Origin of the sequence: Kitasatospora sp. NPDC051914 (assembly GCF_040680995.1) — a bacterium.
Taxonomy (GTDB): Bacteria; Actinomycetota; Actinomycetes; order Streptomycetales; family Streptomycetaceae; genus Kitasatospora.
In genome coordinates, this window is the sequence record NZ_JBFAXX010000030.1 from 57,672 (window position 1) to 105,370 (window position 47,699).

A 47,699-nucleotide genomic window follows, 5' to 3' on the forward strand; every position below is an offset into this window, starting at 1 on the left:
GGAGACGGGGCGGCTGCCACCGCCCCGTCCCTCGGACGCACCGGCAGCGAACGCACCAGGTCCCGCCCCCGCTCCCCGCAGTGGGCGGCCTGGGGATTCCTGACACCGGTGGTGATCTACCTCGGCGTGTTCTACGCCTATCCCCTCTACCGCAACATCGACCTGAGCCTGCGCAACTACACGGTGCGCTCGTTCGTGAACGGCGACGCCCCCTTCACCGGACTGGCGAACTACCACGTGGTCCTGGACGACCCCACGTTCGTGCCCGCGCTGCTTCACACCGTGGTTTTCACCGCCGCCAGCCTTCTGCTGCAGTACGGGATCGGCCTGTCCCTCGCGGTCTTCTTCACCCAGCACTTCCGCCTGGCGGCCACGCTTCGCGCCCTGTTCCTGGTGCCCTGGCTGCTACCGCTGATCGTGTCCGCCTCCACCTGGTCGTGGATGCTCAACAGCGACTCCGGCGTCGTCAACTCCGTCCTGCACGCGATGGGTATCGGCCCGGTCAACTGGCTCACCTCCCCGAGCTGGTCCCTGGCGTCGGTGGTGATCGCGAACATCTGGATCGGGATCCCGTTCAACCTGGTGGTCCTGTACAGCGGTCTGCAGAGCATTCCGGCATCCCTCCACGAAGCCGCCGCCCTGGACGGCGCGAACGCCTGGCAGCGCTTCCGCCACGTCACCTTCCCGCTGCTGCGGCCGGTGTCGGCGATCACCCTGCTGTTGGGCCTGATCTACACCCTCAAGGTCTTCGACATCATCTGGATCATGACCAGGGGCGGCCCGGTCGACTCCTCGACCACGCTGGCGACCTGGTCCTACCGGCTCGGCTTCGGGAACGCGCTGCCGGCCTTCGGGCACGGGGCTGCCGTCGGAAACCTGCTGGTCCTGATCGCCCTGTTCTTCGGCATGGTCTACATCCGCGTCCAGCGAAAGCAGCAGGCGTCATGACCACACGACACACCTCCTGGTGGAAGACCGCGACCGGCGTCGTGCTCACCGCGCTGATGCTGTTCCCGGTCTACTGGATGCTGAACGTGTCCTTCACCCGCGACCAGGACATGCGCAAGTCCCCACCGGACTGGTTCCCGGTCCACGGCACGCTGGAGGGTTACCGGGCCGTCCTGGACCAGCAACTCCCGTATCTGGGGACCAGTCTCGTCATCGCCCTCGGCACCGTCGCACTCACGGTGGCCCTGGCGGCACCCGCCGGCTACGCGCTGGCGAAGCTGCGCCCGCGCGGCGGCGGCGCCGTCGGCTTCGTGCTGCTGGTCGCGCAGATGATCCCCGGCATCATCATGGCGATGGGCTTCTACACCATCTACCTCAAGCTCGGGATGCTGCAGTCCGTGCCGGGCCTGATCGTCGCCGACTCCACGATCGCCGTCCCGTTCGCCGTGCTGATCTTCACCGCGTTCATGGACGGCATCCCCGGTGAACTGCTGCAGGCCGCCAGGACCGACGGCGCGGGCAACCTGCGGACCTTCTGGTCGATCGTCCTGCCGATGAGCCGCAACGCGATCGTCACCGTCTCGCTGTTCGCGTTCCTCTGGTCCTGGTCCGACTTCGTCTTCGCCAGCACCCTGGACGGCGGCGGCGCCCACGAGCCGATCACGCTGGGGATCTACCACTACATCGGCAACAACAACCAGCAGTGGAACGCCATCATGGCCACCGCCGTGGTCGCCTCGATCCCCACCGCGCTGATCCTGGTCCTGGCCCAGCGCTACGTCGCCGCCGGCGTCACCGCCGGAGCCGTCAAGGACTGACACCCCGCCGTCACCTCCCCGCCCCGGAAGCCTCTGCCCGTAGGCCGACCGCGTACCGCGGCCGCCACGAGGTCGGCAGAGCACGCCCTGCCCCAGAAACGAGCGCCCTGCCATGACCGACGCCCTCACTGGCCCGGCCTTCAACATCCGCGAGATTCCGTTCAGCAGCCACGGCTCCTGGTTCAACATCTCACCCGTGACCTCCGAGCACGTCCGCGCCCAGGACCTGCACCTGGTCTCCCACCAGGGCGGCATGCACCCCGTGCTGCGCCTGGTCCCCGTCCGGGGGGCGGGCGGCGAGCGGGTCGAGACGCACTGGAACGCCACACCGGGGCGGCTGACCTGGGCCGGGCAGGGCGGGCAGATCGAACTGACCTACCAGTGCGCGGACACCCTGCGGCTGCGCGGTACCGGTCTGAGCCTGCGTATCTGCGCCGCGGCCGAACGGCTCACGCCGTTCAGCGGCACGTACTTCCTGCACGACCCGCTCGACGGCTCCTACGTGTTCACCTCCTACGAGACCGGCAGGCGCTACCGCGTCAGCGTGCTGGCCGGGCAGGAAGCGGACGTCCGTGGCGCGGAATCGCTCGGCGCCGCCGACCGCGGGCTGACCCTGACCGGCGACGACACCGGCTGGTGGGAAGCGGCCGTCGAGGAGCTCGACAGCGCCCGGCCGCCCTACGCACCGTCAGACACCTACGAGAAGACGGCGGACCGGGCCGACCGGACGTTCACCGAGTTCGCCGATGCGGTCGCCCCCTGGCGTACCCCGGACACCCCGGCCGCCGAACTGGCCGCCTACGTGCTGTGGTCCGCGACGGTGGGACCGGCCGGGTTCCTCGAGCGCCCTGCCGTACTGATGTCCAAGCACTGGATGGACAAGGTCTGGAGCTGGGACCACTGCTTCAACGCTCTCGCCCTGGCCCCCGGAGCCCCGGGGTTGGCCTGGGACCAGTTCCAGATCATGTTCGACCACCAGGACGGGAGCGGCGCACTGCCCGACTCCGTGACCCACTCCGAAATCCTCTACAACTTCGTCAAGCCCCCCATCCACGGCTGGGCCCTGCGCCACCTGCGCCAGCGCCTGCCGCGCCCGCCGAGCCGGACCGAACTCACCGAGTCGTACCACCGCCTGGCACGGTGGAGCAGGTTCTGGCTCGACTCCAGGCGCGCCCCCGGACAGACGCTTCCGCACTACCAGCACGGCAACGACAGCGGCTGGGACAACTCCACCGCCTTCGACCCCGGGCGCGTGCGGATCACCGCCGATCTCTCCGCCTTCCTGATCCTGCAACTGCGCGAACTCGCCGACCTGGCGACCGAGCTCGACCGCGCCGAGGAAGCAGCCGCCTGGGCGCACTCGGCAGAGACCCTCCAGGCCGCCGTGATCCAGAACCTGTGGACGGGCGAACGTTTCCAGGCCCGGTCCCCCCACACCGGCGCGGGCACCACCAGCCTGAGCCTGCTGGACCTGATGCCCGTCGTCCTCGGCGAGCACCTGCCCACCGAGGTCAGCGCCCGGCTGGCCGCCCGCATCGAGACCCACCTGACCGCCCACGGGCTGGCCACCGAGCGGCCCGACTCACCCCACTACCGGGCCGACGGCTACTGGCGCGGCCCGATCTGGGCGCCCGCCACCGTCCTCGTCGAGGACGGCCTGCGCCGCGCCGGGCACGTGGACCTGGCCGACGAGATCAGCGCCCGCTTCCGCGCCCTGTGCGAGAAGTCCGGCTTCGCCGAGAACTTCGATGCCCTCACCGGCGAAGGCCTGCGTGACCGCGCCTACACCTGGACCGCCAGCAGCTACCTCCTCCTCGCCGAGGCACACGCACACCGCGACAGCCGCTGACCGGCCGCCCCCGCAGCTCCGGGACCGCTCCGGTCCCGGCACCTTCACCGCACTCCCACCCGGAGGAGCCGCACCATGAAGTCACCCACCGCACTTCCCGGTACAACGGCCCGCACCGGACGACGAGCGGCTTCGACCGTCGCCGTCCTGCTGGCCGCAGTGGCCGCGAACCTGGTGTCCGCCGCGCCGTCACCGGCCGCCGACACCTCCGTCGCCGTCGACTTCTCCGTCGCCGGAGGCGCCCCCAACTACCGCGCCTCGGGCATGATCTACGGGCTGACGCCCGACGGTTCGCAGCCGCCGGACCACTTCTTCAAGGACATCAAGTGGCACCTCATGCGGGCCGGCGGCGCGCAGCTCAACGGTGGCGGCTACGCCACCAGCCTCGCCGACTACCGGACCCGCTGGAACGCCACCCTCGCCCAGTACCGGCGCACCGTCGCCCTCGGCGGCACGTTCGTCATCCTGCCGCACGATCTGTGGGGCGCCGACGGCACCACCAGCCAGGGCTTCCCCGGCGACAACGGCAACTGGACGCAGTTCGACAACTTCGTCAACCAGCTGATCTCCGACGTCAAGGCCAACAACATGACGGTGGAGTGGGACCTGTGGAACGAGCCGGACCTCAGCGGCTTCTGGGGCCGGTCCCAGAACCAGTACCTGCAGATGTGGTCGCGGTTCCACGCCGCCGTGCGGGCCAACCTCCCCGGGCAGCTCATCGTCGGCCCCAGCGTGGCCAACCCGCCCAGCTCCTCCAACTCCTGGTGGACCACCTACCTGAACCACGTGAAGGCCACCAACTCCGCCCCCGACATCTACAGTTGGCACGCCATTCCACATGACCCCGTCCCGGCCGTCAGCAACGCCAACGCGATCCTCGCCGCCGCGGGCCTGACCAACACCCGCCCGTACCAGATCAACGAGTACGCCGGGCGCGAGCAGCAGAACCCCGGTGGCGGCGGCTGGTTCATCAGCCGCCTGGAGCGGGCCGGCGCCGACGGCATGCGCTCCAACTGGGGAGGGGGCCCCGGCCTGCACGACTACGCGGCCGACCTGCTCACCAAGAACAGCTCCGGTCAGTACCTGCCGAAGGGCGAGTGGTTCCTCTACCGGTACTACGGCTCCCAGACCGGGAACATCGTGAACCTCACGCCCGGCACCAACACCGACGGGCTGGCGACCAAGGACAACACCGCGCGCAACGCGAAGATCCTGCTGGGCGACAACGGCAACACCGGCAACGTCACCGTCAACCTCAACCGCCTCGACACCACCTCGGTCGTGGAGAACGGCCGGGTGCGCGCGATCGTCCAGCGCATCCCGAACAACGGCGGCGGCGCGGTGACCGGACCGGTGACGGTCTCCGACCGGACCCTGACCGTGAGCAACAACTCGGCCTCGGTGGCGGTGCCGTGGACGGACGCCGCCGACGGCTACACCGTCACCCTGCTGCCACCGTCCAACACCACCGTCTCCACCGTCGCGGTGGTGCAGCACAGCGGTCAGTGCCTCGACGACACCAACCTCGGCACCACCGACGGGACGCAGTACCAGCAGTACCTCTGCGAGGGCGGCTACCAGCAGATGCTCGACTTCAAGCCGGTCGCCGGCCGTGCGAACACCTACACGGTGGTCGACGAGTACAGCGGTAAGTGCCTGGACGTCTCGGGTGCTTCCACGGGCGACGGTGCCGCCGTCATCCAGTGGACCTGCAGCGGTGGCACGAACCAGATGTTCACCCTCAACCCCGTCACCGCACTCGGCAACGGCAAGGACTACCAGCTGGTCGCCGTCCACAGCGGCAAGTGCGTCGACGTCTCCGGCGTCTCCACCACCCCGGGCGCCCTCGTCCACCAGTGGACCTGCGACCCGGCAAGCAACCTGTCCAACAAGAGGAACCAGATCTGGCGCCTGACCGGCAAGGGCTGACCTGCCGTCCCCGACGGCGCGCGGGGCCGGCTCTCACGACCTCGTGAGAGCCGGCCCCGCCTCATGCCTTCAGGATTGCGATCACCGTGCGACCGGCCGGGTCAGCGCTGCAGGGTGAGCAGGCCCGGTCGGTACGGCAGCTGGATGTACGAGGTGCCCGACGGGGTGTTGGTGGGCAGGCCCTGGTAGAGCATCTGCAGGTTGCAGGGGTCGACGGTCATGGTCTGGTCGGGGTTGTTGCGGACGAGATCACCGTGGCTGATGTCGTTGGTCCAGGTGGCGCCGCTGTTGGCCTTGCCGGCGAAGGGGCTGGCCTCGGTGGCGGCCTGCGCGGTCCACGGACCGTTCAGGCTGGTGGCGGTGAACGAGCGGAAGTAGCGGTTCTCGGCCGCGCCGCGCGCCTCGACGATCATGAGGTACTGGTTCTGGCCCTGGACCTTGTAGACCTGCGGCGCTTCGAACAGGTTCTTCACCGTGTCGCTCATGACCGTCGTGTACGAGGAACCGAAGCTGCCCGGGAAGTTCCCGATCGGCATGGTCGACTTGTAGATGCTGCCGTTGTCACCGGCGAAGAACAGGTACATGTTCTGGTCGTCGGCGATCAGGGTCGGGTCGATCGGACCGCCGGTGGGGAGGCTACCGGTGAACAGCGGCTGCGGCGCGGACCAGCCGTTGGGGTTGGTCGGGTCGCTGGACGTGCGGTAGGTGAAGGGCCACGCGGTGCCCCACCCCAGCGAGGCCAGCACCCAGGTGTTCTTGGGCGCGAAGTAGAACAACTGGGGCGCCACGGCGGACGAGGGCATGGCGGTCTGGGCGGCCGAGGCCATGTCCGACCAGTTCGTGAAGGGCGCGAACCCCATCGACTTCCACGACGATCCGTCGGAGTAGGTCGCGTAGACCAGGTGCTTGCCGTTGTAGACGACGTCGGTGAAGTCCTTCAGCGAGGCCCACCCGTTCGCCGGCTGCGCCAGCGCGCCCGTCGAGCTCCACCGGTACGTCGACGGCAGGGCGCACGTGGTGCCCGTCCCGGACAGGCCGGTCCACTGCTGGTTGCTGGCGCCGCTGCAGTTCCAGAGCTGCACCGCCGTGCCGTTGGCCGTGCCGGCGCCCGAGACGTCCAGGCACAGCCCGGACTCCACACCGACCACCGAGCCGTCGGTGTTCACCCGCCACTGCTGGTTCGCACCGCCGGTGCAGGACCAGATCTCCACCTTGGTCCCGGCCGCGGTGGCGTGGCCCGGAACGTCCAGGCACTTGTTGCCGTAAACGGTCAGCTGGCCGGTGGACGTCAACGTCCACTGCTGGTTCGTGCCGCCCCAGCAGTCCCAGATCTGCAGGAACGTGCCGTCGGTCTGGCTGGCGTTCGGCACGTCGAGGCAACGGCCCGAGCCGACCCCGCGGAGGGCGCCGGTGGTGGCCGCCTGGGCCGGGCCGGCGGCGAGCATCGCCGCCACCGCCACCACGGCCGCGACCACGGCGGTGAACACCACCGACAGCGGCCTGCGGGTGGAACTCTGCCTGTGCATGGAGATCTCCTAGGTCAAGGGATGGAGCTGCCACCCGGCCGCGTACGGGAGTCCCGAGCCCGCCCGCCCCATTCGGCAACCTGGATTGTTAGCGCTAACAATCCAGGGCAGAGCGATTCCCCTCCTGCTGGGAGGACAACGGCTCTCCGGGTGTGAGCGGAGTCAATACCCGCCCGACCAGGCACGTCAAGATGGCTGCAGTGACTTTTCCGGCCGGGGGCGGTGCCGGTTCGGCGCCACGCCCGTCCCTCCTCCGCGCGAGCCGGCCGCCCGCCCAATTCATCAGTGGCAGCGGGGAGGTGACGGCGGATCCGACACCCGTGCCCGTTCCCGGCCACGGGATGTTCACCGGAAGGGCGGGCGTGCTATCTCTAGAAGAGCGCTCCGTCGTCGGAGGCGCGGAACCACCCCGCCGACGACGGGTCCCCGGACCCGGTGGACGCGTCGGACCAGGACAGGTGTGAGCGCCGACGGAACGGCTGACGGGACCGACGGGGGCCCGGCCTCCGCCGGGCACCGGACCAGGACCACCACTCCTGAACGAGGACCAGATGACTGAGGCGAACCTCGTCGTGCTGTCGGCCGGTGACGCGGCCCTCGCGCTCGACACCACCGGACCCGGACTGCCCCGGGTGCTGCACTGGGGCGTCGATCCCGGCTTCCGGGCCGGCGACGCCGCGCAGGTACTCGACGCCATGGGCCGAAGCCCAGGCCACCAGGCCGGAAGCCTGATGCCCTGTCAAGGACTCGGCTCGGGCTGGTTCGGCCGCCCGGCTCTGGCCGGGCACCGCGACGGCCGGGTCCGCCCGGTGCGCTTCGAGCTCGCCGGACCGGTCGCAGTGCAGGCCGAGGACGGCCGCGGCGGCACCGTCCGCGTGCGGGCGCTGGACCCCGGCGCGGGGCTCGCGCTGGACACCGAGCTGGAGATGACGGAGCAGAGCGTGGTGCGGCTGCGCCACACCCTGACCAACACGGCGACCGACGCCTACACCCTGGACGCGCTGACCTGCGTGCTTCCGGTCCCCGCCCACGCCGCGGAACTGCTGGACTTCGCCGGCCGCTGGGCCCGTGAGCGCTCCCCGCAGCGCTCCCCGCTGCGGCAGGGCGTCCGGTCGAGGGAGAGCCGACGCGGCCGCACCGGCTTCGACGCCGGGCTGCTGCTTGCCGGCACCGAAGGCTTCGGCTTCCGGCACGGCGAGGTCTGGGCCGTCCATCCCGCCTGGAGCGGCAACCACGTCCAGTACGCGGAGCGGCTCGTCGACGGGACGACGGTCCTCGGCGGCGGCGAACTGCTGGACGCGGGTGAGATCCGGCTGGAGGAGGGCGAGTCCTACCGGACCCCGTGGGTGTACTTCGCTGCCTCCGGCACGGGTCTGGACGGGATCAGCCGAGGATTCCACAACCTGCTCCGGGCCCGGCCGCAGCACCCGGCCACCACCCGGCCCGTCACCCTGAACATCTGGGAGGCGGTCTACTTCGACCACGACTCCGAGCGGTTGCGCGCCGCGGCGCGGACCGCGGCGGAAGTCGGCGTGGAACGGTTCGTCGTGGACGACGGCTGGTTCCGGCACCGCCGCCACGACCGGGCCGGCCTCGGCGACTGGTACGTCGACGAGAAGGTCTGGCCCGACGGGCTCCGTCCCTTCGCCGACCACGTCCACGCGCTCGGCATGCAGTTCGGCCTCTGGTTCGAGCCCGAGATGGTCAACCCCGACTCCGACCTGGCCCGTGCCCACCCCGACTGGTTCCTCGCCGACCCCGACCGCCTCCCGTTCGAGCAGCGCAACCAGCACGTCCTCGACGTCGCGCACCCCGACGCCCACGCCTACCTGCTGGAGCGGATCAGCACCCTGGTCGGGGAGGTGGGCATCGACTACATCAAGTGGGACCACAACCGCGACCTCGCCGACGCCGTCCACGACGGCCGACCCGGCGTGCACGCGCAGACGACGGCGGTCTACCGGCTCCTGGACGAACTGCGCGCCCACCACCCCGGGTTGGAGATCGAGTCCTGCTCCTCCGGCGGCGCCCGCGCCGACCTCGGCATCCTCGAACGCACCGACCGGATCTGGGGGTCGGACAACATCGACCCGATCGAACGCCAGGCCATCCAGCGCTGGACCGGCCTGCTCCTGCCCTCCGAGCTGATCGGCTCCCACATCGGCTCCTCCCCGGCCCACATCAGCCACCGCCACACCGAGCTCGCCTTCCGCTGCGCCACCGCGCTGTTCGGACACGCCGGCATCGAATCGGACCTCTCGACCTGGTCGAAGGACGAACTGCGCGCGCTCACCGCGTGGGTCGGCGCCTACAAGCAGCTGCGGCCGCTGCTCCACAGCGGCGACGTCGTCCGCGCCGACCACCCCGACCCGGCGGCCTGGGTCCACGGCGTCGTGTCCCCGGACCGCTCCCACGCCGTCTTCGCCTACGTCCAGCTGGCCACCTCCGTCGCCGAGAGCGGCGCGCCCGTACGCCTCCCGGGGCTGGAACCCCGGACCCGCTACACCCTGCGCGTGCATCCCGAGCTCTCCGCGCCCGAACACACCTGGCCCGCCTGGGCGAAGCGGTCCACCGCCCTCACCCTGACCGGCCGGTACCTGGCCCAGGTCGGCCTGGCCGCCCCGGACACGGCCAACCGTCCCGGCCACGCGCTGGTGGTCGAAGCCCAGGCGCAACCCCCGGCCGCTCGAACGTCGTGAGCCCCCGCCCCCACCGGCTGTTCTGGGCTGGTCGGTCACTCCTCGGTGGGGCCGAGGTCGGGCTGCTCGCGAAGCTCTACTGTGCGGTCGAGGCACGTGGTGTGCAGTTCGAGCACGGTGATCTCGTTCGGCCCCGGGCGCAGGACGGGGCCGGGTACGTACAGGGAGCGCTGGGGGCCGCGGGACCAGTGGCGGCCGAGGTGGAAGCCGTTGATCCAGACGTTGCCCTTGGTCCAGCCGGGCAGGTGGACGAAGGTGTCGGCCGGTTCCTCGATGTCGAAGGTGCCCCGGTGGAAGACCGGCCCGACGGCGGGCCCCTCGGCGGGTAGGAAGGCGAGGCCGCTGAGGTCGGTCAGGGGCAGCGGGTGGTTGGCCCAGCCCGTCAGTTCGGCGCCGTTGAGCCGGACGGGGCCGAGCAGGCCCTTGCGGTCGTGCATTCCTCGGCCGTAGTTCACGCGGCCCTGGTTCTCCACCAGGACGCGCAGCACGCTGCCGGCCGCGGGGGCGGTGAACGCGATGGCCCGTTCGTGGTTCTCCCGTTCGAGCACGCCGATGGGCTGTCCGTCGACGAAGACCTGGGCGCGGTCGCGGACGTCCTGCAGTTCCAGATTCATGGGGCCGGCAGTCGGCAGGGTCGCCTCGTAGAGGACGTAGCCGAAGTCCTGCCGCAACTGTTCCATGGTCAGCGGGTGTTCGGACTTCTCGGCGCTGCCGAGTGCAGGCAGGCCGGCGAACAGCGGTGCGGTGTCGGTGAGCGTCACCCTGGCCGCGGGGAGCTTCGGCGCGGGGGCCGGCACCGGCTCGTCCGGGACCGGGACGTACTTGGCGATGACGTCGTGGAAGGCGTGGTACTTCGGGGTCGGGTCGCCGGCCTCGTCGAGGGGCGCGTCGTAGTCGTAGGAGCCGACGGTGGGGCGGAACGTGTGTTTGTCGTTGGCGCCGTTGGTGAAGCCGAAGCTGGTACCGCCGTGGAACATGTAGAGGTTGACGGAGGCGCCGGTGGCCAGCAGCTCGTCCAACTCCCGGGCGGCGGCGTCCGGTTCGCGGACGACGTGGTGGCCGCCCCAGCGGTCGAACCAGCCGATCCAGAATTCGGTGCACATGAGCGGGCCGTTGGGCTGGTGGGCGCGCAGCGCGGCCAGGCCCTGGCGGGCGCGGCTGCCGAAGTTGGCGGTGGCCAGGACACCGGGCAGGCTGCCGCGGGCCAGGTCGGCGGGCTGGTCGCAGGTGAACAGCGGAACGTCGACGCCGAGCCGGCGCAGCAGGTCGGCGAGGTGGGCGAGGTGGGCGGTGTCGTCGCTGTAGGCGCCGAACTCGTTCTCCACCTGCATCGCGAGGACCGGCCCACCGCGAGTGGCCAGCCGATCCAGCAGCGGCGGGAGCAACTGCTCGAAGTAGGCGTCCACGGCGGCGAGGTACACCGGGTCCTGGCTGCGCAGCCGGATGTCGGGCTCGGCGAGGAGCCAGGACGGCAGGCCGCCGCCCTCCCATTCGGCGCAGATGTACGGGCCGGGACGGAGCAGGACGTGCAGTCCTTCGGCGGCGGCCAGGTCGAGGAAGCGCGGCAGGTCGAGTTCGCCGTCGAGGCGGAAGACGTCGGGCCGGGGCTGGTGGAGGTTCCACGGTACGTACGTCTCGACGGTGTTGAGGCCCATCAGGCGGGCCTTGCGCAGCCGGTCCGCCCAGTGGGCGGGGTGGACGCGGAAGTAGTGGAGGCCGCCGGAGATGATCCGGAACGGCTCGCCGTCGAGGGTGAAATCGTCGCCGTCGATCTGGAGAACGGGCATGGTAGGGCTCCTGGGAGGTGGTGCGGTGGTTTACGTGTCCAGGGCCGTCACAGCCCCACGGGCTGCCATTCCTGGTTGGAGCCACCGTTGGCGGGCCACTGGATGACCCTGGCGCCGTCGGCGGTGGATCCGCTCTGCACGTCTGCGCACAGTCCGCTCTTGACGTTCACGAGGCGGTAGTAGCCGCTGGTGGCCGCCGGAACGAGCTTCCACCACTGGATGGTGCCGTTGGTGTCCGACCACTGGTCCAGGGCTGTGCCGGCGCTGGTGGAGCCGCCCGGGACGTCGAGCACCTTGGCGCTGTTGACGTTGGACAGGCGGTAGGACCCGTCGTAGTCGGGGAGCAGCTTCCACTGCTGGTTGGCGCTGTCGGACCACGTGTTCTGGATGACGGGCCCGCCGTCGGAGGTGGAGGCACCGGAGACGTCCAGGACCTTGCCGCTCTTGCGGTTGACCAGCTTGAAGGGGCCGGTCAGCAGGCCGATCGTGATCGTGGTGCTCGTTCCTGCGGTCAGCGACACGACGCGGGCGTGGTTGCCCAGCGACGACCTGGTGACCGTCGCGCCGGTGCTGATGGAGGTGATGCCGCGCCGGCAGATGAAGGTGATGTTCTGGTCGGTGTCCGAGGTGAGCGTGACGGTGGCCGTGCGGGCCGCCGTGTCCCAGGACAGCGACTGGACGGTGGTGCGGTTGCGGCCGCGGACGCCGTTGATGGTGCCCTTCGTGAGCTGGTCGGGGAGGGCGGGGAGGATCTCGAGGACACCGGGGCGGGTGTAGACGAGTGCTTCGCCGAGGACGGCGGGGATGGCGTTGGCGGCGTCGCAGTTGTAGGTGGTCAGGTCCGGGTTGTGGGAGGTCATCAGGGACCGCCACACCATGTTCTTGCCGTAGATCTTCAGCAGGTTGCTGTAGACGCCGGGGCCGTCCTTCAGGCGGGCGCGGGCCAGCGCCCGGTGGAGGCTGCCGTGGGCGGCATGATTCGGGTCGACTCGCTTGTCCAGCGCCTTGGCCGCGTACTTGACGAGGTCGGGCCTGTCCTCGGGGTTGATCTCGTGCAGCGGCCAGGCGCCGTACAGGTGCTGGACGTGCCGGTGGTTGTAGTTGTCGGTCAGGCCGGGCCAGGACCACTCGGCGAGCGCCCCGTCGCTGTTGACGGTGTAGTCGGGCAGCTTGGCGAGCAGGGCGGTCCAGCGTTGCACGCCCTGGCCGCTGCCCTGCTCCAGGCCGAGGGTGTTGGACGCGTCGATCGCGGCCTGGAGGGCGTGCCGGCCGGCCATGATGTCGCCGGTGGCGTTGATGGAGAACGCCTGGCGGGTGTTGGCCGGGCTGTTCTCCATGGAGTAGGAGGGGACGAAGACGGCCTTGCCGCCGGCGTCGGTGCGGGTGAGGAAGTCCTCGTAGAACAGGGCCAGTTCCATCAGGGCCGGGCCGAGCTTGTTCTTCAGGAAGGCGCTGTCACCGGTGACCTGGTAGTACTCCAGCAGCGGGTAGAGCAGCCAGTCGGCGCCGCCGGTCCAGGCCTCGCCGGGGAAGCTGGTGTTGTTGAAGTGCAGCATGTGCCCGTATTCGCCGTCGGTCCGGGTCGGGGCGAGGAAGCCGCGGGTGCCGTAGAGGTTGGTGGCGTTGTCGCGCCAGTGGGCGAGCTGGCCGAGGATGAGGTCGAAGTAGCCCTGCATGGCATCGGTGAGGTCGAGGATGTTGCCGCCGGCGACCTGCAGGTTGATGTTGGCGTCGGTGGTGAAGTCGTCGGCCCAGGAGCCGTTCCAGGTGCCCGTCCAGATGCCGGTCAGGCGCGGTGGCAGGACACCACTGGAGCTGACGAAGAGATAGCGGCCGGAGTCGTACATCCGCTCCAGCAGTGCGACGTCGATGGCGGACGCGTTGCTGTTCTGGCGGGCTATGAGCTCGCTGGTGGCCAGCCGGCGGTCGGCGGCGGAGACGTTCAGGTCGATGCCGGAGCGGTCGTACATGGCCTGGTGCTTCGGGGCGTGCCGGCCCAGGAGGGTGGCGTAGTCGGCCGTCAGCGCGGCGAGGGCGGTCTGCAGGGGCCGGCTGTTCCAGCCGGTGGAGGTCTCGTACCGGCCCAGTTTGGTCAGCAACAGCACCTTGGTGGCCTTGGCGACCACCAGGGTCTGCCCGGCGGCGGTGACGGAGGAGCCGCTGCCGGAGACCACGACGCGGGTGACGCCCTCGTAGCCGTAGGCACCGCCGGAGGGGTAGGTGCCACGCAGGTTCAGGTAACCGTCGCCGCTGGTGACGGTGGCGGTGGCGGAGAAGGACACTTTGGTCGGCACGCCCGTAAGAGCGGTGTTGACGCTGATGGTGGTGTCCACGGTGCGGCCGGCGGCGGGCAGCAGCTCGTGGACGATGACCTGGTCGGCGCGGGAGACGAAGACGTGGCGCTTCCAGGTGCCGTACTGGTCGGTCCAGGTGTGGGTGATCTCTCCCGTGCGGAAGTCGGTGATGCGGGCGAAGTCGTTGACGGTGGTCATGCCCGGGGTGCTGAGCTGGAGTTCGTAGCCGGGGTGGAAGGTCTGGGTCCAGCGCAGGCCCCAGCCGTGGGCGAAGGTGGAGGAGGCGCCGGAGTAGTCGCCGGCCAGCGCCTGGTCCCGGGCGGTCTCGAGATACGGCCAGATCACGGGGGGCATGACGCTCCGGCTGCCGTTGGGCAGCACGAACCGGTGATGATTGAAGATCATCTTCTCGAGCGTGGGCGCCCCGTAGTAGACGGCCCCGTACTCGCCGTTGCCGCTCAGGAACCCGTCGGTCCAGGCCGAAGCGGTGGCGTTGTCCCAGATGCCGCGGTCCGGGAGGGTGACCTGGGGCGGTACGGCCGCGGAGGCCCGGGGGGCGCGGACGAAGCCGGGCAGGGCCGCGGCGCCGGCGGCGAGGGCGGCCGTGGTGAGGAAACGCCGACGGTTGAGGGGAAGGTCGGGCTGTGGCATGGCTGGACTCCCTTGTCGGACGGTGAGAACAACTGGGCGCAGGGGCGCCACCGCTGCGGGTGCGGTGGTGGACAACTGCGCTCTGTCAGACATGCGGTGGCTGCATCAGCCGTCGACGGCAGAACCGGACGGCCGAGGCCGGCCCGCCCGCGGGGACGGATCGTCCTCGCGTGTCTACGGGGTCACGGTCACCCCGGGAGCCATCTCGGCGGTCCCGTTGGTGAGCTTTCCGGAGCCGGTGGCGCCTTCGGAGCTGACGAAGCGCAGCTCATGGTTGGTGCCCCCCGCGTTGCCGACGGCGAGCAGGAGCGTGGACCGGTTGGCCGCGTAGGCGTTCTGGACGAAGGAGGTGATGTCGACGGTGATGTCGCGGCCGTCGACGGCGTTGCCCTGGTGGGTTCCGCCGCCCTCGGGGATGAGGGTCGAACCGAGGGTGAAGGTGGCGGACTTCGCGACGGAGGAGGTCGTGGCGGTGAAGCTCGGCCGGTTCTGCCAGGTCATCGTGGTGACCGGGCAGGATGTGCCGCCGCCGGTGCAGGTGGTGTCGCTGACGGGCTGGACGAGGAGCTGGTCGGTGTCGGTCGACGGCACCGACGAGTAGCGGTGGCCGACGTAGGTGAGGTGGAGCGTCGCCTGGCTGGGTGCCCTGGTGAGGCTGCTGATGGGGAACTGGATGTAGGAGAGCTTTCCGTCCCCGGATCCTGTGGTGTACTGCTCGCCCATCAGACCGACCCCGGTGTTGCGGGTGATGAGGGTCAGGTCCGCGGAGTTGTTCTTGGTCTGGTCGCCGGTCCACGCGCCCACCCAGGTGTCGCCGTTGGTGAGGGCGCCGTCCTTGACGTTCCGGGTCTGGCCGTTCGCGTCCGTGAAGGTGGACGTCAGCGTGCCGATCCCGCTCGGCGCCAGCGGGAACTGGCTGCTGTATTCGACGAGCTGGCCCGCGACGCGGAGGTTGTTCAGCGTCACGTTAGTGGCGCCGTTCAACGGGCTGCTGTTCGTCTTCTGCTGCGAGAACCACACGTTGTCGAGGCTGAGGACGCTGATCGGGGTCTTGGGATACGTGTACGTGGCGCCCGACCCGTCGGGGTTGGGGGCGAGCCCGTAGGTCGCCTGGTCGTCGGCGGTGATGGTCTGGGTGGATCCGTTGCCGCCGTTGAGCCTGATCGGTCCCGACGTGTACCGGGAGGTGTCGAACGAGCTGTTCTTCACCACGATGCTCGAGATGCGCGGGTACGGTTTGGGGCTGTTCTGCGTGAAGATGCCGCCGGCCGGCGCCGACACGGAGTTGAAGTTGTCGAACGTGTAGTTGTTGAGCCGGTATCCGTAGGAGTTCCATCCGATGCGGATCGAGTTGCCGGCGCCGACGGACCAGTTCAGCGTGTTGCTGACCGAGATGTTCTTCGAGTCCGCCTGGTCCCAGTGGTAGTTGTCGAACCCGAGCTCATCGGCGACGGCGTCGTGGGCGCCTACCGCGTTGGCATAGCCCTGGACGTCGGGGGTGGAGGTGCCGAGTTGGAAGTTGCCCCACACGCCGGGGGCCAGCGGGGTGAATCCGTCGCTGGGGTTGTAGTGGCCGGAGGCGAACGCGTCGTCGTTGCCGAGGGTGAAGACGCCGTTGGCGGTGATGTCCTGGCCGCTCGCGAAGTCCGTCCCGTCGATCCACGGCTGGCCGTACGGGGTGAGGGCCTTGATGTTGTTGAACCTCACCCTGCTGGCGGTGTGGGTCTCGTAGTTCCACTGCTTCGCGTCGCGCTCGTAGGTGTCGTTGAACGTGATGTCCGATGAGTGCATGACCATGACGCCGCCCTGGTGCTGGCTGCGGTAGGCGTCGTGCGAGTCACCGACGCTGCGGGCGTTGTAGTTCACCACGCCGTTGCCGTCGAAGACGCCGCGGCCGTCGATTTCGAGGTGGCTCGAGTTGATGATCCCGATCGCCGGCTCGAACGCCTCCATGTACGCCTGGATGCGGTTCTTCAGCAGGGCCCCTTCGTCGGTGTAGATCTTCAGCTTGCCGCCCTTGAGCGTGCTGCCGTCCAGACCGTTGACCAGGAGACCGGACCACACGTAGGTGCCGTTGGGGAAGTAGAGCGTGTTGAGCGCCGTGGGGTTGGCCTTGATGGTGTCGATGGCGGCCTTCAGGGCGTATGTGACGTCGTCGGCGGCCATCGCCCGCACATTCGGGTACCGCACGTTGACGCTGCTCGCGCTCACCAGGCTCCCGGCCGAGGTTTGCTGACCGGCGGGGACCGCGGTGCCGTTGACGGTCTTGCCGGCCATGGAGCTCGTCGTCGCGGCGGGAGCCTTCTGAGCCGTGCTGTTCGGGTGCGCCGCGAGGTACTTCGCGGCGAACTCCTGGAAGTTGAGGACACCGGTCTGCAGGTTGACACCGGAACCGTCCGGTGCGCTCGTGGTGTCGGGACGCTGCGCCGGGTCCTCCAGAGGGTCGTTGATGACCGCCAGGTAGGGCTGTCCCGTGACGTTGGTCGAGTCGCCGTTGACCATCACGATCGCTTGGTTCAACCGGGCGTCGGCTGACATCTGGAACGTCAGGGTGTGCTTGTCCGCGCTCACCGAGACGCTGCCGGACGGGTAGTAGCGCGCCGGGTAGATGTTCACCGTGTCGATCGTGGTGCTGGGCAGCGTGACCGTGATCGTCGGCGTCCGGGAGTCCGACGCGAAGCGCGCGATGTCGAAGTTGTTGCGGTTCGCGGTGTACCGGACAGCCTGGACGGGCGTGCCGGCGGCTTGTACCTGGTACTTGGTGGACGCCACGTCCGGGGAGGTCGTCGTGCCTCCGCCCACGCCCGACGGTGCGTAGGTGTGGACCGTGACAGCAGTGGCGGCGGGGGCGGGCACGGCGCCGGTGAGCACGAGGCTCGCCGCCGTGACGGCGGCCCCGGTGGTGGCAGCGATGATGCGGATGACGCGCGAGATGCCTCGCGTCGACGTGGGGTTCGAGTCGGCTTCGTCGCCGGCCGATCGGATCATGCCTGTCTCTCCTCAGGACGAGACCTCTGCAGGCCTGTTCAGGCGCTCGCCGCCCGCTGGGGACGGCCGGGAGAATTCGCGACACCGCCGCGAGCTGCGGTGAGTGGGGGCTGTCGCGACCGAGAGGGCCACCACGACGCATTCGGCGGGATGGCGCGGGTGACGGAGTGATGGGTTGACGCGGCGCGCCAGGGCGGCTCCGCATCGTTGACCGATCCACGTGACCGGCGTGGCGGGGATGTTAATGGCGCATTTCCCGGGCCGTCAACGGTCCGCACGCTTCCGAGGCGCTGCCAGGGGTTCCACGTGCACTGTCTCCCACGAGCCTTCGTCACGGCTGGATTACGGCTCTCTGGCGATGCCTTGCCCTGGCGCGGGGCGCGGTCTACGCTGACGCCACTTTCGTGGATCGATAAAAGTTCAGGAGTGCTCGTGGTGACAATGGCGGAGGTGGCTGCGCGGGCTGGAGTCACCAAGCAGACCGTCTCCAACGTGGTGGCCGGCAAGAAGGTGCGGCCGGAGACCCTGGCGAAGGTGAACACGGCGATCGCCGAACTCGGTTACAAGCCGAACCTGGTGGCGCGTTCGCTGCGTACGGGCAGCACCTCGACGGTGGGGCTGTTCGTGCCGTCGGTGGCCAACCCGTTCTACTCGGAAGTGGTCGAGGAGGTGGAGAACGTCCTGGTCGGCCACGGGTACAACCTGCTGCTGGCCACGACGCGCGAGGACCCCGACTACACCCGGGTCCACCTGGAGAACCTGGCCGCGCGCTCCGTGGACGCACTGCTGGTCGCCGGGGACTACGGTGTCGAACAGCAGTTGCCGATGCTCACCGCGGCCGCCTTCCCGGTCGCGCTGTTCGCCTGGGAGGGCGATCCGCCGACGACGCTCCCGGTGGTGTCCATCGACTACGAGCACGCCGGCTTCCTGGCCGGGCGCCACCTGCGCGAACTCGGCCACCGGAACGTCGCGGTGATCGCCGACCTCCCCGCGCACACGCTGCGCGTCGGCGGGCTGCGCCGGGCGTTCGCCGCCGACGGGCTGACCATCGACGACCGCATGGTGTTCACCCGCACCAGCGACGACGCCGCCGGCGGGTACGCCGCGGCCTGCGCGGCACTGGACGCCGATCCGGGGCTGACGGCGATCTTCGCCACCCACGACGTCCTGGCCCTCGGCGCCATCGAGGCCGTGATCCGGTCCGGCCGACGGGTGCCCGAGGACGTCAGTGTGGTCGGCTTCGACGACATCGCCCAGGTCGGCCGGATCGAACCGGCGCTGACCACGGTCACCTTCCCGAAGCGCGAGATGGCCCAGCAGGCCGTCGAACTGCTGCTGCGAGCCGTCGACTCCGGCCGGCCCCCGACCAACGTCATCTCGTTGCTGCGCCCGACCCTGACCGTCCGGGCGAGCAGCGCCCCGCCCCGCGCGACCGACCAGCCCCGAGAGGAACGCGACCTCCGATGAACGACCTCGACCCCCACGCCTACGTCGATGACCGGTCGCCGGGCACCGGACGGCTGCGGCCGCGTGCCGCCTTCACCTCCGACTTGCCCGTGATCGCGCTCGACGGCGACTGGAGGTTCCGGTTGGCGTCAGGGCTGGACGACCTCACCGGGGACCTTGCCGCACCGGACTTCGACGACACCGCGTGGGACCTGCTCGCCGTGCCGTCCTGCTGGCAGATGACCGGCTTACCCGGTGAGCCCCGCTACGGCGCCCCCGCTTACACCAACATCCTCTACCCGTTCCCGGTCGACCCCCCGCGGGTGCCCCGGCACAACCCGACCGGCGAGTACCGCCGCGCGTTCGAGGTCCCGGACGGGTTCCCGGCGGCGGCCGCGGTGCTCCGGTTCGAGGGCGTCGACTCCGCGTTCGCGGTCTGGCTCAACGGTGTCCGGCTCGGCGACGGCAAGGGCAGCCGGCTGACGACCGAGTTCGACGTCTCGGCCGCACTGCGGCCGGGCCGGAACGTGCTCGCGGTGCGCGTGCACCAGTGGTCGTCCGGCAGCTACCTGGAAGACCAGGACATGTGGTGGCTGTCGGGGATCTTCCGGTCGGTGACCGTGGCCGCCCGCGGTGTCGAGGACTACTTCGTTCGAGTCGGCTACGACCACGCCACGGGCCGGGGCACTCTGGCCGTCGACGTCACCGCCTCGAGCCGGGTGTCGCTGTCGGTGCCCGAACTCGGCATCACCGCCGCCGACCCGGCCGGACCGCACACGGTCGACGGTGTCGAGCCCTGGTCGGACGAGAACCCGCGCCTGTACTCCGGCGAACTGGTCTCGGAGGCCGGGGAGCGGATCCCGCTGCGCATCGGTTTCCGCACGGTCGCCGTGGTGGACGGAGTGCTGACCGCCAACGGCCGGCCGATCTCCCTGCGGGGCGTCAACCGCCACGAATGGCACCCGCTGACGGGCCGGACCCTGACCGAGGAAACCATGGCAGCCGACGTGCTGCTCATGAAGCGGCACAACATCAACGCGGTGCGCACCAGCCACTACCCGCCCGACCACCGCTTCCTGGACCTGTGCGACGAACACGGGCTGTGGGTGTTCTGCGAGGGAGACCTCGAGACGCACGGCTTCGAGCCCGGCAGCTGGCGGCGCAACCCCAGCGACGACCCCGCCTGGCGCGAGGCCTACCTGGACCGGGCCGCGCGGCTCGTGGAACGGGACAAGAACCACCCCTCGGTCATCGTCTGGTCGCTGGGCAACGAGTCCGGCACCGGAGCCAACCTCGCCGCCGCGGCCGCATGGATCAGGCAGCGCGACGACAGCCGCCTGATCCACTACGAAGGCGACTGGGCGAGCTGCTCCTACGTCGACCTGTACTCCCGCATGTACATCGGCCTGGACGAGTTGGCCGCCGCAGGGCGTCGCCAGGAACCCCCGACCGCCGACCCGGCCAACGACGCCCACCGCCGTTCCCTGCCGGTCGTGCTGTGCGAGTACGGGCATGCCATGGGCAACGGCCCCGGCGGGCTGTCCGAGTACCAGGAGGTCATCGAGGCGCACCCGCGCCTGGCTGGCGGGTTCATCTGGGAGTGGCTCGACCACGGGATCCTCCGGCGCGCCGGGCCGGACGACCACGGGTCCTTCTACGCCTACGGCGGCGACTTCGGGGAGGAGGTCCACGACGGCAACTTCGTCGCCGACGGGCTGCTGTTCCCCGACCGCACGCCGTCGCCGGGCCTGGTCGAGTACAAGAAGGTCGTCGAGCCGGTCCGGATTCACCTCGATCCGGCGGCGCGGCGGATCGCCGTGCACAACCTGCACCACGTCCGCCACAGCGGTTACCTGGACTTCCGATGGACCGTCGAGGCCGGCGGAGAGCCGGTCGGCTCCGGCAGCCTGACCGTCCCCGCGACCGAACCGGGCGCGACGGGCACCGTCGAGTGGCCCGTCGACCTCACCGCCGCGCTCGACTCCGCGCGTAAGAACGGATCGGGCCAGGAGGTGTGGCTGACCGTGACCGCGGTGCTCGCCGCCGACGAGAGCTGGGCCGGGGCCGGCCACGAGGTCGCCTGGGGCCAGGGGCTGGTCGTTCCGGCGAGCTCGCCCGTCCCGTTCGCCCCGGTGGCGGCGACCGTTCACGACGGGTACCTCGCACTGGGCGCCGCGCGGTTCGACGCGCGCAGCGGTCTGCTGGTCCGGCTCGGCGACCTGGAGCTCGACGGTCCGCGGTTGGACGTCTGGCGTGCCCCGACCGACAACGACCGGCTCAGCGCGTTCGGCGAGCCACAGATCAACGCCTGGCTCGCCGCCGGACTGCACCGGATGCGCCACGAGGTCCTGCGCGTCGAGCCCGACGCATCGGGGCTCACGGTCACCGCCCGGCTCGCCGCCGCCGGATCCTCCTCCGGGCTCGACGTGGTCTACCGCTGGACGGCCTGCGACGGGCCCGGCGGGGACGGGATCCGGCTCCGGCTGAACACCACCGTCACCCCCGACGGCGCCTGGCCGGTGCCGCTGCCCCGGCTGGGGGTCGCGATGTCGCTGCCCGGCACCGATGCCGAGGTCGAGTGGTTCGGCCCCGGCCCCGGCGAGGCCTACCGCGACTCCCGCGCTGCGGCGCGTGTCGGCCGCTACCGGTCGGCCGTCTCGGCGATGCAGACCCCGTACGTCCGCCCGCAGGAGAACGGCAACCGCCACCACGTCCGCCATGCCCGGATCACCGTCCCGGACGGCACCCTGCTCATCACCGGCACCCCGGTCATCGACCTGACCGTGCGCCCTTGGAGCACCGAGGCCCTGACCGCCGCGGCCCACCAGCACGACCTGGTCCCCGGCGGCCGGCTGCACCTGCAACTGGACCAGGCGCACCACGGCCTGGGCAGCGCGGCCTGCGGACCGGGCCCCTCGGCACCGTCCGTCCTGGCCGCGGTCCCCACCGCGTTCGGCGTGGAGTTCCGAACCAGCTGGTAGGCGGGCCTTGCCCGCCCGCCCACCAGCCGTCCTGCAAGGCCCCCCACTCACCGTGACCAAAGGGTTCCTCACATGAACAGCACCACCATACGCACCCGCAGACTCCTGGCGTTCGCCACCTCGGCGCTCCTCGTGGCCGGCCTCGGCGCGTGCAGCAGCACCAAGAGCTCCTCCGCCAACGGCGAGAAGAGCCAGGCCGGGCCGGTGACCATGGAGTTCTGGGGCTGGGCCCCGTACGAGAAGATCGTCGACCAGTGGAACGCGGCCCACCCGGACAGCCAGGTCACCTTCAAGAAGATCCCGTCGGGTGGCAAGGGCGGCTACACCCAGATCAGCAACGCGATCACCGCCGGCAAGGGCCCGTGCCTGGCCCAGATCGAGTACCAGGCCATCCCGTCGATGCTCGTGAAGAACACGGTCATGGACATCACCCGGTACGCGAGCGCCGACACGGCCAAGTACCTCCCGTCGGCCGTCTCCGCCTCCAGTATCGGCGGCAAGATCTACGGCATCCCGGTGGACGTCGGCCCGATGGTCCTCTTCTACCGCAGCGACCTCTTCGCCAAGTACGGCATCACCAACCCGCCGGCCACCTGGGCCGAGTACAAGGCCGACGCCGAGAAGGTCGCCGCCGCCGATCCGAGCGTGAAGTTCGGCACCGCGCCCGGCGAGGGCAACGATCTGGCGGCCTACAGCTTGCAGACCGGCCAGTCCTGGTACTCGACCCAGGGGAACAGCTGGACCGTCAGCATCGACAACCCCGGCACCCGGAAGGTCGCCGCCTTCTGGCAGGAGCTGAAGGACAAGGGTCTGGTGACGAAGACCGGCAACGCCTGGGACCCGCAGTTCAACAAGGCCGCCGAAGAAGGCAAGGTGCTGACGTTCGTCAACGCGTCCTGGGCCGCCGGCGGCCTGAAGTCGGACCTGAAGGACCAGTCCGGCAAGTGGGCGGTCGCCCCGATGCCGACCTGGGAGGCCGGCGACGGCAAGAGCTCCAGCAACGGCGGCTCGGCCACCTCGGTGATGACCGGGTGCAAGACACCCCGCGAAGCCGCGCAGTTCGCCGCGTTCCTGTCCAGCGACCCGCAGGCCGTGAAAACGGGCATCGACGCCGGGCTGTACCCGGCGTCGAAGGCAGGACAGGACGACCCGTCGCTCGCGGCGGCTGACCCGTTCTTCGGCGGCCAGAAGGTCGGCGACCTGTACAAGGCCTCCGCCGCGCAGGTCCCCACCACCTGGACCAACGGCCCGACCTATCAGCAGGTCGAGACGGACCTCACCGGTGCCATCGGCTCCGGCACCTATCCGGACGCGGTCGCCAAGGTCCAGGCCTCGACGGTCGCCACGATCAAGCAGCTCGGACTGTCGGTGACCAACGGCTGAGGCGGCGGGACTCGAGCCGCCCCGAAGGGTTCCCGCGGCCGCCCGTACCCGGCGCCGCGGGAACCCGCTCCCTGACGACGAACCGCCCAGCGAGGTTTCCATGAGCAGTCCCAGCAGCACCCGGACCGCGTCGCCGCCGCGGCCGGCGCCCGCGGTCACCCCCCGCGTCTCCCCGGCCGGCCGGCCTCGGCGCGCCGGCCGCCGTACCGCGTGGACCGCGTCGGGTTTCCTGGCGCCGTTCGCGGTGCTCTTCCTGACCATGATGGTCGCGCCGATCTGTTACGCGATCTACCAGAGCTTCTTCACCGTCCACCGCGCCGGGCTGTTCGGCGGTGCGCAGTCCACGGAGTTCGCGGGACTGTCCAACTACGCCGACGTCTTCCGCGACCACGACTTCCTCGCGTCGATCGTCCGGGTCGTGCTGCTGGGCTGCGTCCAGGTCCCGGTCATGCTCGGCCTGGCCCTCCTGCTCGCGCTCCTGATGGACTCCCGCTCGGCCCGGCTGCGGAGGACCTTCCGACTCGCGTTCTTCCTGCCCTACGCGCTGCCGGGTGCGATCGCCGCGGTGATGTGGTCCTTCCTCCTGGCGAAGAGCCTGTCACCGTTCACCGGACCGCTGTCCCACCTCGGGATCGACGTCGACTTCCTGTCGCCGTCGTGGGTTCCGGTCTCGATCGGGAACATGATCACGTGGGGCTGGACCGGCTACAACATGCTGATCATCTACTCCGCGCTGCAGACGATCCCCGCCGAGGTGATGGAGGCCGCCGCGCTCGACGGCTGCACCGGATGGCGCCTGGCGTGGGCGGTGAAGATCCCGCTGGTGCGTCCCGCGCTGGTGCTGACCACGGTCTTCTCCATCATCGGGACGGCGCAGCTGTACACCGAGCCGGCGGTGCTGGTCGGCGCGCGCATCCCGGGCGTCTCGCCGAAGTTCTCCCCGATCATGAACACGACCCTGGGCATGGACCTGGGCGGCCAGAACCTGGCCGCCGCCCAGTCCGTCGTGCTCGCGCTGCTCACCCTCGTGCTCTCGTTCGGATTCCTCAAGTACACCCAGCGCAAGGGAGCGATGGCATGAGCGTGATTCACGCCGGCCGACCGACCCGACGGGCCCCCCGCGGTACCGAGATCGCGAGCAAGGTCGCCGTCAACGGGGTGTTGGGCCTGATGGCCCTGTACACGCTGATCCCGCTGTGGTGGCTGTTCGTCTCCGCGACCAAGGGCTCGGGCTACCTCTACACCGGTGCGCCGCTGTGGTTCTCCCATTTCGACCTGGTCGCCAACGTCAGAACCGTGTTCAGCTTCGAGGGCGGCATATTCTCCACCTGGCTCGCCAACAGCGCGCTGTACAGCCTCGTCGGCGCGACCGTCAGCACCCTGCTGTCCGCGATGGCCGGCTACGCGCTGTCCAAGTTCAGCTTCCGCGGTCGGGAAAGCGTGTTCAACGTCATCCTCGCCTCGGTACTCATTCCGGCGCCGATGTTCGCCCTGCCGTTGTTCCTGCTCATGGCCAAGCTCGACCTCACCAACTCCTACTGGTCGGTGCTGCTGCCCAGCTGTGTCAGCCCGTTCGGCGTCTACCTGTGCCGGATCTTCGCCGCGGCGTCCGTCCCGGACGAACTGCTGGAGGCCGCACGGCTCGACGGAGCAGGCGAACGGCGGACCTTCTTCCGGATCGCCCTGCCGCTGATGGCCCCGGCACTGGTGACCGTCTTCCTGTTCCAGTTCGTCGGCATCTGGAACAACTACCTGCTGCCCTCACTCATGCTCAACTCCCCCTCCCTGCAGCCGGTCACGGTGGGACTGGTGCAGTGGCGCTCGGAGTTCGCCAGCGGCGTGCCCCCGCTGCTGTCGATCACCGGCGCGGCCCTGTCGCTGATCCCCCTGCTCGTCGCCTTCATCAGCCTCCAGCGGTACTGGCGCAACGGCCTGACCGCAGGCGCCGTCAAGTAGGACATCCGCCACCCGACTCCGCACCTCACAGCAAAGGACCACCGCATTGCACCGCGCTCACATCGTTCTGGACCGGCAGGCCGTCGTCGCTCCGGTCCGGCGCCGTACCTTCGGCTCCTTCGTCGAGCACCTCGGCCGCTGCGTCTACACCGGGATCTACGAACCGGAGCACCCGAGCGCGAACAAGGACGGCTTCCGCATGGACGTCGTCGACCTCGTCCGTGAGCTCGGCAGCACGACGATCCGCTACCCGGGCGGCAACTTCGTCTCGGGCTTCCGCTGGGAGGACTCGATCGGCCCGCGCGACAAGCGCCCGGTGCGCCGCGATCTGGCTTGGCACTCGCTGGAGTCGAACCAGGTCGGCCTGGACGAGTTCGCGGCATGGCTCAAGCTCACCGGCTCGGAGCTGATGCTGGCGGTCAACCTCGGTACCCGGGGCATCCTGAGCGCCCTCGACCTGCTGGAGTACGCCAACCACCCGTCCGGCACCGCGCTCTCGGACCTGCGCATCGCCAACGGCACGCCGGAGCCGCACAACATCCGCATGTGGTGCCTCGGCAACGAGATGGACGGGCCCTGGCAGACCGGTTTCCTGAACGCCGAGGACTACGGCAAGCTCGCCGCCCGCACCGCCGGCGCGATGAAGATGGCCGACAAGGACCTCGAACTCGTGGTCTGCGGCTCCTCCGGCTCCTGGATGCCGACCTTCGGCGACTGGGAGCGCACGGTGCTCGAGCACACCTACGACCACGTCGACTACGTCTCCTGCCACGCCTACTACCAGGAGCTCGACGGTGACCTCGGCTCCTTCCTCGCCGCGGCGACCGACATGGACTACTTCATCGACACCGTCGTCGCGACCGCCGACCACGTGGGATACAAGAAGCGCTCCAACAAGAAGATCAACATCTCGTTCGACGAGTGGAACGTCTGGTACCAAAAGGAGTTCCATGAGTCCGACGAGGTCAACGACGAGTGGCGGCACGCCCCCCGGCAGCTGGAGGACGTCTACTCGGTGGCGGACGCCGTCGTCGTCGGCAACCTGCTGATGACCCTCCTCAAGCGCAGCGACCGCGTCACCTCGGCCTCGCTCGCGCAACTCGTCAACGTGATCGCGCCGATCATGACCGAGCCCGGCGGCCCGGCCTGGCGGCAGACCTCCTTCTACCCGTTCTCGATCACCAGCCGGCTCGCCGCCGGCGAGGTGATCCGCCCCGCGATCGAGTCGCCGACCTACACCACGGCACGCTACGGCGAGGCCGCCGTCATCGACGCCGTCGCCACCGTCGAGGAGGACCGGTCCGCGCTCTTCCTCGTCAACCGCGGCCTCTCGCAGCCCACCCAGGTCACCGTCGACGTCCGCAGCCTGGGCTCCTCGCGCATCCTCGAGGCGCTCACGCTCGCCGACCAGGACGTGTACGCGAAGAACACCCTCGCCGAACCCGACCGCGTGGTCCCCCGCACCAACCCGAACGCCACCCTGACCGACGGCGTGCTCACCATCGAACTGCCGCCGGTGTCCTGGACCGCAGTCGCACTCCACTGACCCCGAACGCAACGGGAGAGCGCGTGGCGCCGGGGGACACGTCGCTCTCCCCCATACCTGTCACTCTGCATGTCCTCGGCCGCCTGCCACAATGAGTTGCTCGCCCATGGCTGCCCTCCGAAGAAGAAGCGCTCGCCCGACCTGAGGACGTGCTCGCCCGGCTGTGGAACCTGTGGCAGCCCGGCACGGCGCTGGTCGGCTTCACCGGCCCAGGCGCCCACCGCCTGGGTCGTCGAGCGACTGCGCGAGGAGCGCGGCGAGGGCGAGGTGGTGCTGTTCGCCCGATCGGCGACGGTCGGCGGATTCGCGGAATCCTGGATGAGCCCCACAGAGAACTCGTACACAACTCGGGATTCAGAGGTGGTCTCGGTGCGGGTTCCGGTTTGATCTTCGAGTCCTACTCGATGGCCGGCGGAGGATGTCGCGGACCGCGTCGAGTCCGTGCTGGTTGACGGTGCACCAGGCCCAGGAGCCGCAGCCTTCGCGGGTGAAGAGTCCGGCCGTTGGTCATGGTCTTGCGGCGGTGGCTGACGGTGGGTTGACGCCGGCCGAGGACGTCGGTGAGGCTGAGGACGCATCCTCACCTACAGGGGTGTTCTGGATGAGGCGGAGGATCTGGAGACGATCGAGACCAACCACTGCCCGCCGGCTCCGGCCAGGCCCGTGCTGTCACCCTGCTCGCCCTCGCCCGGCAGAACGCCGTCTGGAGCCGCCAGCAATTCAGCAAGCGATCTTTCCTGTTGGTGGGCATCTTCTGGGTGTGAAGTTGGGGGATGTGAAGCGGCTCCGGGGTGAGTTGGCGGAGTTCGTAGGTGATGTGTCTGGTCTACGGCGCGTCGGTCCCCATGTGCGGCCGGGCCTCGGCCGGAGGGCCCAGCCGCACTGCGGAGCGCTGGGGAAGCGGGCGAACTGCCAGGTCGCGGTGAGCGTGCACGCTGCCACGAACTGCGCGTCGTGCCCGTTGGACTGGCAGTTGCACCTGCCCCGGGAGTGGACCGACGACCCCGCCCGCTGCCGCCGGGGCGGTGCCCCCGAGGGCGCCGTCCACCTGGAGAAGTGGCGCCCGGCCCTCGGGTTGCTGGACAACGTGTTGGACTGGGGGCTCAAGGCGCCGGTGGTGGTGGCCGACGCGGGCTACGGCGCCGACACGCCCTTCCGCCACGGCCTGCAGGAGCGCGGCCTGTCCTACGTCCTCGCCCTGACGGGGAAGGCAAGCCGCTCACGGGCCGGACGTCGAGCTGTACCGCCCGGGCTACGGCGAACTGGGCCGCCCGCGCTTCCCCGCTACCGGACACCGCCGCGCTCCCTGGATCTGCAATGCCGAGCTGGGCTCCGTCGAGGCCGTACGGCAGGAACGGCGCGGTGTGCTTGCCGATGGTGCGGTCCCAGGTGCTCGGACACCTTGGGGGCTGCCAGCTCGGCCAGCGAGCGCAGGACGGACCGGCACTCGTACGTAGCCTCATCGGTGTGGACGACGGCTTCCCCGGCGTAGTGGCGTACTTCCATGCGAGCGTGCCGGCCCGGCTGCCGTCATCAGCATGTTGCTGCGGTTGTGCCCCCGCGGGAGTCGGAGCGGCGCGCGGCCTCAGTACCAGACGGAGAACGTGGCGTCGGCCCTGCCGGTGGTGGTGGAGATCGGGTCGATGCGGAGCACGTAGTCGTAGTGCCGGATGTAGCGGTCCGGGTAGTTGTGCGAGCGGAACGACGACCAGGACGGGTCGGCGAGCCCGGCCGTCTTGTGGAAGGTGGCGTCCTGGGCGAACTTCGCGGTGCCGTCGTTGGTGTCCAGTCGCAGCTGGAAGTAGGCGTGCCGCAGGTAGCGGGTCGGGTCGGTGACGGACTGGAAGGAGATGCCGGAGGAGTCGGCCAGTCCCGGCACCACCTTCCATTCCGAGTCGGTGTAGGGGTCGAACGGGTACGGGTCGATGCGGCCGATGCTGTCGGCCTGCCGCCAGTATCTGTTCGGGAAGTTGTAGGACTTCAGCCGGTTCCAGGCCGGCTTTCCCCATTTGGCGACCATGTTGTCGTACACCGTCTGGGGGATCGGTTTGATGTCGGCGTGCTTGGAGTTCAGCGGCTGGGTGTAGACGCGCCGGTCGGTGGCGGTCCAGGTGCCGGTGGAGAGGTCGCTGGTCTGCCAGGTGTAGAAGAGCGCGTTGGCGTCGCCCCACAGGTACCAGGTGCCGGCGGCCTGGGCGAGGATCGGGCCCTCGATGCCTCCCTGGGGTGCCAGGCCCGAGGTGAACTGGGTGAAGCTGCCGGGGGCGAGGGAGGTGGACTTCGCACCCGTGAGGCTGTTGTGGCCTTTGTAGTACAGGTAGTTGACGCCGTTCAGGTCTTTGGCCAGGGTGCCGTCGATGATGTCGTAGCCGGGGTCGAAGAAGACCTGCGGCGACGTCACGGTCCGGAAGTCCGTGGTGTAGTTCACTATGATCACGTTGTGTCCGCTGCTGTTGACGGCCGAGTAGATGATGGCGTACTGGCCGCGGGAGGCGTCCCAGAAGGCTTCGGGCGCCCAGGTGTGGGTGGCCATGTCGTGCAGTTTCAGCAGGCGGTAGTTGTCGAAGGAGTGCAGGTCGGCGGAGTCCCAGACGTGGATGTAGGGGCTCTTCTTGGTCCAGTCGGTGCCCTTCAGGTTGGTCGCCATGACGACGTAGGTGCCGTCCTGCTTGGGCAGGATGAAGGGGTCGCGCAGACCGCCGTCGCCCGCGGTCGGGGTCACGACGGGGTTGTTCTGGTTCAGCGGCATCCATTGCAGCGCGTCGGTGCTGACGGCGAGGTGCAGGCCGTAGTCCGTGCCGAGGTTGCTCGGTGACTGGGTGAAGTAGGCCATGACGAACGGGGAGGTCGTCGCGGCGCTCGCGGACCGGCTGCCGAGGGTCAGCACGCCGGTGGTGGACAGCGGAACGGCCGCGGCCATGCCGAGGAAGAACCGGCGCGACGGGAGGGGTGTTGCGCTCATCTGGTGCCTCCGGGACGTAGGAAGGTGCGGGCGGATGGAGAACCCGTGGGCGGCCCCGGCCAGGAGCCGCCCACGGGTTCGGTCCCTCGTCAGTTCCAGGGAGCCGCGGTGAGCCAGCTGGTGTCCTGGGCCCACGACTTGGTGTTGTCCCAGGCGTTGGTGCCGCCGTTGCCGGCGATGTAGGCCGTGTAGTTGTAGTGGCGGATGTACTTGGTCGGGAAGTTGGAGGACTGGAAGGAGGTGCCGACGCCGCTGTTGCCCGCGGTGGGGCAGAAGGTGGCGTCCTTGGCGAACGAGCTGCCGCCGTTGTCCGTGTTCAGGTAGAGCTGGTAGTTGGAGTGGCGCAGGAACCGGCCGGGCTTGTCGGCGGATTCGAAGGACAGGCAGGAGGTGTTGGCCAGTCCGGCGCGGACGATCCAGGTGGCGTCGGCCTTGTCGGTGGCCGGGCTGGCGGAGTTGATGCTGGAGATGACGACCTTGGTGTCGGCGCTGTTGTGGCGCAGGTAGTGGGAGGTGCAACAGGGCGAGGTGGTGGCCTGCAGGGAGATCCGGGAGCCGGGGGTGAGGGTTCCGGTGCCGGTCGAGCCACTGTCGTAGCCGGCGGCGGCGATGTTGGCCTGGACGGCGTTCTCGGTGGCGTCCGTGGGGTAGCCCTGGGTCATGACGCCTTCGTAGAAGGTGCCTTGGCCGGTGTTGCTGTTGTCGCCGCCGATGCCGAGGATGATCGCGCCCTGCTTCTTCATCGGGTTGTAGCCGGTGGCGTTGGGGCGCACGCCGTCGTAGAAGGTGGACAGACCGCCCGACTGGGCGTTGCCGCCGCGGATGGCCCAGTGGTTCGGGCCGCCCTTGACGATGGCGGTCGTGAACCGGTGGTTGATGGTCGGGTCGCCCGCGTTCACGCCGCGGTTGACCCCGGAGAACAGGCCGTTCTCCAGGTCGGCCATGATCCAGGGGCCGGTACCGCTGCCGGAGCCCCAGCCCGTGCTGTTGCCGAAGTAGATGGCCTCCATGGTGCCGTTGCCGTCGTCGTTGCCGGTCGTCTCGGCGTTGCCGTAGTCGAAGCAGCAGCCGGCGTTGTAGTGCGTGCCGTCGAAGATGGCGTACATGCCTTCGGGCTGGTCGCCGGTGGCGATGCCGTTGGTGTTGTTGTTGCGGTAGCCGGTGCCTGGGGCCACGTAGACGCCGTACGCCTTGTGGCCGCCGACGGTGACCGGCGCCTCGAAGGCGTTGGCCAGGTTGTCGTTCCCGTTCTCGGCCGGACCGGGCCAGTGGCCCTTGAGCGCCTGGGTGAGGTTGTTGCCCTTGGGCGACTGGTCGTAGATGACGGTGATGACACAGCTGGTGTTCACGCAGAAGGAGTCCTGCTGCGCGGCGTCGGCGTATCCGCCTGCGCTCAGCAGGCCGATGTCCCTGGTCGCGTTGTCGGAAGCGCGCTTGACCTGGTAGAGCGGGCCGTTGTACGCCCCGTACAGGGCGCGCGTGGTGCTGTGCGCGGCGACGCAGGGGGTGCCGCCCGCGGCGTAGATGTCGCACGGCCCCTGGGTGGCGGCCTGCGAGGGGGCGGCCGTGGCGGTGAGCAGGCCGGCGGCGAGGGCGGCGGTGGCACCGGCCGCGAGCAGCGCGCGTCTGACACTGCGTATCCACGGTGGCTTGATCATGAAGGACTCCTTCATCAGGCGGGGGTATGAGGGTGAGCGGACGCATTCATGCTGTTCGGCCGTTCGGACGTGGCGGGTTGGGGTGACGCATCCGCGCCGGCGCCGACCTGGAGGCGCCGGCACTCCTGGCGATGCGGGTCAGCTCGTCACGCGGAAGGTGGCGTCACTGCGTCCCGTCGCGGTGGTGATCGGGTCGAGCTTCAGGTAGTAGGCGTAGTGGCGGATGTAGCGGTCCGGGTGGTTGTACGACTGGAAGGACGACCAGGTGGAGTCGGCGAGGCCGGCGACCTTGTTGAAGGTGGCGTCCGCGGCGAACTGGGCGCTGCCGTCGTTGCGGACCAGCTGGAAGTCGTAGTTGGCGTGGCGCAGGAAGTAGCCCGGGTAGTTGACCGACTCGAAGGAGACGGTGCCGGTACCCGCGAGACCCGGCCGCAGCCGGAACTGGGCGTCCCCGGCGGGGGTGACGTTGGGGTCGATGCGCACGTCGAAGTCGATCTGGCGCACGTACCGGTCCTGGAAGTTGTACGACTGGAGCCGCTGGGCCGGGGTGTTGGGCCAGCGGGAGAGCACGCGGCTCTCCTCGGCGGCCGTGAGGGTCATGATCGCGCCGTGGCGCTTCGGGGTGCCGCCCATGTCGTAGCTGGTTGTCGGCTGGATCCGGTAGGTGCTGACGTCGAACGGGTTGGTCGTCAGGATCGGCCTGTACTCGCGTACGCCCTGCGGGTTGTTGTAGTCGATGTAGAGGGCCCACTCGGCACGGTCCCTGAACTTCATCCAGACCGGGCCTTCGACCACGTTGCCGGTGAGGCCGATGCTGGAGAGGTTGCCGAGGTTGGTCCACGTCCCCAGGATCGAGTTGCTGCCCTCGACGTTGTTCTGGCCGTCGCCGGAGACCCTCAGGTAACGGTAGGGGCCGGTACCCGCGGGCACCTCGGTCATCTGGGTGTCGACGACCGGGGTGCTGCCGGGCGGGTCGATCCAGATCTGCGGGGTGGTGATGGTGCGGAAGTCCGTGGTGCGGGCGGAGTAGATGCGGTACTTGAGGATGCCGTTCACGGTGGCGTTCGTCGCCCAGTACAGGACGTAGTCGTTGGTCTCGGGGTTCCAGATCGCCTCTGGCGCCCAGGCGTTCTTCCCGCCGGGGATCAGTCCGGCGGCGCCGAGCAGCCACGGCTTGGACCAGGTCACCAGGTCCGTCGACTCCCACACCACGAAGTTGGGGCTGCCGTTCTGGTAGGTCGAGCCGCAGCGGATGCACAGGTCGGTCGCGATGATCCAGTACCGGCTGCCGTCGGGAGAGCGCACCAGTGCGGGGTCGCGCACCCCCTTCGTGCCGATCATGGAGTTCAGGACCGGTGCCCCGCCGTTGAGGTCGTTCCAGTGCAGGCCGTCCGTGCTGTGCGCGAGGTACAGCATCTGACCGGTCGCGGAATCGCCGGTGAAGTGGACCATCAGGTAGCCGGGATCGGCGGCAGCCGCCCGCTGGGCTGTGGACAGGGCTTGGCCTGTGAAGAGGAGGCAGACGGCGAGCAGCATCACCGACAGCCGGGCGCGAAGCGCGGACATGGACATCTCCTGATCGTTCTGTACATGCACAGGGCGAAGGGAGGAACTGGGGTGGCGGGCGGGCTCGGTCTCGATGGGACGGGGACACGGTCAGTGCCGCACGACGCAGAAGGGGCAAGGACGCCCGACTGACTGTCTCTTTCCGAGTGCGGCACGTGACGGCGGGAGTGCGCCGCCCGGTTTCGTGAGTGGTCGGGCGGCGCCGCTCCCAGGTGGCTCGTGTGAACCGGAGGTGACACCGCTGTTTCACTCCGGTGAGATTGTTAGCGCTAACAATTGGGTCGACAAGAGGAAGCGCTCGCCGTTACCCAATCGTGATCCGCCTGGCCCTGCTCAACCCCACACGGCAGCAACGCTGTTGAGGGCGCCTCGAACGGAAGGTCCGCCGGCTCGAACAGGACCGGGGCGACTGGATGGGTGAGTACGACAAGGTGACGGAGAGGAACAAGCAGTTGGGACACGAGATGGAGGAGGTGGTGAAGACCGTCGAGAACCTGTGACCCGTGCGGCCGGCCCTGCGCCCGGCGCCGCAGCACCGGTCCTCGCCCGCCCTGGGGCACAGCCGTACGCACGCCTCGTACCTCCGGACGAGCCGGCGCCTCCTGCGGGACCAGGTCGCAGCCTTCGGCGTCGCAGACCGCGAAGATTGACCGGATCATCTGCCGGAGCCGGCGCAGCCACGGCTTGCTGTCGCCGTTCTCGGCCGCGAACGCCTCCGTGGCCGAAATGAGTTCTTCGTATCCGCGCAGGCCCGGCCCGCCTGGGCGCAGCGGCCGGCCTCCCTCGCCCGGCACGACCCCCGGCCGCGCAGGCCTCGTGATCCCCCGCGCGCCGCAGGGCTCCCCGCTTCGCCGAGGAAGCGGGAGCCCTGCGGTCGGCCCGGGTGGAGGCGGCCCGCCGGAGCTGCGCCGGGGCTGCTTCCTTCGCGGACCGGGTCAGTCCACGTTGACCACCCTCCACACCTGGCTGTCGGCGTTCGTGTCCGTCGCCTGGACGAGCTGAGCGCCTCCCGAGGACACGTCGAGCACCTTGTTGCTGTTCACGTTCTTGATCTTGTAGTAGCCGTCTCCGGTGGCGACCAGTGTCCAGTGCTGGTTCGCGGCGTTGGTGTCGGACGACTGGATGACGGACGCACCGTCCGCGGTGGAAGCACCGCTGACGTCCATGACCAGGGCACTGTTCCGGCTGACGACCTTGTAACTGCCGTCACCCACCGGGACGAAGCGCCAGTTCTGGTTCCCGGCTCCGGAGTCGGTCCACTGGATGACGTTGGCTCCGGCGGACAACGATCCGCCCGAGACATCGACCGCCTTGGAGCTGTTCTTGTTGACCATCTTGTAGTTGGCGTTCGTCGCGGGGAACCGGATGGAGGCGAACGCGTCCACCGCGCAGACGGTCGCGGAGGAGGCGGTGTTCTTCGTCCCGGTGCACACCACCCTGATCGTGTGCGGGCCCGCGGCCAGGTCCGTCTTCTCGAACAGCGGCACCTGCTTCGTCACCGTCGGGGCGTAGGCGTCGATGCCCGCCCGGGTCAAGGTGCCGTCGATGTAGACGTCCACCTTGCCCATGTTCGGCTGCGTCATGCTGAGGTACCGCACGCCCGAGCCGGTGAACGAGAACTCGGCGTAGTTGCCCGCGGTGCTCGCGACCTTCTCGGACCCGTTCACGTCCCTCGTGTCGTTCCAGTTCGACCAGGTCCCGGAGTAGGTCACGCCCGCGGCCTTGTCGTCGACGTGGTTCCAGCGCTGCCGCACGAGGGCGTTCGACGCGGCGGACACGTTCCCCCGGGCGTCCACGACGTAGAGCCGGTAGTCACCCGCCGTCTGCGGGACGCGGATGCTCGTCGAGGTGCCGCTCGCGCTGGTCATGGTGGGGCCGGCGGCGAACGTCGCCGTACCTGCGGGAGCCAGCCAGAGCGTCTTGGTCGCGTCTTGGGGGCTACGCATCGGAATGGTCGTCACGCCCGTGCCGGCGAACGTGCTCGCGGGCAGGGTGTAGTCCTGGAGAGCCGCCGCTCTGCTCTGGGGGACGAGGTTCTTGTAGGCGTCCTCCAGACCGGCGTTCAGGGCGATGGCGTACGCCTGCGACGGCCACACGTTGTCCCCGTGGCCCCGCACGTCCTGGATCGTGCTGTTCGGGACGTTCCTGCCGGCGATCTTGTTGACGGTGCCGTAGTTGTTGGTGATGGTCAGGTCGTGCTGCCGGCCCCAGGTGCCGGAGTTGATGGTGTACGCCAGGCCCGGGTCGACGTCGAACACGTTGTCGTGCTCGTTGATGAAGGCGGAGCCTTCATCGGGGTGCAGGCCGTACTTGTGGCCGGCAGGGACGCCCTTGATGTAGTTGCCGCTGATCTCGGTTCCCGGCTGGCTGCCCAGCGTGTAGATGGGAGCGGAGTCGCCGAGCACCTGCATCGTGTCGAGGATCTGGTTGTACTTGATGGTGTTGTTCTTCGCCGTGCTGGTCGGGTTCCCGGGATTGATGGAGTTCGTCGAACCGTCGAAGTTCCACCATCCCCAGCCCAGGGTGATGCCCGCCCACGGGGACTTCTCGATCCGGTTGTGCTGCACGGAGAGGGAATCGACGAAGTACGCCGACACGGGGCTGGAGCCCTGGAACGACACCGCGCTGTCGTAGAGGTAGTTGTCCGTGATCGAGATGTTCTTGCAGATCCCCTCGACGTTCACCGGGTACTTCTCGTGGTTGGTCGAGGTGTAGTCCCCGATGTACACGTGCTGGGGGTGCCCCACGGTGATCGCGGAGCCGGCTATGTCATTCGTGACGTTGCCGGTCAGCTGTGAGTCCGTCACGTCGTCGGCCAGGGTGATCCCGTCGGCACCGGTGTGCTGCACCGTGTTGCCCTGCAGGACGATCCCGTCGGCGTTCTCGATCTGGACGGCCGCGGGCGGCAGGTCGACGTTGCGGTAGGTGTACGCGTGGAAGTTCTGCCGCGCGTACACGGTCGAGCTGGCGTTGCCCTGCGTTCCCTGCCGGAAGACGGAGCCCGCGACATTGACCAGGTTCCAGTCGGAGTGCTCGACCGTGAGCCCGGAGAACGTGATGTTCCGCGCGTGGTCGGTGGTCGACGTGCCGGCGATCTTGAGGAGGGTGGACAGGTTGTTCGGCGCGAAGACCTTCGCCGAGGTCATGTCCTCGGAGCCGGACTTGTAGTAGTACAGCGTGTGGGTGGTCTTGTTGAAGTAGAACTCGCCCGGCTGGTCCAGGAACTCGTACGCGTTCATGAACGCATGACTGCCGCTGGCTTTGAACGGGCCGTACGGCGGTGCCTGGGCGATGGCCGCACCCGGCTGCTGGAACAGGGCCACGCGGTTGGCACCGTCCGGGCTCGTGGTGATCTGACGGACGCCCACGATGGCCGTGGTCCAGGTCGTCGCCGACACGATCTCGACGTCGTCCTGGTCGGACGCGACGGCCGGCAGGTCGGAGAGGCCGTACTTCGCCCCGTCGCACTGCGAACCCGACTCCCAGGCCCAGGGGGCCTGGCCGGCCGTGACGGTGTAAGTTCCGTAGCAGCCGGTCGTGTTGATCGTCTTCGACGCCATCCGAGCGCGCTTGTCGTTGACGTAGAGCGCGCGGAGCTTGTCGTCCCGGTCGAGGGTGGCCTTCCAGATGTTCCCGCTGTGCTGCGTCCAGCCGGTCACCTGAACGCCTCCGTCCAGGACCGGCTTCTCGCCCGGGTAGGCGGCGTAGACGACACGGTGCCCGTTCGTGCCGGAGTCGGCCGAGGTGAAGTCGACGGTTCTGCTCACCGGATAGGTGCCGCCCCGGAGAAAGACGTTGATGTCCCCGGTCATGTTGCTGTCGACCGTGCGCACGACGTCCCGCGCGTGCTGGAGGGTCTTGAACGGCGCCGTGATGGTGCCGGGGTTGGCGTCGTCACCGCCGGGGGCGACGTAGTACGTCGCCTGGGTCGCGGCCGAGGCCGGGGGCGGTGCGGCGAGGGAGGTCAGCAGTGTGGCGGAGACGGCCGTCGCAAGCGCCACTGGCGCCTTGCGGACGACGGAGGTGAGGGGTTTCATCCTGGTCCATCCTGGTGGGTTCGGACGGTCGGGCAGACGCTCATCGCGGCTCGGCGAGTTCTGTCGGTGAAATTAGCCGCCCTATCGACAACCCCGTCAAGAGTTTGCGCATGCTTCATTTCGATAGTCCAGCGCATTGACCCTTCCTTGGGTGGGGGTTAAGTCCGGTAACTCCTTATAGGCCCCTTCTTTCCTCGCACCACTGCACGCAACCTCACCCACCAAATGAGTACTACTCATTTGGAGAGTGCGAACGAGTCGGCCCCGCTGCCCATCGGGCGGCGGGGCCGGTGCGGGAGCGTCGAACCACCGTCTAGCCGGTGACGCGCTGGAAGGTCCACCGCTGGTTGGTGCTGCCCCGGTCGGAGTACTGGATCAGTACGGCGCCGTCGGCCGTACCGCCCCCGCCGACGTCGAGCACCTTGCCGCTGTTGCGGTTGACCAGGGCGAACTGGCCGCCGGCCTGCGGACGCAGCGACCACTGCTGGCTGGCCCGGCCGTCGGCGGTGGCCTGCACGACCCGTGCGCCGTCCGCCGTCGAGGAGCCCGCCACGTCGAGGACCTTGCCGCTGTTGACGCAGGTGACGGTGTGGTAGCCGTCCGCCGTGGACTGGAAGGTCCACTGCTGGTTCGGCACGCCGTTGTCGGTCCACTGGACCAGGCCCGCGCCGTCCGCCTTCGAGGCGCCGGCCACATCGGCGACCTTGCCGCTGCGCACACAGACGATCTTGTACGCCCGGGTGGGTCCGACGGTGTACTGCACCGAGTCCACGTCGACGTGGCCGGTGCCGTTCGGGTTGTAGGTGTAGAGGCCGACCCGGTCGCCCCGGTAACCGCCCCAGGTGAGCTGGTAGGTTGCGCCGAACGAGGTGAAGGTGGTCCCGTCGAGGCTGTAGGAGAACCGGCTGACCCCGTTCACGTCCCAGGTGGTGCGCAGCCACACGGCGTTCTGCGTGATCACCGGACCGTCGGTGAGGGTGCCGTTGACGTTCTGCGAGAGCGTGGTGGTGGTCCCGGAGCACCGGACGCCCAACCCCGCGTAGGTGGACGCGTAGTGGCACAGCCCGGCGAACTGCCCGTCGGCGAGGCCGGCCAGTTCGATGCGGACGGTCACCGTCGCGCCGCCGGCCGGGCGCAGCACGCGTTGCGTGAGGGTGTTGCCCACCTTGGTCAGGTTGTCGGCCACCAGCGGCGCGAACGCCTTCAGCCGCAGGTAGCCGGGGCGTTCGGTCAGCGACCAGTGGTCCGCGCGCGGCTGGTAGTACCACTCCCACTGCGGCTTCAGGCGGGTGTCGGTGAACAGGTCGCCGGTGACCACGGGGGGCAGCGCGTCGACCGGCAGACCGGGCGTGCCGCCGGCCGGCACCTGGCCCGTCCACACCATGCTGCCGATGCCGTCCGCACCCACCTGGCCCGGGATCGGCCAGCCGTCCACCCAGGTCACCGGCAGCAGGGACAGCGGCCGCCCCTCCCAAGCGCCGTGGCCGTGGTGGGTCACGAAGTACCAGGTGCCGTCCGGGGCCTGCACCAGCCCGCCCTGGTTGGGCTCGCGGTCCACCGAGGAGTTGACGTGCTCCAGCTGCCGGGTCTCGAACGGGCCGTAGAGGCTGGAGCCGCGGTTCATCATGAGGACCCGGCCCTCGGGCTTCACCTCGCTGTACAGGTGGTAGTAGAGCCCGTTGATCTTGTAGAGCTTGTTGGCCTCGCTGCCCGGCGACTGGTGGATGACCGTGGACGGGCCGACCAGCGACTTGCCGTCCTCGGACAGCTTGAACAGGTGGATCTTGTAGCCGTCCGAGTAGTGCGTGGTGACCAGGTAACCCTGTCCGTCGTCGTCCCAGAACGGGCACGGGTCGTCCCAGCCGGAGGTCCGCCACACCGCCGTCAGCGGGTCCCACGGCCCGGCCGGCGAGGGGGCCGAGGACATGAAGAAGCCCTCGTCGGGGGTGTTGAAGTACACCCAGTACCGCCCCGCGTGGTAGCGGATGGACCCGGCCCACACGCCGCGGCCGAAGCGTCCCATCCGGTCCCAGTTCAGCAGCGGACCGATGGCGGTGACGTCGCCGACCACGCCGCCGAGCGTCCGCCAGTTGACCAGGTCCCTCGAGTGCAGGACGGCCATGCCGGGCGAGTACCCGAAGGTGCTGGTGATGCCGTAGTAGTCGGCGCCGACCCGGATGCAGTCCCAGTCGCTGAAGTCGCCCGGGAGGACGGGGTTGACGTAGGTGCCGTCGCCCTGGTCGCCCCACGTCCCGGCCGGAGGCACGGCTGCCGCCGCCCGGCCCGGTGGCAGCAGGCCCGGCAGCAGGAGCGCCCCGGTGCCGACCGCCGCGAGCCGGCCGAGCTGACGTCTGGTGATGTCCACAATCCCGTCCTAGGTCAAGGGAAGCCCGCCAGGCAGCGGAGGTCCGGGCGCTGGGTACGGGCGTCCGGGGCCGCGAGCCGTTGTGCTCGCGGCCCCGTACCCGGCGGTGGGCGGTGGTTACACCGCCGTGAAGGTCCACAGCAGGTTGGAGCTGCCGTTGTAGGTCCACTGCTTGGTGACGGAGCCCGACGCCACGCTGCCGCCGCCGTCGAGGACCAGACCGGTGGCGCGGTTGGCGATCGAGTAGCCGTAACCGGTCCGCAGAGTGATCTTCCACTGCTGGTTGGTGCTGCCGTTCCACGCGGCCTGCCGGGCCGCGGAGCCGGCCGTGGTGGCGCCCCAGCCGTCGGCGACCATGCCGTTGGTGCGGTTGACCAGCTTGTAGTAGCCGCCGCCCACGTCGACCGCCTGCCACTGGAGGTTGGTGCTGCCGTTCCAGGTCCACTGCTTGAGGTTGGACCCGGAGGCGACGTTGCCGCCGCTGTCCAGGACGAGGCCGTCGGTGACGTTGGTGAGCCGGAAGTACGTCGCCGGATTGAACTGGACCTTCAGCGAGGTGATCTGGTCGTTGTTGCCGGTGGCCCTGAGGTCGGGGTTGTCGGCGGTGAAGGTCCAGGCGGTGCCGGTGAAGTTGTCCGCCGAGTAGCCGACGACCTGGAAGCCGGGGGACGTGCGGATGGAGGAGATGGCGGCCGCGCCCACACCGGCCGCGGCCAGGTCGGCCGCGGTGTACTCGCCCACGGCGAGTGCGGCGGAGGCGCCGGTGTAGTTGACGTCCTTGAAGGCGACGGCGCCGGCCGGCGGCAGCAGGTCCGGGATGGTGCCCGAGAAGGTGAGCTTCAGGACGTACGCGTTGGCGCTGTACGGGGTGGAGGAGGGCAGCGCGACCGTGAGGCCGGAGGTGCTCTGCGCCGGTGCGGCCAGGTCGATGGTGGTTCCGGCGGTGGAGCCGAGCAGCTTCACCGAGGTCAGCGACGAGAGGTTGATCCGGTCCGAGCTGAGGGTCTTGATCGTGAGTGAACTGCCGGGCCAGCCCAGGACGGTGGCGTACAGGACGTTTCCGGTCTTGTTGCGGGTGAAGCGGATGTCCTGCGGTGTGCCGGCCGTCGGGTTGGTGAAGGAGCCACCGCCCATCTTCGTCGGGCCCTCGCCGTACGCCGTCCAGGCGCGGGTCGAGTAGATCGACTCGCCGAAGCGCTTCAGGTGGTCGCCGATGCCGAGCAGGACGTCCTTCTGCGCCTGGGGGATGGTGCCGTCGGCCATCGGCGCGATGTTCAGCAGGACGTTGCCGTTCTTGCTGACCCGGTCGATGAACGAGTGCAGCATCTGCTGGATGCTGTAGTAGCCGATGCCCTGCGTGTAGCACCAGCTGCTGCTGGAGATGCTGTCGTCGGTCAGCCAGTACGGGGTGGTGAGGTCCGCCGGGCCTCCGCGCTCGTAGTCGAAGATCTCGCCCTTGTTGTTGAAGCCGTCCTTGTAGGTGGCGACGACCTCGCGGCCCCAGGAGTTGGCCTGGTTGTAGTAGTAGGACAGGAAGTTGAGGCGCTGCGTCTCGTCGACCCTGTTCAGGTCGAAGTCCTGCCAGAGGATGTCCGGCTGGGCGCGGTCGACGACCTCCTTCAGCTTGTCGTACCAGAGCTGGTTCTCCTGTGCCCTGTCCAGCTGCCCGTAGAGCTTCTTGAGGCTCGGGTCCGACTGCGCGGGGGCGCTCTCGTAGAAGCCGTTGAAGTTGAACGCGTGGTGCATGGCCACCAGCAGCTTGAGGTTCTTGGCGCGGATCGCCGTGGCAAACAGCTGCAGCAGGTTCAGCTTCGGGCCCTTGGCGACCGAGTTCCACTCGTTGACCTGGCTGTCCCACATGGAGAAGCCGTCGTGGTGCTCGGCGACCGGTCCGGCGTACTTGGCGCCGGCGTCGACGAACAGCTGCGCCCACTCGTCGGGGTCGAAGTTGCCGCCGGCCGACTTCAGCTTCGGGGCGAACTGCACGGTGTTGCCCGCGAGGTCCTGCGCTCCGTTGATGAAGTTGTGGTAGGGCCAGGCCGACGGCTGGCCGTAGGTCGCGATGTGGTGCTGGTTGACCGCGCTGCCGGCCTTGTACATGTTACGCGGGTACCACTCGTTCTCGTACGCGGGAACGCTGAAGACCCCCCAGTGGAAGTAGATCCCGAACTTGGCGTCCTGGAACCACTCCGGGGCCGCCGGGTGCTGGTCGACCGAGGTCCAGTCGGGCGTGTAGGTGCTCGGTGCCGCCTGTGCGACGCCGGCCGCGAGGCCGCCGCCGGCGATCGCGGCCGCCGCCACGCCTGCTGCTACGGACAGGAACTGACGTCGATTCAGAGAGCTTGCCATGAGGACATCCCTTGGCTGGGGGAAGCGGAGGCGGGCTGAACCGAGGGACATGTGACGCGCACGTCCCTGGAGCGCCGGAGGTTACGCACGAAGTTCGTCCATGTGACGCCCTGATGTCAACGGGCGCGCAGGGATGAAAACGGCCCCCAGGTCGCGACTTTGCCCCTCTATGGCGACACACGCCCCATTTGCCCTGCGCCAGACATGGAATGTTTGGCGCCTGCGATGCCATTGATGGGATTGATTTGCACCGCCGGCCACCTGGCGATCATTCAACAGGCCGATCTTCCAGCATTTTTGTCCGACGCCTAGACAGCAGCGTGGGCGGGCGCCTATACATACATCCCATCTCTCCGATGCGGCGGCGCACGACAGCCGTCGCCCGGCACAGCTCTCTCCCGCTCAAGGGACCAGCGCGAGGACGTACCGATGAGACTCAGGACCGCACTCTGCTCCATCACTTCAGCCATGTCCGCCCTGGCACTGCTCAGTGCCTGCAGCGGCGGCTCCGGCACCGCGGCGGCAGGTGGCGCGCCGCTGGTCGGCGTGGACTACCCGCGTTCCGACACCGACTTCTGGAACTCGTACATCAAGTACACGCCCCAGTACGCCAAGGAGCTGGGGCTGGACCTGAAGACCACCAACTCCCAGAACGACGTCGCCAAGCTGACCGCCAACGCGCAAACCTTCATCAGCCAGGGTGTGAAGGGCCTCGCGATGGCTCCGCAGGACACCGCCGCCATCGCGCCGACGCTGGCGCAGTTGGAGGCGAAGAAGATCCCGGTCGTCACCGTCGACACCCGCCCCGACACCGGCAAGGTGTTCATGGTCGTGCGCGCCGACAACCGCGCCTACGGCGAGAAGGCCTGTCGGTTCCTCGGCACGAAGCTGGGCGGCCAGGGCAAGGTCGTCATGCTGGAGGGCGGCCTGGACTCCATCAACGGCCGTGACCGCACAGAGGCGTTCAACGACTGCATGAAGAAGAACTACCCCGGCATCAAGGTGTTCGGCGAGGCCACCAACTGGGACGGCGCGGTCGCTGCGCAGAAGCTGCAGACCGACCTCACTGCCAACCCGGACATCAAGGGCGTCTACATGCAGTCCAGCTTCGCCCTCTCCGGCACGCTCCAGGTCCTCAAGCAGAAGGGTCTGCTGGTCGACCCGAAGGACCCCAAGCACGTCTTCGTCGTGTCCAACGACGGCATCCCGGAGGAGCTGAAGTCCATCGGCGAGGGCAAGATCGACGCCACGGTCTCCCAGCCTGCCGACCTGTACGCCAAGTACGCCCTGGACTACCTGAAGGCGGCGATCGACGGGAAGACGTTCAAGCCCGGCAAGACCGACCACAACAGCACGATCATTCAGGTCCGCGAGGGTCTGCTGGAGGACCAGCTCTCCGCTCCCCTGGTCACCGCCGACGGCGGCACCTACGGCGGCGAGGCCAGCGTCAAGAGTGACGACAAGTCGCTGTGGGGCAACAACCTCGGCTGATTCTTCCTCCGGAACCAACGGCTCACGAGCACAAGGCGGTTGAGATGAGCGACGGGGAGCGAGCAGGCACCCCCGCGCCCGCCCCGGCGGACGGCGGGCAGGTCCCCGCAGCCCCGCCCGTCGTCGAGGCGACGGGCATAGTCAAACGATTCGGTCCGACGGTGGCCCTCAACGGCGCCCGGATCACCATCAGGCCCGGCGAGACCCACGCGCTCGTCGGCCGCAACGGGGCGGGCAAGTCGACCCTGGTGTCGGTCCTCACCGGCCTGCAGGCCCCCGACGAGGGAACGGTCGCTTTCGGCGGCGGCCCCGCACCACGCCTCGCGGACCGCGACGCCTGGCGACAGCGCGTGGCCTGCGTCTACCAGAAGTCGACGATCATCCCCACCCTGACCGTCGCCGAGAACCTCTTCCTGAACCGGTACGACCACGGCCGCAGCCGGCTCATCAGCTGGCAGGGTGTGCGCCGGCGGGCGCAGGAGCTGCTGTCGACCTGGTCGGTGGACGTCGACCCGCAGACTTCGGCCGGCGAACTCAGCGTGGAGCAGCGGCAGTTCGTGGAGATCGCCCGGGCGCTGTCCTTCGGGGCGCGGTTCATCATCCTCGACGAGCCGACCGCCCAGCTCGACGGGGCGGCCATCAGCCGGCTCTTCGAGCGCATCCGCGAGCTGCAGCGCCAGGGCGTGACCTTCCTGTTCATCAGCCACCATCTCCAGGAGGTCTACGACATCTGCGACATGGTGACGGTGTTCCGCGACGCGGCGCACATCGTGACCGCGCCGGTCGCGGAGCTCCCCCGCGCCGAGCTGGTCGCCGCGATGACCGGTGAGGCCGCGGTCGACCGGCTGCAGGTGCGGTCGAGCAGCCTCGACCGCACCGCACTGCCTGCGCTGTCCGTACAGGCGTTGGGCAGTGACGGCTCCTACCATGACGTCACCTTCCAGGTGGGCTCCGGGGAGATCGTCGGACTCGCGGGCGCCGCCGGCAGCGGCCGCACCGAGGTCGCCGAGACCGTCGTGGGGCTGCGGACGGCCCAGGCGGGCGAGGTGGAGATCGCCGGGCGGCGGCCCCGGCCGGGCAGCGTGCCCGCCGCGCTCGCCGCAGGCGCCGGGTTCGTCCCGCAGGACCGGCACCACCAGGGCTTCGTGCCCGACATGTCGATCGCCGACAATGCCACGCTGTCCGTGCCGCACCGGCTCGGCACGAACGGCTTCCTCAGGCGTGGCCTACGGGACCGGCTCGCCGACAACATGATCGAGAAGCTGGCGATCAAGACGCCGGGACCCGAGCTGCCCGTCTCCGCGCTCTCGGGCGGAAACCAGCAGAAGGTCGTCATGGCCCGCGCTCTGGCGGACGACCCGCGCCTCCTGGTGCTGATCAACCCGACCGCCGGTGTGGACGTGCGCTCCAAGGAGTTCCTCCTCGGCAAGGTCGAGGAGACCGCGGAGTCCGGCACCGGAGTGCTCATCGCCTCCGACGAACTCGACGACCTGCGCATGTGCGACCGGGTCCTGGTGATGTTCCAGGGCCGGGTGACCTCGGAGATGGCCCGCGGCTGGCACGACCACGAACTCGTGGCCGCGATGGAAGGAGTGGACCTCGATGCCTGAAACCGTCCTCACGGACACAGCCGCCCGGGCCGTCGAACCCAAGCCCGGGCGCACCCCGCTGCTCGGCGGCCGGATCCCCCTGGCCCGGCTGCGCGACCTCGCCCTCGTCCCCGCGATCGTCGTCATCGCGATCGTCGGCCAGATCGTCAACCCCGTCTTCCTGCAGGCCGACAACCTCATCAACGTCCTGCAGACCATGTCCGAGATGGCCCTGCTGGTCCTCGCCCAGACGATGATCCTGATCGTCAAGAAGATGGACCTGTCGCTGGAGTCCACGATGGGCCTGGCGCCCGGTGTCGCGGCCTGGCTGGTCGTCCCGGTCGGCGCCGGACACGGACTCGGTCTGCTCCCCGGCGCCTGGGCAATCCCTGTCACCCTGGCCGTGGGCGCGCTCGTCGGCGTGATCAACTCACTGCTGATCATCCGCTTCGGCCTCAACGGCTTCATCGTCACCCTCGGCATGCTGATCGTGCTGCGCGGCATCCTCACCGGCATCTCCGGCGGCCAGACCTTCTTCCAGCTGCCGGAGTCGATGCTCTACCTCGGCACCGCCCAGTGGCTCGGCATGCCGGCCTCCATCTGGATCTGCCTGGCCCTGTTCGCCATCGCCGTCGTGGTGCTCGGCTGGACCAGCTTCGGCCGCTCGCTCTACGCCATCGGTGGCAACGTCGACGCGGCGAAGGCGGGCGGCATCCGTACCGACCGGGTGCTGTGGATCGTCATCGTGACGGGCAGCGTGCTCGCCGCCCTCGCCGGCCTGATGCTGTCCGGACGCCTGGCCTCGGTCGCCTCCGCGCAGGGCAACGGCTACATCTTCACCGTCTTCGCCGCCGCCGTCATCGGCGGGATCAGCCTCAACGGCGGCAAGGGCAGCATGTTCGGCGCGTTCTGCGGCATCCTGCTGCTCTTCATGATCCAGAACGTGCTCACGCTGGCCGGCGTCCCCGCCCAGTGGATCGGCGCTCTCAACGGCCTGATCATCCTGGTCGCCCTCGCCATCTCCCGCATCACCGGCGGCAAGGTCCAGGAGTGACCCGGGCGGTTGCCGACCGCCGCCCGGCCTACGCCGCGTCCACGTCTCGCCACGAGGGGATCGCCCCCGTGTTCCTCACAGGAGTTGCCGCATGTCCTCGCCCGCGCCCGCATCCGCCCGCATCACCGCCCTGGACGTCCTGGACGTGCGGTTCCCCACCTCCGAACACCTCGACGGCTCCGACGCCATGAACCCCGAGCCCGACTACTCCGCCGCCTACGTGGTGCTGCGCACCGACGCCGGCGACGGACTGGAGGGCCACGCTCTCGCGTTCACCACCGGTCGCGGCAACGACGTCCAGGCCGCGGCCATCGCGGCCCTCGCCCCGTACGTGGTCGGCCGGTCCGTCGAGGACGTCTGCGGCGACCTGGGGGCCTTCTCCCGTTCGCTCGTGCACGATCCGCAACTGCGCTGGCTGGGCCCGGAGAAGGGTGTCATCCACATGGCCACCGGAGCCGTCGTCAACGCCGCCTGGGACCTCGCCGCCAAGCGCGCGGGCCGGCCCGTCTGGCAGTTCCTCGGCGAGATGTCCCCCGAGGAGCTGGTCTCCCAGGTCGACTTCCGCTGGCTCAGCGACGCGCTCACCCCGGAGGAGGCGCTGGACATCCTGCGCCGGGCCGAACCGGGCCGCCAGGAGCGCATCGCCCGTCTTCTGGAGCGCGGCTACCCCGCCTACACCACCACGCCCGGCTGGCTGGGCTACTCCGACGAGAAGCTGGCCCGCCTGGCGCGCGAGGCCGTCGCCGACGGCTTCACCCAGATCAAGCTGAAGGTCGGTGCGGACCTGGAGGACGACGTCCGGCGCATGCGGGTCGCCCGCGAGGCGGTCGGCCCGGACGTCCGCATCGCCGTCGACGCCAACCAGCGGTGGGACGTGGCTCCCGCGATCGAATGGATGCGCGCCCTCGCCCCCTACGACCCGTACTGGATCGAGGAGCCCACCTCCCCCGACGACATCCTCGGCCACGCCGCCGTCCGAGCGGCGCTCGGCCCGATCAAGGTCGCCACAGGCGAGCACATCGCCAACCGGGTCGTCTTCAAGCAGCTGCTGCAGGCCGGCGCGGTGGACATCGTGCAGATCGACTCCGCACGGGTCGGCGGGGTCAACGAGAACCTCGCGATCCTCCTGCTCGCCGCGAAGTTCGGGGTTCCGGTCTGCCCGCACGCCGGCGGTGTGGGGCTGTGCGAGATGGTCCAGCACCTGTCGATGTTCGACTACGTCGCCGTCTCCGGCACCACCGAGGACCGGGTCGTCGAGTACGTCGACCACCTGCACGAGCACTTCGTCGACCCCGTCCGCATCGCCGACGGCCACTACCTCGCGCCGACCCTGCCCGGGCTGAGCGCACAGATGCACCCGGCCTCGCTCAAGGAGTACGCCTACCCCGACGGTCCGGTCTGGACCGCCCGTGTCTGACGCCCGGCTCGTCGAGACGCTGAAAGGACCCTGAGAACACGATGACGCTTGCTGTCCGTTATACGGCTGCCCGGACGTTGGACACGGCTCCGGTCGAGCCGTCCGAGCCCGGCCCGGGCGAGGTGCTGCTGGCTCCCGCGTTCGTGGGGATCTGCGGTACCGACCTGCACATCTTCCACGGTGACATGGATGCCAGGGTGAAGACGCCGGCCGTCCTCGGGCACGAGATGTCGGGTCGGGTGCTGAAGGTCGGCGCCGGGGTGGAGGGCTGGTTGCCGGGCGACCCGGTGACGGTGATGCCGCTGGCCTGGGACGGCACCTGCCCGGCCTGCCTGGCGGGTCACCGGCACGTCTGCCGGCAGCTGGACTTCATCGGCATCGACTCGCCGGGTGCGATGCAGCAGCGCTGG

Annotated in this window: 27 protein-coding genes (1 of these 27 only partly in view); 17 read left to right on the forward strand and 10 right to left on the reverse strand. The window is 69.3% G+C overall.

The features are described 5' to 3' along the window. From AB0M03_RS20930 to AB0M03_RS20945, 4 genes are all read left to right on the forward strand, one after another. On the forward strand, positions 1-948 hold the 3' portion of the coding sequence (locus tag AB0M03_RS20930) for a sugar ABC transporter permease (protein WP_363493062.1). 45 nt of this gene lie to the left of the window's left edge; the window shows 948 of its 993 coding nt (coding positions 46-993); its start codon lies beyond the left edge, outside the window; the stop codon is at positions 946-948. Then, positions 945-1,766: a carbohydrate ABC transporter permease gene (locus AB0M03_RS20935; RefSeq protein WP_363493063.1), complete on the forward strand. Its 822-nt coding sequence runs from the start codon at positions 945-947 to the stop codon at positions 1,764-1,766. Before AB0M03_RS20930 ends, AB0M03_RS20935 begins: the two co-directional genes overlap by 4 nt. Positions 1,767-1,878: 112 nt before the next feature. After that, the gene (locus AB0M03_RS20940; RefSeq protein WP_363493064.1) at positions 1,879-3,615 is read left to right on the forward strand and encodes a trehalase family glycosidase; all 1,737 of its coding nucleotides are present in this window, start codon (positions 1,879-1,881) and stop codon (positions 3,613-3,615) included. Between the two features lie 75 nt (positions 3,616-3,690). Further along, on the forward strand, positions 3,691-5,544 hold the full coding sequence (locus AB0M03_RS20945; RefSeq protein WP_363493065.1) for an RICIN domain-containing protein: 1,854 nt from the start codon (positions 3,691-3,693) through the stop codon (positions 5,542-5,544). 101 nt (positions 5,545-5,645) lie between these two features. Here AB0M03_RS20945 and AB0M03_RS20950 read toward each other — a convergent pair whose 3' ends face one another. Continuing rightward, positions 5,646-7,070, reverse strand: coding sequence for a non-reducing end alpha-L-arabinofuranosidase family hydrolase (locus tag AB0M03_RS20950; protein WP_363493066.1), 1,425 nt, complete (start codon positions 7,068-7,070; stop codon positions 5,646-5,648). A gap of 551 nt (positions 7,071-7,621) precedes the next feature. Between AB0M03_RS20950 and AB0M03_RS20955 the strand changes: the two genes are divergently transcribed. Then, entirely contained in the window at positions 7,622-9,769 is a 2,148-nt protein-coding gene (locus tag AB0M03_RS20955; protein WP_363493067.1) for an alpha-galactosidase, read from the forward strand. 35 nt (positions 9,770-9,804) lie between these two features. Here AB0M03_RS20955 and AB0M03_RS20960 read toward each other — a convergent pair whose 3' ends face one another. From AB0M03_RS20960 to AB0M03_RS20970, 3 genes are all read right to left on the reverse strand, one after another. Further along, positions 9,805-11,556 (reverse strand): glycoside hydrolase family 35 protein, encoded by a 1,752-nt coding sequence (locus AB0M03_RS20960; RefSeq protein WP_363493068.1) that lies wholly within the window; start codon positions 11,554-11,556, stop codon positions 9,805-9,807. A gap of 47 nt (positions 11,557-11,603) precedes the next feature. Further along, a complete protein-coding gene (locus tag AB0M03_RS20965; protein WP_363493069.1) occupies positions 11,604-14,501 on the reverse strand; it encodes an RICIN domain-containing protein in 2,898 nt (965 codons plus the stop codon). A gap of 174 nt (positions 14,502-14,675) precedes the next feature. Further along, positions 14,676-17,489, reverse strand: coding sequence for a hypothetical protein (locus tag AB0M03_RS20970; RefSeq protein ID WP_363493070.1), 2,814 nt, complete (start codon positions 17,487-17,489; stop codon positions 14,676-14,678). A 441-nt stretch (positions 17,490-17,930) separates the two neighbouring features. Between AB0M03_RS20970 and AB0M03_RS20975 the strand changes: the two genes are divergently transcribed. The 7 genes from AB0M03_RS20975 (at position 17,931) to AB0M03_RS21005 (ending at position 28,293) form a co-directional block, all read left to right on the forward strand. Beyond that, entirely contained in the window at positions 17,931-18,956 is a 1,026-nt protein-coding gene (locus AB0M03_RS20975) for a LacI family DNA-binding transcriptional regulator (RefSeq protein ID WP_363493090.1), read from the forward strand. After that, positions 18,953-21,916: a glycoside hydrolase family 2 TIM barrel-domain containing protein gene (locus tag AB0M03_RS20980; protein ID WP_363493071.1), complete on the forward strand. Its 2,964-nt coding sequence runs from the start codon at positions 18,953-18,955 to the stop codon at positions 21,914-21,916. The genes AB0M03_RS20975 and AB0M03_RS20980 overlap by 4 nt, the downstream gene beginning before the upstream one ends. Positions 21,917-21,988: 72 nt before the next feature. Then, positions 21,989-23,299: a sugar ABC transporter substrate-binding protein gene (locus tag AB0M03_RS20985; protein ID WP_363493072.1), complete on the forward strand. Its 1,311-nt coding sequence runs from the start codon at positions 21,989-21,991 to the stop codon at positions 23,297-23,299. Between the two features lie 100 nt (positions 23,300-23,399). After that, entirely contained in the window at positions 23,400-24,380 is a 981-nt protein-coding gene (locus AB0M03_RS20990) for a sugar ABC transporter permease (RefSeq protein ID WP_363493073.1), read from the forward strand. After that, on the forward strand, positions 24,377-25,255 hold the full coding sequence (locus AB0M03_RS20995; protein WP_363493074.1) for a carbohydrate ABC transporter permease: 879 nt from the start codon (positions 24,377-24,379) through the stop codon (positions 25,253-25,255). The genes AB0M03_RS20990 and AB0M03_RS20995 overlap by 4 nt, the downstream gene beginning before the upstream one ends. A gap of 46 nt (positions 25,256-25,301) precedes the next feature. Beyond that, positions 25,302-26,801 (forward strand): alpha-N-arabinofuranosidase, encoded by a 1,500-nt coding sequence (locus AB0M03_RS21000; RefSeq protein WP_363493075.1) that lies wholly within the window; start codon positions 25,302-25,304, stop codon positions 26,799-26,801. A 601-nt stretch (positions 26,802-27,402) separates the two neighbouring features. Then, positions 27,403-28,293: a transposase gene (locus AB0M03_RS21005; RefSeq protein WP_363493076.1), complete on the forward strand. Its 891-nt coding sequence runs from the start codon at positions 27,403-27,405 to the stop codon at positions 28,291-28,293. Positions 28,294-28,386: 93 nt separating this feature from the next. On the opposite strand, the gene AB0M03_RS21010 is transcribed toward AB0M03_RS21005, so the two are convergent. The 6 genes from AB0M03_RS21010 to AB0M03_RS21035 form a co-directional block, all read right to left on the reverse strand. Then, the gene (locus AB0M03_RS21010; RefSeq protein ID WP_363493077.1) at positions 28,387-29,763 is read right to left on the reverse strand and encodes a glycoside hydrolase family 43 protein; all 1,377 of its coding nucleotides are present in this window, start codon (positions 29,761-29,763) and stop codon (positions 28,387-28,389) included. Positions 29,764-29,852: 89 nt separating this feature from the next. After that, positions 29,853-31,421 (reverse strand): alpha-L-arabinofuranosidase B, encoded by a 1,569-nt coding sequence (locus AB0M03_RS21015; RefSeq protein ID WP_363493078.1) that lies wholly within the window; start codon positions 31,419-31,421, stop codon positions 29,853-29,855. Positions 31,422-31,559: 138 nt separating this feature from the next. After that, positions 31,560-32,987 carry a glycoside hydrolase family 43 protein gene (locus AB0M03_RS21020; protein ID WP_363493079.1) on the reverse strand — a complete coding sequence of 476 codons (1,428 nt, stop codon included), beginning with the start codon at positions 32,985-32,987 and terminating at the stop codon, positions 31,560-31,562. Between the two features lie 935 nt (positions 32,988-33,922). After that, the gene (locus tag AB0M03_RS21025) at positions 33,923-37,024 is read right to left on the reverse strand and encodes an RICIN domain-containing protein (protein WP_363493080.1); all 3,102 of its coding nucleotides are present in this window, start codon (positions 37,022-37,024) and stop codon (positions 33,923-33,925) included. 313 nt (positions 37,025-37,337) lie between these two features. Continuing rightward, complete coding sequence (locus AB0M03_RS21030; protein ID WP_363493081.1) at positions 37,338-39,389, reverse strand: family 43 glycosylhydrolase; 2,052 nt, start codon at positions 39,387-39,389, stop codon at positions 37,338-37,340. Between the two features lie 117 nt (positions 39,390-39,506). Then, entirely contained in the window at positions 39,507-41,738 is a 2,232-nt protein-coding gene (locus tag AB0M03_RS21035) for an alpha-L-fucosidase (RefSeq protein WP_363493082.1), read from the reverse strand. A 429-nt stretch (positions 41,739-42,167) separates the two neighbouring features. Between AB0M03_RS21035 and AB0M03_RS21040 the strand changes: the two genes are divergently transcribed. The 5 genes from AB0M03_RS21040 to AB0M03_RS21060 all read left to right on the forward strand — a co-directional run. After that, on the forward strand, positions 42,168-43,229 hold the full coding sequence (locus AB0M03_RS21040; RefSeq protein ID WP_363493083.1) for a sugar ABC transporter substrate-binding protein: 1,062 nt from the start codon (positions 42,168-42,170) through the stop codon (positions 43,227-43,229). Between the two features lie 44 nt (positions 43,230-43,273). Continuing rightward, positions 43,274-44,839: a sugar ABC transporter ATP-binding protein gene (locus AB0M03_RS21045; RefSeq protein WP_363493084.1), complete on the forward strand. Its 1,566-nt coding sequence runs from the start codon at positions 43,274-43,276 to the stop codon at positions 44,837-44,839. Further along, a complete protein-coding gene (locus AB0M03_RS21050; protein WP_363493085.1) occupies positions 44,832-45,872 on the forward strand; it encodes an ABC transporter permease in 1,041 nt (346 codons plus the stop codon). Before AB0M03_RS21045 ends, AB0M03_RS21050 begins: the two co-directional genes overlap by 8 nt. A gap of 91 nt (positions 45,873-45,963) precedes the next feature. Further along, positions 45,964-47,289: an L-fuconate dehydratase gene (locus AB0M03_RS21055; protein ID WP_363493086.1), complete on the forward strand. Its 1,326-nt coding sequence runs from the start codon at positions 45,964-45,966 to the stop codon at positions 47,287-47,289. Between the two features lie 41 nt (positions 47,290-47,330). Then, positions 47,331-47,699: alcohol dehydrogenase catalytic domain-containing protein (locus tag AB0M03_RS21060; protein WP_363493087.1), on the forward strand; the 369-nt coding region annotated here is incomplete at its 3' end.

Bases quoted from the DNA above. Each gene is read 5' to 3' on its own strand.
- AB0M03_RS20935 (WP_363493063.1), top strand. From the start codon at position 945: ATGACCACACGACACACCTCCTGGTGGAAGACCGCGACCGGCGTCGTG.
- AB0M03_RS20940 (WP_363493064.1), top strand. From the start codon at position 1,879: ATGACCGACGCCCTCACTGGCCCGGCCTTCAACATCCGCGAGATTCCG.
- AB0M03_RS20945 (WP_363493065.1), top strand. From the start codon at position 3,691: ATGAAGTCACCCACCGCACTTCCCGGTACAACGGCCCGCACCGGACGA.
- AB0M03_RS20950 (WP_363493066.1), bottom strand. From the start codon at position 7,070: ATGCACAGGCAGAGTTCCACCCGCAGGCCGCTGTCGGTGGTGTTCACC.
- AB0M03_RS20955 (WP_363493067.1), top strand. From the start codon at position 7,622: ATGACTGAGGCGAACCTCGTCGTGCTGTCGGCCGGTGACGCGGCCCTC.
- AB0M03_RS20960 (WP_363493068.1), bottom strand. From the start codon at position 11,556: ATGCCCGTTCTCCAGATCGACGGCGACGATTTCACCCTCGACGGCGAG.
- AB0M03_RS20965 (WP_363493069.1), bottom strand. From the start codon at position 14,501: ATGCCACAGCCCGACCTTCCCCTCAACCGTCGGCGTTTCCTCACCACG.
- AB0M03_RS20970 (WP_363493070.1), bottom strand. From the start codon at position 17,489: ATGATCCGATCGGCCGGCGACGAAGCCGACTCGAACCCCACGTCGACG.
- AB0M03_RS20975 (WP_363493090.1), top strand. From the start codon at position 17,931: ATGGCGGAGGTGGCTGCGCGGGCTGGAGTCACCAAGCAGACCGTCTCC.
- AB0M03_RS20980 (WP_363493071.1), top strand. From the start codon at position 18,953: ATGAACGACCTCGACCCCCACGCCTACGTCGATGACCGGTCGCCGGGC.
- AB0M03_RS20985 (WP_363493072.1), top strand. From the start codon at position 21,989: ATGAACAGCACCACCATACGCACCCGCAGACTCCTGGCGTTCGCCACC.
- AB0M03_RS20990 (WP_363493073.1), top strand. From the start codon at position 23,400: ATGAGCAGTCCCAGCAGCACCCGGACCGCGTCGCCGCCGCGGCCGGCG.
- AB0M03_RS20995 (WP_363493074.1), top strand. From the start codon at position 24,377: ATGAGCGTGATTCACGCCGGCCGACCGACCCGACGGGCCCCCCGCGGT.
- AB0M03_RS21005 (WP_363493076.1), top strand. From the start codon at position 27,403: ATGAGGCGGAGGATCTGGAGACGATCGAGACCAACCACTGCCCGCCGG.
- AB0M03_RS21010 (WP_363493077.1), bottom strand. From the start codon at position 29,763: ATGAGCGCAACACCCCTCCCGTCGCGCCGGTTCTTCCTCGGCATGGCC.
- AB0M03_RS21015 (WP_363493078.1), bottom strand. From the start codon at position 31,421: ATGATCAAGCCACCGTGGATACGCAGTGTCAGACGCGCGCTGCTCGCG.
- AB0M03_RS21020 (WP_363493079.1), bottom strand. From the start codon at position 32,987: ATGTCCGCGCTTCGCGCCCGGCTGTCGGTGATGCTGCTCGCCGTCTGC.
- AB0M03_RS21025 (WP_363493080.1), bottom strand. From the start codon at position 37,024: ATGAAACCCCTCACCTCCGTCGTCCGCAAGGCGCCAGTGGCGCTTGCG.
- AB0M03_RS21035 (WP_363493082.1), bottom strand. From the start codon at position 41,738: ATGGCAAGCTCTCTGAATCGACGTCAGTTCCTGTCCGTAGCAGCAGGC.
- AB0M03_RS21040 (WP_363493083.1), top strand. From the start codon at position 42,168: ATGAGACTCAGGACCGCACTCTGCTCCATCACTTCAGCCATGTCCGCC.
- AB0M03_RS21045 (WP_363493084.1), top strand. From the start codon at position 43,274: ATGAGCGACGGGGAGCGAGCAGGCACCCCCGCGCCCGCCCCGGCGGAC.
- AB0M03_RS21050 (WP_363493085.1), top strand. From the start codon at position 44,832: ATGCCTGAAACCGTCCTCACGGACACAGCCGCCCGGGCCGTCGAACCC.
- AB0M03_RS21055 (WP_363493086.1), top strand. From the start codon at position 45,964: ATGTCCTCGCCCGCGCCCGCATCCGCCCGCATCACCGCCCTGGACGTC.